Source organism: Streptomyces hydrogenans, from assembly GCF_014656075.1.
GTDB lineage: Bacteria > Actinomycetota > Actinomycetes > Streptomycetales > Streptomycetaceae > Streptomyces > Streptomyces hydrogenans.
Window position 1 is genome coordinate 1 of record NZ_BNBS01000022.1, and the last position, 56,987, is coordinate 56,987.

Here is a 56,987-nt window from a genome sequence, read left to right on the forward strand (position 1 = left end):
GCCGCCCCGACGGGCACGGCCCGGCCACGCGGCCCGGCCCCGTCCCGCGCCCGCCGCCCGGTGCTCCGGCGCCGCGCGGTAGCGTCACCCGTATGCGGATCATCCTCGTCACCGGAGCCGGCGGCGCCGGGCGCACCACGGTCGCCGTCGCGACCGCCCTCGCCGAGGCCCACGCGGGGCGGCGGGTGCTGCTCGTCCCCGGCGACGCGGACCCCGCGCGGCCCGGACCGGTCGCCGACGTCGCCGACACCGCCGGTGCCGCGGGGCCCGGGACGCTCACCGTGCTGCGGCCCGACCCGGCGGGGGACTTCCGGCGGGAGTTCCTCGCCCTCCAGGCCCGCTCCTCGACCGCGCTCGACCTCCTCGGGGCCTCGCCCTTCGAGGACGCGGAGCTCACCGAACTGCCCGGCAGCCGCCAGTTCGCCCTGCTCAGGGCGGTGCGCGAGGCCGCCGCCGGGGACCACGACGTCGCCGTCGTCGACCTGCCGCCGCTGCGCGAGGCCCTGACCGTCCTCGCCCTCCCCGAACAGCTCCGCCGCTACCTGCGCCGGCTGCTGCCGCCCGAGCGGCAGGCCGCCCGCGCCCTGCGCCCGATGCTCGCCCAGCTCGCCGGCGTCCCCATGCCCGCCCGGTGGCTGTACGAGACCACCGCCCGCTGGGAGCGGGAACTCGCCGCCGTCCAGGCCGTCGTCGAGGCCCCCGGGACCACCGTCCGGCTCGTCCTCGAACCCGGCCCGGCCGCCGCCGCCACCCTCCGCGAAGCCCGCCTCGGCCTCGCCCTCCAGGGCCTCGCCCTCGACGCCGTGATCGCCAACCGGCTCCTGCCCGCCGCCTCCGAGGACCCCTGGCTCGCCGCCCTCACCGCCGAGCAGCACCGGCACCTGGCGGCCCTCCGCGCCGACGCCGGGGACGTCCTCCACGAGCTGCCGCACCTCGGCCGCGACCCGCGCGGTCCCGAGGACCTCGCCCTGCTCGCCGCCGTCCGGCCCGGCCTGCCGCCCGCCCCCGCGCCCGCACCGGCCGTCGAGGACCGGCGCGCCCAGGACGGCGTGCTCGTCTGGCACCTGCCGCTGCCCGGCGCCGTCAAGCAGGACCTCTCCCTCGTCCGCCGGGGCGACGAGCTCCTCCTCGGCGCCGGCCCCTTCCGCCGCACCCTTCCCCTCCCTCCCGCCCTGCGCCGCTGCACCGTCACCGGCGCCGGACTCGTCGACGGCGACCTCGCCATCCGCTTCGCCCCCGACCCCGGACTGTGGCCCGAGCCCTCCTGACCCCCGCCCCCGGGCGTGTACCGTCGAAGGAAGGGAAGCGACGGAGGAGTACGCCATGAGCAGCGATCCGGACGCCTGGGCCGACGCGTGTGCCGAGGACCTGGAGGCGGAGAAGGCCCGCCGCCGCGCGCGGCACGGGGAGGAACCCGGCTCGCCCGCCGAGGAGTTCCGCAGGCTCTTCGAGGCCGTCGCCGAGAAGCTCACCGGCGGACTCGGCGCCGCGGCCCCGCTGTTCGGCGGGCAGAACGCCGCCGGAGCCGCCGCCCAGGCCGCCGAGACCGTCAAGGGCCTCGTCAACCAGGCGAAGGCCGCCGTCGAGCCCGTCATCGAGCGCAACCCGCAGGTCTTCGACCACCTCGCCGCCGCCGGCAGCGAACTCCTCGCCGCCTACCGCTCGGCCGTCGAGGGCCACGAGACCCGCTGGACCCGGGGCCCCGACCTCTCCGAGGACGACCCCCGGCGCGCCGCCGACACCCCCCGCGAGCCCTCCCCGGAGGAGCGCCGCGACGGCGAGGACGGCCCCACCACCGGCCGTCCGATCGACCTGGACTGATCAGTACGGCGCCTCCCCTCGGGTACGGTGGGCCCTAGCGGGGCTCGACCGAAAACTGAGGGATTCATGGGACTCACCATCGGCGTCGACATCGGCGGCACGAAGATCGCGGCCGGCGTGGTCGACGAGGAGGGCAACATCCTCGACACGCACACGGTGCCCACCCCGCCGACCCCCGAAGGCATCGTCGACGCCATCTGCGCGGCCGTCTCCGAGGCTGGCAAGGGACACCGGATCGAGGCCGTCGGCATCGGCGCCGCCGGATACGTCGACGACAAGCGGGCCACGGTCCTCTTCGCGCCGAACATCGACTGGCGGCACGAGCCGCTGAAGGACAAGGTCGAGCAGCGCGTCGGCCTGCCCGTCGTCGTCGAGAACGACGCCAACGCGGCCGCCTGGGGCGAGTACCGCTTCGGTGCCGGCCAGGGCCACGAGGACGTCATCTGCATCACCCTCGGCACCGGCCTCGGCGGCGGCATCATCATCGGCAACAAGCTGCGCCGCGGACGCTTCGGCGTCGCCGCCGAGTTCGGCCACATCCGGGTCGTCCCCGACGGCCTGCTGTGCGGCTGCGGCAGCCAGGGCTGCTGGGAGCAGTACGCCTCCGGCCGCGCCCTCGTCCGGTACGCCCGGCAGCGCGCCAACGCCACCCCGGAGCGGGCCGAGATCCTGCTCGGCCTGGGCGACGGCTCCCCGGACGGCATCCAGGGCAAGCACGTCAGCGAGGCCGCCCGCGCGGGCGACCCGGTCGCCGTGGACTCCTTCCGCGAGCTGGCCCGCTGGGCCGGCGCGGGCCTCGCCGACCTGGCGTCGCTCTTCGACCCGTCGGCGTTCATCGTCGGCGGCGGCGTCTCGGACGAGGGCGACCTCGTCCTGGACCCGATCCGGAAGTCCTTCCGGCGGTGGCTGATCGGCGGCCAGTGGCGACCGCACGCCCAGGTGCTCGCCGCCCAGCTCGGGAACAAGGCCGGTCTCGTCGGCGCCGCGGACCTGGCCCGCCAGGGCTGATCCCCGCGTCCCGTCCGGCCGATGCCCGCCGCGCCCCCTGGGGCGGGGCGGGCATCCGCCTTATCGTGGGCCCATGGCCCTCGACGCGACGGGCGCGCTGCCCGCCTCCCGTACCGAGCCGGACGGCTCCGCCGTGGTCCGGATCCTCAGCTACAACATCCGCTCGATGCGCGACGACGAGGACGCCCTCGCCCGGGTGATCCGGGCCTGCGCCCCCGACGTCGTCCTCGTCCAGGAGGCCCCGCGCTTCTTCCGCTGGCGCAAGCACGCCGCCCGGCTGGCCGCCAAGAGCGAACTGGTCATGCTCTCCGGCGGGGCGACCGCCGCGGGCCCGATGCTGCTCTGCTCGCTGCGCGCCACCGTCGAGCGGACCGAGGACGTGCTCCTGCCGCTCACCCCCGGACTGCACCGGCGCGGCCTCGCCACCGCCGTCGTCCGCTTCGGAGCCGTACGGCTGGGTCTCGTCAGCTGCCACCTGGGCCTGCGCGAGGACGAGCGGTACGCCCAGGCCGGGCTGGTCCTCGACCGGGTCGCCGCGCTGGGCACCCCGTACACGATCGTCGCCGGCGACCTCAACGAGCGCCCCGGCGGCCCCGCCTTCACCCGGCTCACGGCGACCCTCCGCGACGGCTGGGACGCGGCCCCCCGCGGGACCGCGCACACCCACCCCGCGGACCGTCCGCACCAGCGCATCGACGCGATCCTGGCCACGGACGGCGTCGACTTCCTCGGCTGCGGCGTCCCGCCCCACCTCGACCCGACCGACCTGACCGCCGCCACGGATCACCTGCCGGTGCTGGCGGCGGTCAGGCTGCGGGCGGCGGTCTGACGATCCGCCCGGCCCTCGGCCGGCGGGCGGAGTCCGCCGCAGCCGGTCGAAGCCCGGGAGGCGCTCCCGGCGGCGAGTGGTGCGAGAGCGGCGTCGGGAGGTACTGCCCACCTGCCGGTGCCGGTGCCGGTGCCGGCGGCGGTCAGGCCGCGGGCGGCGGTCCGATGCGGGTCACACCGTCGCGCCGCGGCCCGGGGCGGGTCACACCACCGCGCCGCGGCCCGGGTCGTCGTAGCCGTCGCCGTCCTCGTCGTCGCCCTTCATGCGGGCCACCAGGGTGACGAAGCCGCCGAGGAAGCCGCCGATGCACAGGGTGGTGAGCCACCAGGTCATGTCCCACCGGAGCAGGACCGCGAGGAGCATCAGGACCGGGCCGCCGACCACCGCGAGCCAGGCGAACTTGGTGGTGGTGTCCGCCTCCGGGAGCGGCGGCGGCTCGGGCGGCACGAAGTGCCCCTCGTCCGCGCCGCCGGGGCCCTCCTCGGGCTCGGACAGGCTGTAGTCGCGCGGACCGCCGCTCGGCCGCACGCCGGGCGCGAAGGTGATCGAGCTGCCGAGGGCCGGCCGGGCGTCACCGGGGCCGTCGTCGTCACCCGCCTCGGGTTCCGGTTCGGCCGGGGCCGGCTCCCGCTTCGTCTTGTCCGGCTTCGGCACGTCGGCGCCCGAGGCGGCCCGGGCCTCGCGGGCCTCCAGCTCCTCCGGCTCGGGCAGCCGCAGGTTCTCGATCGGCCGGTACGGCCGTGCCCCCGGCGGGTCCACGGGCTCCTCGCCGTACCCCGCGACGATCGCGGCCCACGCCGCCTCCTCGTCGATGGGCTGCGGCTCCCGCTCGCCGCCGTCCTGCTGGTCAGCCACCGCTCCTGCTCCCCTTCCCGCCCACGACTCCCGGGGCGAGGCGCTCGACGAACGCCAGACTCTCCTCGAAGATCCTCTCCGCGTCATGGTCCAACGTCGCGACGTGGTAGCTCTGTTCCAGCAGGACCTCCCGGACGTCCGTGGAGGAGACCCGGCTGAGCACCCGGGCCGAGTCGGCCGGCGGCACCACGTGGTCGTTCGGGCTGTGCAGCAGCAGGAGGGGCTGGGTGACCTGCGGCAGCTCGGCGTCCACCAGCCGGAAGAACCGCCGCAGCGAGTGCGCCGCGTGCAGCGGGACGCGGTCGTACCCGACCTCGGTGGCGCCCTCCTTCGCGATGTCGTTGGCGACGCCCTTCGTCGTGGGGACGAGGTGCCGCACGACGGGCAGGGCGTGCGCGGCCAGGCCGTGCACCTTGTTGCCCGGGTTGACCAGCACGATGCCGCGGACCGCGTCGCCGTGCTTCGCGGCCAGCCGGAGGGTCAGCGCCCCGCCCATGGAGAGGCCGAAGACGAAGACCGTGGAGCAGCGGGCGGTCAGCTCGCGCAGCGCCCGGTCCACCTCCGCGTACCAGTCGTGCCAGGTGGTGAGCTGCATGTCCTGCCAGCGCGTGCCGTGCCCGGGCAGCAGGGGCACCGACACGGTCAGGCCGCGGTCCGCGAGGTACTCGCCCCACGGGCGCATCGACTGCGGGGAACCGGTGAATCCGTGACAGAGAAGGACGCCGACCTCTCCGCCGTCATGGCGGTACGGCTCGGCTCCGGGAAGGACCGGCACCGGGGTCTCCTGTTCGGTCTGCGGCTCCGGCGCGTCGGGGCGCAGGAACCGTGCGGCGACGGGGGGAAGGACCTTCACGGTACGCGACCGGACCGACACCGACCAGGGCCGCAGCGGGGGCGGCACGTCACCACGGGATAAAGTCGGGGCGACGGCACACGGAAGGCATGGCGAGTTGATCTACGGCGCAATGAAGTTCTCCATCGGCGGGTCCCTGAAGCTCGCCTTCCGGCCCTGGGTGGAGGGCCTGGAGAACGTGCCCGCCGAAGGGCCCGCGATCCTGGCCAGCAACCACCTGTCCTTCTCGGACTCCTTCTTCCTGCCCGCGGTCCTCGACCGCAAGGTCACCTTCATCGCCAAGGCGGAGTACTTCACCACGCCCGGTGTGAAGGGCCGTCTGACCGCCGCCTTCTTCAAGGGCGTCGGGCAGCTCCCGGTGGACCGCTCGGGCGCCCGCGGCGCCGGCGAGGCGGCGATCAAGGCCGGCATCGAGGTCATCGAGGGCGGCGGCCTCTTCGGCATCTACCCCGAGGGCACCCGCTCGCCCGACGGCCGGCTCTACCGCGGCAAGCCCGGCGGGCTCGCCCGGGTCGCGCTGGCCACCGGCGCCCCGGTGATCCCCGTCGCCATGATCGACACCGAGAAGATCCAGCCGCCCGGCAAGGTCCTCCCGAAGCTGATGCGCCCCGGGATCAAGATCGGCAAGCCGCTGGACTTCTCCCGCTACCAGGGCATGGACGGCGACCGCTTCATCCTCCGCTCGGTGACCGACGAGGTCATGTACGAGATCATGAAGCTGTCCGGCCAGGAGTACGTGGACATCTACGCGACCGCCGCCAAGCGGCAGCTCGCGGAGGCCGAGAAGGCCGCCAAGGAGGCCGTGAAGGCGGAGATCGCCGCACGGGAAGAGTCCGGCGCCTGACGTTCCCGTCGAGGGGGCGCCGGTGGGGGTGGGGGAGATGGCCAAGCGCGAGCGTGTCGTGCGCATGTCGGTCGAGCAGCCGCTGTGGCGGGCGCTGACCGGGTACCGCGTCCTGACGATGGTCTACGCGGTGCTGATCTTCGCCACCGGCCGGGACCGTTACGAACGGCCCTGGATCGCCGTCGCCTACCTGGCGGTGCTCTGCGTCTGGACCCTCGCCACCCTGCCCAAGGTGGCGAACGCGGCCAGCTGCACCAAGCGCTTCCTCGTCGCCGACCTGGCCCTCGCCCTCACCGGCATCCTCCTCACCCCGCTGGCCGACGCCCACGCCCAGTCCGTCGACGGCCCCACGCTGCCGACGATATGGACCGCCGGCTCGGTCCTCGCCTACGCCATCAAGGGCGGCTGGCGGTGGGCCGGCTTCGCCTCCTCCCTCGTCGCCGTCGCCAACATCATCGAGCGGGGCCACCCCACCCGGGACACCGTCCACAACGTGCTCCTCGTCTGGGTCGCCTCCATCGCCATCGGCTACGTCGTCGAGGTCGCCCGCGCCTCCGAGCGCACCCTCGCCCGCGCCCTGGAGATCGAGGCCGCCACCCGGGAGCGCGAGCGCCTCGCCCGCGACATCCACGACAGCGTCCTCCAGGTCCTCGCCATGGTGCAGCGGCGCGGCACCGCCCTCGGCGGCGAGGCCGCCGAGCTGGGCCGGATGGCCGGCGAGCAGGAGGTCGCCCTGCGGACCCTGGTGGCCGGCGGACTGACCCGTACCAGCCACGTCTCCGAGGACGAGTCCGAGGGCGCGGTCGTCCGGGTCGTCGAGGTCGACGACGAGCCCGCCGACGACACCCCCGTCGACCTGCGCACGCTGCTCGCCCCGCGGGCCGGCGCCCGCGTCACCCTCTCCGACCCCGGGGTGCCCGTGCCGCTGCCCTCCGTGGCCGCCCGCGAGCTGGCCGCCGCCGTCGGCGCCGCCCTGGACAACGTGCGGGTGCACGCGGGTTCGGACGCGCGCGCCTGGATCCTCGTCGAGGACTGGGACGACGAGGTCATCGTCACCGTCCGGGACGACGGGCCCGGCATCCCGGAGGGCCGGCTCGCCGAGGCGGAGGGCGAGGGGCGGATGGGCGTCGCGCTCTCCATCCGGGGGCGCCTGCGCGACCTGGGCGGCACGGCCGAGCTGATCTCGGTCCCCGGCCAGGGCACCGAAGTCGAACTGAAGGTCCCGCGACCCGCGCGGGGCGCACGGGGGAAGGCAGGAGAGAAGTGAACGAGGCGCAGACCCAGACGGGTCCCGACCGGTCGATCAAGGTGATGGTCGTCGACGACCACCCCATGTGGCGGGACGCCGTCGCCCGCGACCTGGCCGAGGCGGGCTTCACCGTCGTCGCCACCGCGGGCGACGGCGAGCAGGCCGTCCGCCGGGCCCCGGCCGCCGCCCCCGACGTCCTCGTCCTGGACCTGAACCTGCCGGCCAAGCCGGGCGTCCAGGTCTGCAAGGAGCTGGTCGGGACGCTGCCCGGGCTGCGGGTCCTGGTCCTCTCGGCGAGCGGCGAGCACGCCGACGTCCTGGAGGCCGTGAAGTCCGGCGCCACCGGCTACCTGCTGAAGTCGGCCAGCACCGAGGAGCTGACCGACGCGGTCCGCCGCACCGCCGCCGGCGACCCCGTCTTCACCCCCGGCCTCGCCGGCCTGGTCCTCGGCGAGTACCGCCGCCTCGCCTCCGAACCCGCCCCGGCGGCCGGCGCGGGCGAGCCCGAGGCGCCGCGCCTCACCGACCGCGAGACCGAGGTGCTGCGGCTGGTCGCCAAGGGCCTCAGCTACAAGCAGATCGCCGAGCGGCTGGTCATCTCGCACCGCACCGTGCAGAACCACGTCCAGAACACCCTGGGCAAGCTCCAGCTGCACAACCGCGTCGAGCTGGTCCGGTACGCGATCGAACGCGGCCTCGACGAGGGCTGACCGGCCGGGCGCCGGGCGGGACGGGGGACAGGGCCGTATATTCGGGCGCGTATGCGGCTTTTCGGCGAGAGGACTGTCGTGGAGATCCTGGCATTCGGCGTGCAGGCGGACGAGAAGCCGATGATCGAGAAGGCGTTCGAGGGTCACCACGACGTCCGCTGCCTCGACGTCTTCCTCACCGAGGACACCGCCCCCATCGCGGCCGGCTACGAGATCATCTCCACCAGCGTCAACGCCATCCTCGACCACCGGGTCCTGCAGACCCTGGCGGCCGGCGGCACCCAGATGATCGCCCAGCGCTCCACCGGCTTCAACAACATCGACCTGGAGGTCGCCGAGCGCCTCGGCCTCACCGTCGCCCGGGTCTCGTACTACTCGCCGTACTCGGTCGCCGAGTTCGCCTGGACCCTCGCGATGGCCGTCAACCGGCGGATCGTCCGCGCCTCCAACCGCACCCGCGACTTCGACTTCCGCCTCGACGGCCTGATGGGCCGTGACATGCGGGGCCGCACCGCCGGCGTCCTCGGCACCGGCAAGATCGGCGAGGCGTTCGCCCGGATCGCCCACGGCTTCGGCATGCGGCTCCTCGGCTGGGACGTCGCCGAGAACCCCGCCTGCGTCGAACTGGGCATGGAGTACGTCGACAAGGACCGGCTCCTCGCCGAGGCCGACCTCGTCAGCCTCCACGTGCCGCTGCTCCCCGCCACCCAGCACATCATCGACGCCGCCGCCCTCAAGGCCATGAAGGACGACGCGATCCTGGTCAACTCCAGCCGCGGCGGACTCGTCGACACCGACGCCCTCGTCACCGAGCTCCGCTCCGGCCGCTTCGCCGGCGTCGGCCTCGACGTCTACGAGGCGGAGGCGGGCCTCTTCTTCCTCGACAAGTCCCTCGCCGGCGTCGAGGACGACACCCTGGCCCGCCTGGTGACCTTCCCGAACGTCGTCGTGACCAGCCACCAGGCGTACTACACCGTCGACGCGGTCGGCCAGATCATCGACACCACGGTCCAGAACGTCCTCGACTACACCCAAGGCAGGCGCGGCGAGAACGTCCTGGTCCCCAGGGCCGCCTCCTAGACCAGCACCCCGGCGAGGAGCCCGGCCGTGAGCGAGGCGCCCTCCAGGGTCAGCACCGACTCCGGGTGGAACTGGACGCCCGCGAAGCCCGGGCCGCGCAGCGCGTGCACCTCGCCCGACTCCGCGTCCCGGCTCACCTCGATCCGGTGCAGCGCCAGCTCCGTCGCCTCCCGCTCGTCGCAGCGGGCCGTGAAGCTGTTGTAGAAGCCGACCGTCCGCTCCTGGCCGAACAGGTCGATCCGCACCTGCGCGCCCTGGAACGGGACGCGCTTGCGCACGATGTCCAGGCCCAGCTCGGCCGCGATCAGCTCGTGCCCGAGGCACACCCCGAGCAGCCCGTGCCGGTGCCCGCGCAGCAGCTCCGCGGCGAGCCCGCGCAGGAACCGCATCTTCGGGTCCGCCGCGTCCGACGGGTCGCCCGGGCCGGGCCCCAGCACCACCGGACCCTCGTGGGCGAGTGCCAACTCCCGCAGCCCGGGCTCGTCGTAGCGCAGCACCGACACCTCCAGGCCCGAGGAGCGCAGCAGGTGCGCCAGCATGGCCGTGAAGGTGTCCTCGGCGTCGATCACCAGCGCGTGGCCCGTCAGCTCCGCCGACCGGGTCTGCATCCGCAGCCAGAACGGCGCCAGGTCCGCCCGCCGGGCGTCCAGCGCGGCCCGCACCCGCGGATCGTCCGCGAGCCGCGGCCGGCCGGCGGCGTCCTCCGCCGGGCGCCCCTCCCGCACCCCGAGCGCCCCCAGCACCCCCGCCGCCTTCGCGTGGGTCTCCGCGACCTCGCCCGCCGGGTCCGAGTGCCGCACCAGCGTCGCGCCCACCGGCACCCGCAGCCGACCGTCGGGCGCGATGTCGGCGGTCCGGATGAGGATCGGGGAGTCCAGCGTCTGCGTCCCGTGCGCGTCCGTGCCGAGCAGGGCCAGCGCGCCCGCGTAGTAGCCGCGCCCGCCCGCCTCGTGGCGCTCGATCACCCGGCAGGCGTTCTGCACCGGCGAGCCGGTCACGGTCGCCGCGAACATCGTCTCCCGCAGCACCTCCCGCACGTCCAGCGAGGACCGGCCGCGCAACTCGTACTCGGTGTGCGCGAGATGGGCCATCTCCTTGAGCCGGGGGCCGATCACCACGCCGCCCATGTCCCCGACCGTGCACATCATCTTCAGCTCCTCGTCCACCACCATGGAGAGCTCCTCGGTCTCCTTGCGGTCGGCGAGGAAGCCGAGCAGCCCCTCGGCGGTCGGCGCCTCCCCCTCCGGGTAGCGGTACGTGCCGCTGATCGGGTTCATCACCACGGTCCCGCCCGCCATCCGCACGTGCACCTCGGGGCTGGCCCCGACGAGCGTCCGCTCCCCGGTGTGCACGACGAAGGTCCAGTACGCCCCCCGCTCGCCCGCGAGCAGCCGCCGGAAGAGGGCCAGCGCGTCGGCCCGCCCGAAGCCGGGGATCTCGCCGGTGTACGTCCGCCGGATGACGAAGTTCGCTCCCTCGCCGCCGCCGATCTCCTCCTCGATCACCCGCCGCACGGTGGCCGCGTACTCCTCGTCGGAGACGTCGAACCGTCCGCCGGTCACCGTGACGGGGTGCGCGGGCAGCGCGTCCAGCACCTCGTCCAGCGGCAGCTCGTACGTCTCGTCGGCGACCAGCACCGACAGCGGCGTCCCGTCGTCCCGCACGTCGAAGCCGCGCTCCCGGATCTGCCGGAACGGCACCAGCGCCAGCGCCGGCCGCTCGCCCACCGGCAGCTGGGCCAGCCGCTCCACCTCGTGGACGGCGCCGGTCAGCACCTCGACGGTGTCGTGGTCACGGCCGGGCGTGCGGCGGCGCAGCAGGGCGAACGGCGGGGCGGAGTCGTCGAGGAGACGGGAGAGGTCGAAGTCCATGGCAGTGGGTTCCTTCCGGTCGGAGTGCGGAGAGGAACGGCCTCGCGGGTACGAGAAAGGCCGCCCCTCGGGCGGCCTTCGCGTGGTCTTCGGATACGCGCAGTCAGTGGGCCGCCGGAGGGACGGTCCACCACCAGTTCTGGGTCGGCAGCGCGTACATGCGAGCACTGTAACCCAGCGGGACGCGCGAACGGGGCCCGTCCCACACCGTGGAGGGTGCGGAACGGGCCCCGTTCGAGGAGCGTGACCCGGTCAGACGATCAGGTTGTACGCCTGCCAGCCGCCACCGACCTGCGCCTTGGGGGCGTAGGGGTTGGGGTAGCCGCCGGTGTTCTTGTAGAACCACAGGACGCCGGAGGCGTCGCGGGCGATCAGGTCCGCCTTGCCGTCCTTGTCCAGGTCACCGGTGCCGACCATCGTGTTGTAGGCCTGCCAGCCGCCGCCGACCTGGGCGCGGGTCGCGTACGGGTTGGGGGAGCCGCCGGTGTTCTTGTACAGCCACAGGACGCCGGTCTTGTCGCGCGCGATCAGCTCGGGCCTGCCGTCACCGGTCATGTCGCCGGTGCTGATCAGCTCGTTGTAGGTCTGCCAGCCGCCGCCGACCTTGACGCGGGTCGCGAACGGGTTGGGGGAGGCGCCGGTGTTCTTGTACAGCCACAGGACGCCGGTCTTGTCGCGCGCGATCAGGTCGGTCCTGCCGTCGGCGTTCATGTCGCCCACACCGAGCAGCTTGTCGTAGACCTGCCACCCGCCGCCGACCCGCTGGCGCGCCTTGAACGGCGTGTTCGGGTTGCCGGACCCCTTGTAGTACCAGAGGACGCCGTCCTTGTCCCGCGCCACCGCGTCGCCGGTCCCGTCGGCCCGCAGGAACGACATCGGCGTGAGGATGTCGTACCCCTGCCAGCCGGCGCCGACCCGGTACTTGGCCAGGAACGGGGCGGCCGGGTTGCCGGAGCCCTGGTACTGCCACAGGACGCCGGCGGAGTCACGGGCGAGGATGTTGTTGCGGTTGGTGGCGTCCACCGCGGGGGCCGCCGGGGCCTCGACGACGTCCGAGGCCTTCACCCACGCCATGCGGTGGTTGTAGCGGATCGGGATGTACGTGTCGGTGCCGACGACGTTCGTCTGGGCGGAGCCGAAGTAGTCGTCGCCCTTGACCGCCGGGCCCGCCTTCACGTACGCGCCGCCGGTGCCGAAGGCGTACTTCGACAGGTAGTCCGGGTTGTCGGTGGGGGCGTCGACGCCGCCGGTGCCGGGGTAGGCGGCCTTCTCCGGGAAGGCGCGACCGTAGATCAGCGGGGTCTTGCCGGGGGCGGCCTTGAGGACCCGCTGCGTGGTGTCCTTGACCACGGACGTGTACTGGCCGCCCGGGTTCTGGAACCACGCCTTCTGGCCGCCGTACCAGATCTGCGTCCAGTTGTTCTGGACGCCCGTCACGACGTAGGTGCCGCCCGCGCGGACCTTGTTGCCCCAGTTCGGGCCGTCGCTCCACAGGACGTTGGGGATGTACGCGTCCTTGATCGGCGTCGTCGTGGACGGCGTCGTGTACAGGTAGCCGAAGTTGGCCGGCTGGGCGGCGACGGTGCCGCCGCCGTAGGTGATCTTCGGCTGGTTCGCCGAGGTGAACGGCGGGACGACCCGGACCAGCTGGCCGGGCTGGAGCAGTCCGCCCGCGCCGCCGGCGCCGGTCGGGGCGCCGAGGAGGGACATGTAGTGGTTCCAGTCCCAGAACGGACCGGCGTCCCAGTGCATGCCCGCGACCTTGGCGTCGACGTGGCCGGCGACCTCGTCGTGGCCGATGACGTGCTCGCGGTCCAGCGGGATGCCGTACTGGGCCGCGAGGTACTTCACGAGCTTGGCGGAGGACTCGTACTGGGGCTCGGTGTACCACTGGCCCGCCTTGATGGCGTAGCCCTCGTGCTCCACGCCGATGGCGTGCATGTTGTCGGTCCAGTTGCCCGCGTGCCAGGCGATGTTCTTGTTCTGGACCATCTGGGTGACCAGACCGTCGCTCGCGCGGATCAGGTAGTGGGCGCTGCCCTTGGCCGTCGCGCTCTGGAAGGCGGCGATGGTGCCCTCGTAGCTGCCCTCGGTGTCGTGGATCACGATCCGGCTGATGTCCAGCTGGGTGCCCTTGGCCCGCTCGGCGAGCGTGTAGTTCCGCTGGCCGGTGCTCGGGACCTCGGCCGGGCGGTAGTCGCAGACCAGACCGGTCGGGGGGCACTCGGGCGTCGGGTTCGCCGTGGTGCTCGCGAAGGTCGCGGCCAGCGGCACGTTCGACGGCTTGTCGGGCTCCACCGCGGGCTCGGCCGGCAGGGTGACCGGCTGGCCCTCGGTGGTGACGGCCTGCTCGCCCGTCTTGATCGACTCGAAGACGCGCTCCGCGAAGAGGTCGGCGCCCTTCTTGTCGGGGGACTGGCTGTAGCGGGCCACGGCCGGGTACCAGTCGGACGGGTCCCCGGACAGCTCGGCGCCGGCCTGCTTCTGGTACTCGGCGAGCAGCGCGGCACCGGCGCGGACGGACGCGGCGGTGTCGTTCTTCACGGTTTCGGCGTCGCTGCCGATCAGCTTCGCGGCCTTGTCCAGGGTGTGCAGCCGGGGGTCGTCGGTGTCGACGCTCTCCTTCGACAGCGCGGCCAGCGCCTTGGCCTTGTCGAAGGTCTTCTCGATCTCGGCCTTGCCGCTCGCGTTGAGGTGCGCGAGGCGCTCCTCGTCGGTGGGCTGCTCGATGTCCTCGGCGTCGACGTCCGTCAGGCCCATCACGTTGTACGCGCCGGTCGTGCTCGGCTGCCCGTCGTGCGACTCCCACCGCGTCTGGCGGTACGACACCGCCATCAGCACGCTCTGCGGCACGTCGAACTCCGTCGCCGCCGCGGCGAACTGCTCCTGGAGCGTGGCGTCGCCGCCGGGCTTCGCGTCGCCGGTCGTGCCGAGGAGGCTCGGCGAGGCGACCGCGAGGGTGCCGATCGTGGCGGTGGCGACGACGGCGGCCGCCGCTCCGTACAAGAGTCGTTTCTTTTTGCGATCCCTGCGGTGACTCTGGGTCACGCCCACCCCTGTGTTGTCAGCTATGTATTTGGCGAGCAGGTTTGCTCGTTTGCTAAACGGGCCCGAGGGTAACATCACTCGATGGCGTGAAGATCACGCCCGGACATAACGGATGCGCGTCTCAGTCACTGGGCAGGGGACAGGACAGGACGAAGAACCCCGTAGTGTGGTCCGCGTGACCGTGAACGCTGAATCCCACGCCGTCGCCAAGGCGACCTGGCGAGACCTGCCCGCGGCGCAGCAGCCCGAGTACCCCGATGCCGAGGCTCTGCGCGATGTGATCGCGGACCTCGAGTCGTATCCTCCGCTCGTCTTCGCCGGCGAGTGCGACCAGCTGCGCGCCCGGATGGGAGCCGTCGCCCGTGGCGAGGCGTTCCTGCTCCAGGGCGGCGACTGCGCGGAGGCCTTCGACGCGGTGTCGGCCGACCACATCCGGGCCAAGCTGAAGACCCTGCTCCAGATGAGCGCCGTCCTGACGTACGCGGCGTCCGTGCCCGTCGTCAAGGTGGGCCGCATCGCCGGGCAGTACTCCAAGCCCCGCTCCAAGGGCACCGAGACCCGTGACGGCGTGACGCTCCCCACCTACCGGGGCGACTCCGTCAACGGCTTCGACTTCAACGAGAAGGCCCGCGTCCCGGACCCCGAGCGCCTGAAGCGGATGTACAACGCCTCCGCCTCCACGCTCAACCTGGTCCGCGCCTTCACCACCGGCGGCTACGCCGACCTGCGCCAGGTGCACGCCTGGAACCAGGACTTCGTGAGGTCCTCGCCGTCGGGCCAGCGCTACGAGCAGCTGGCGCGCGAGATCGACAACGCCCTGAACTTCATGAAGGCCTGTGGCACCGACCCGGCCGAGTTCAAGGCGGTGGAGTTCTACGCCTCGCACGAGGCGCTGCTGCTCGACTACGAGGGCGCCCTGACCCGTACGGACTCGCGCACCGGCAAGCTGTACGACACCTCCGGCCACATGGTCTGGATCGGTGAGCGCACCCGTCAGCTGGACCACGCCCACATCGAGTTCGCCGCGCAGATCGCGAACCCGATCGGCATCAAGCTGGGCCCGACGACGACCCCGGAGGAGGCGCTGACGTACATCGAGCGCCTCGACCCGGACCGCGAGCCGGGCCGGCTGACCTTCATCGTCCGCATGGGCGCCGACAAGGTCCGGGACGGGCTCCCGGAGCTGGTCGAGAAGGTCACCGCCTCGGGCGCCACCGTCGCCTGGGTGACCGACCCGATGCACGGCAACACCTTCGAGGCCGCCTCGGGCCACAAGACCCGCCGCTTCGACGACGTGCTCGACGAGGTCAAGGGCTTCTTCGAGGTCCACAAGGAGCTGGGCACCCACCCGGGTGGCATCCACGTCGAGCTCACCGGTGACGACGTCACCGAGTGCGTGGGCGGCGGCGACGAGATCTTCGTCGACGACCTGCACCAGCGCTACGAGACGGCCTGCGACCCGCGCCTCAACCGGAGCCAGTCGCTCGACCTCGCGTTCCTCGTGGCCGAGATGTACCGCGATCAGTAAGTAGAAACCTATGACGATGGGGCGCGGATCCTTGGGATCCGCGCCCCATCGTCATATTGAAGGCTTTTGCGCTCCGGGCCCGCCGGGTAAGGTTAGGTTAGCCTAATCGATCTCGACGGGAGGTGATCCGCGTGTACGTCTGCTCATGCTTCGGTGTCACGGAGAAGCAGGTCAAGGAGCACGCGGAAGCCGGCGCCTCCACGCCCCGCCAGATCGCCTCCGCCTGCAAGGCGGGCACCGACTGCGGTTCGTGTGTACGGCGCATTCAGGCCATTCTCGGGCGGGGGAACTGCCCGCGCCGCGAGCTCCTCGACCAGGGCATGCCGGCCCTCGCCGCCGAGGACGCCGTCGTCGAGCTGCCCGAGGCCGCCTAGCTCGGCTGCTCGATGAGCGTCGAGATGTAGAGCGCCTCGCCCAGCGACTCGATCAGCTCCAGCTGGGTGTCCAGGTAGTCGATGTGGTGCTCCTCGTCCGCGAGGATCTCCTCGAAGAGGTTGGCCGAGGTGACGTCGCCCTTGGCGCGCATGACCTCGATGCCCCGCTTGAGCCGGTCGATCGCCTCGACCTCGACCTGGCGGTCCGCCTGGAACATCTCGGTGATGGTCTGGCCGACGCGCACGTGGAAGAGCCGCTGGTAGTTGGGCAGGCCGTCGAGCATCAGGATGCGCTCGGTCAGCTTGTCCGCGTGCTTCATCTCGTCGATGGACTCTTCGCGGGTGTACTTCGCGAGCTTCGTCCAGCCCTTGTTGTCCTGGATGCGGTAGTGCAGCCAGTACTGGTTGATGGCCGTCAGCTCGCCGGTCAGCTGCTCGTTCAGAAACTCCAGGACCTCGGGGTCGCCCTGCATCGCTCCAGGTTCCTTCCATCACGGGGTGTATCCACCCCGTCACGGGGCAGGATGGCCGCATCCTCGCACTCCAAATGGGGGGCGTCCAGTAAGTGCAGGCTTAGTAGGACTTGCCCGAATGGACGCGTCCGGCCGGGTGGCTGGTCATGACCACCCCTTGCGGTCTGTCACCATGGAGGACATGGGTCAGCCGGAGAGCGGAGTACACCGGGACGTGGGGATGCCGGAGATTTCGCCCGAGCTTCCGCCGGGGCAGCGGCTCCAGCGCGGCTGGCCGGTCACCCATTACGGGCCGGTGCCCAAGTTCAAGCCGGAGCGCTGGGAGTTCCGCGTCTTCGGCGCGACCGCCGACGGCGACAAGCGCTGCTGGAACCACGAGGAGTTCTCGGCCCTGCCGTTCTCCACGGTCGTGGCCGATCTGCACTGCGTGACCAAGTTCAGCATGCTCGGCGCCGAGTGGGGCGGGGTCGCCGCCCGCACGGTCCTGGAACTCGCGCCGCCCGCGCCGCACGTCACGCACGTCATGGTGTGGGCCGAGTACGGCTACAGCGCCAACATGCGGCTCGCCGACTTCGCCGCCGAGGGCACGATCTTCGCCACCCACAAGGACGGTGAGCTGCTCACCGCCGAGCACGGCTTCCCGCTGCGGCTCGTCGTGCCGCACCTGTACGCCTGGAAGGGCCCGAAGTGGGTCCGGGGCGTGGAGTACATGACGGCCGACCGCCGGGGCTTCTGGGAGGAGCGCGGCTACCACAACCTCGGCGACCCGTGGACCGAGCAGCGCTACTCGTACCAGGAGGAACCGGGCGACGGCCCGGAGCTGTAGCCGCCCCGGGCCGTCGCGTACGGCTCCGTCAGTGGTGGTAGCGGTGGACCACCGCGTGGCCCTTGCCCCGCCCGATCATCCACTTGTTCACCGGTGTGGTGACCAGGAAGGCGACGGCGAAGGCGAAGGCGAGCGCACCCCAGAAGAGGGCGTCGTCCAGGTGGGCGTCCATGGCGCCGGGTACGAGCAGCAGCACGCCGTTGTCGACGATCTCCATCACGAGGATCGAGAGCGTGTCGGCGGCGAGCGCGACCCTGACGGCGGACCGGAGGTCCAGGCCGGCGGCGAGCACGCCGCGCAGCGTGAGCGCGTAGCCGAAGAAGAACGCCAGGGCGATCGCGAGGACCATGGTCGGCGCGTTCCCCCAGCCGAGCGCGGTGCCGATGATCATGCCGAGGACCTCGCCGATGGCGCAGCCGGTGAGGCAGTGGAGGGTGGCCTTCGCCGCCGTGCTCCAGGACGCCGTCCCGCCGCCGTGAGCCGCGTGTCCGGCGTGGCCGCCGTGGTGGTCCGCGTGGTTCTCGTGGCCCTCGTGTCCGGTGTGACGGTGGTGCGTCTCGTGCGTCTCGTGTGCTTCGTGCTCCATGAGGGTGCCCCCAACCTCGGGTAGCGGTTCCTGCTCTCCTCGGGAACCGTATACCCCCTCGGGGTACTCATCAATCGGGAATGATCAGAAGTGGATCAGTCCCGGAGCTTCTTGAGCAGCTCGATGTCGGCGACGTGACCTTCCTTGCCGCCCGGCGTCTCGATGATCAGCGGGACGCCGTCGGTGGCGGGGTGGCGCAGGAGCTCCCGGAACGCGTCCTGGCCGATGTGGCCGACGCCGATGTTCGCGTGCCGGTCCTTGTGCGCGCCGACGACGTCCTTCGAGTCGTTGGCGTGGATCAGCCGCAGCCGGCCCTCGCCGACCGTGGCGACCAGCTCGTCCAGGGTCGCCACCGCCCCGCCCGGCGCGGTCAGGTCGTGGCCGGCCGCGAAGATGTGGCAGGTGTCCAGGCAGATCCCCAGCCGGGGGTGGTGGTCGAGCGCGTCGAAGTACGGGCCGAAGTCCTCCGCCTTGGAGCAGAGCGAGGAGCCCTGGCCTGCCGTGGACTCCAGGAGCAGGTACGGGTCGTCCTCGTGGGTCAGCTCGTCGAGCAGCGGCAGCAGGTGCTCCCGCACCTGCGCCAGCGCCTCCGCACGGGGACGGCCGCCGGTCGCCGAGCCGGTGTGGACGACCACGCCCCGCGCGCCGATCTCCCGGCCGCGCCGCAGCGAGTGGCGCAGCGACTCCACCGACTTCTCGACGGTGGCCTCCGTGTGGGAGCCGAAGTTGATCAGATACGGGGCGTGCACCCAGGCCGAGAGCGACGCGGCGGCGCACTCCTCCCGGAAGCGCTCGTCCTGGGCGGGGTTGCCGGTCGGGGTGGCCCAGCCGCGCGGGTTGGCGACGAAGACCTGGACCGTCTCGGCGCCCAGCTCGCGGGCGTAGCCCAGACCGGTCGTGGCGAGACCGCCGGCCACGGGGACGTGGCCGCCGACGGGGTTGCGCATGGCTCTCTCAGATTCCCTTGATCGTGATGGCGACGGTGGAGCCCTCCGGGGCGGTCGTCCCGCCCTCGACGGACTGGCCCGTCACCTTGTCGCCGAGGAAGGGGAAGGACTTCTCGACCTTCACCTCGAAACCGGCCTCCTCCAGGGCCTCGCGGGCCTCGTCGGTCGTCATGCCGAGCACGTCCGGCACCTCGACCGGGCGCGGGCCCTTGGAGACCGTCAGGGTGATCGCGTCGCCCTTCGCGGCCCGGCTGCCCTCGGCGAGGGACTGGGCGGCGACCGCGCCGTCGTCCTCGGAGGAGTGCACCCGCTCCGGCGCGACGGTGACCTTGAGCCCGGCCTCCTGGAGGGTGGCCGTGGCGTCGGCGACGGTCTCGCCGGTCACGTCGGGGACGTCGACCGGCGCGCCCTTGCTGACCACCAGGGCGACGGCCGAGTCCGGGGCGCGCTCGGTGCCCGGCTCCGGGTCGGAGCCGATCACCGCGCCCTGGGCGACGGTCGTGCTGAAGGCGGTGGAGACCACGCCGGGGGCGAGGCCCTGCTCGGTGAGGATCCGCTTCGCCTCGTCGAGCGGCTTGTTCCGCAGGTTGGGCACCTTCACGATCTCCGGGCCCCGGGAGAGGGTGAGGGTGACGGTGGCGTGGCTGCGGACCCGCTCGCCGGGCGCCGGGTCGACGCCCATCACGGTGCCCCGCTCGTACGCGTCGCTGAAGGCGCGCTTCGTCGTGCCCAGCTCCAGGCCGGCGTCGGCCAGCCGCTTGCCGGCCGCCTCCTCGGTCTGGCCCAGGACGGCGGGGACGCGGGTGAACTGGCCGGCGTTGATGTACCAGACGCCGCCGCCGATGCCCAGCGCGAGCAGGACGCCGAGGACGATCAGGAGCGGGCCGCGCGGGGCCGGCCGGCGGCGGGGGCGGTCCGCGCCGGGCGGCGGGGGCGCGGGGGTCGCGAGTCGGCTGGTGTGCTGCACCGCGTGCGGGTCGGTGGCCTCGGGCACCGGGCGGGCGATCACGCCGGTGCGGTCCTCGCCCGGGTCCCGCTCCTCGGCGCGGGCCCGGTGCGCACCGCGTCCAGCTCCGCGTCGGTGAGCGCCGCCCGGGCCGCCCGGGCCAGCGCCAGCAGCGCCACGGCGTCGTGCGGGCGGACCTCGGGGTTGCGGGCGGTCGCGGCGGCGACCAGCTCGTCCAGCTCCAGCGGCAGCCCGGGGACGGCGGCGGACGGGGCCGGCACGTCGGTGTTCAGGTGCTGGTAGAGCACCTGGCCCGGGGTGTCGCCGGAGTGCGGCTTGGCGCCCGTCAGCATCTCGTACAGGACGACGCCGCAGGCGTACACGTCGGCGCGGGTGTCGGCGGTGCCGTGCTCGATCTGCTCGGGGGCGAGGTAGGAGACGGTGCCGAGGACCGCGCCGGTGGTGGCGGTCGCCGAGTTGACCGACCGGACCAGCCCGAAGTCGGCGACCTTGACCCGGCCGTCGTCCCCTATCAGCACGTTCTCCGGCTTCATGTCCCGGTGCACGAACCCGGCCCGGTGCGCGGCGCCGAGCGCGGCCAGCACCGGCTCCAGGATGTCCAGGGCGGCGCGGGGCTGGAGGGCGCCGCGCTCGCGGAGCACGTCGCGCAGGGTGCAGCCGGAGACGTACTCCATCGCCAGGTAGACGTACGCGCCCTCGGCGCCCTGGTCGAAGACGGCGACCACGTTCGGGTGCGCGAGGCGGGCGACGGACTTCGCCTCGCGGATGAACCGCTCGACGAAGACGGCGTCGGCCGCCAGGGACGGGTGCATCACCTTGAGCGCGAGGACGCGGTCGAGGCGGGTGTCGACGGCCCGGTAGACCGTGGCCATCCCGCCGACGGCGATGCGCGCGTCGACGCGGTAGCGGCCGTCGAGCAGCCGCCCGACGAGGGGGTCCTGAAGGGTCGTGTCCACGGCGTCGAGTCTACGAGCCGGTACGGGCACGCCCCGCCCCCCGGCCCCGACCGCAGCACGCTTGTGACGTACCCCGCGCCCCGGGCCGGGGGGCGCGGGTCAGAACGCGGGGCGTTCCGGGTCGAGGCGGGCGCGGCCCTCCACCGGGGAGGACGCCTCCGCGAAGTGGCGGCGCGGGATGCGGCCCGCGCGGTGGGCCAGCCGGCCCGCCTCGACCGCGTGCCGCATCGCCGCGGCCATCAGGACCGGCTCCTGCGCGCGGGTCACCGCCGAGGCGAGCATCACGGCCGCGCATCCCAGCTCCATCGCGAGCGCCGCGTCGGAGGCGGTGCCCGCGCCGGCGTCGAGGATCACCGGGACGCCGGCGCGCTCCACGATCAGCTCGAAGTTGTGCGGGTTGCGGATGCCGAGGCCGGAGCCGATGGGGGAGCCGAGCGGCATGATCGCCGCGCAGCCGACGTCCTCCAGCTTCCGGGCCAGGACCGGGTCGTCGTTGGTGTAGGGGAGGACGGTGAAGCCGTCGTCCACCAGGGCCTCGGCGGCGTCGAGGAGCTCCACCCCGTCCGGCAGGAGGGTCCGCTCGTCCGCGACCACCTCCAGCTTGATCCAGTCGGTGCCCAGCGCCTCCCGGGCGAGCCGGGCCGTGAGGACGGCCTCGCCCGCCGTGTAGCAGCCCGCCGTGTTCGGCAGCACGCGGATGCCGAGCCGGTCCAGGACGGAGAGGACCGAGCCCTGCACGGTCGGGTCGAGGCGGCGCATGGCGACGGTGGTCAGCTCGGTGCCGCTGGCCACCAGGGAGCGTTCCAGCACGTCCAGGCTGGGGGCGCCGCCGGTGCCCATGACGAGCCGGGAGGAGAACTCCGTACCGCCGAGGACGAACGTGTCGTCGGACATCGCGCTCAGCCCCCCTGCACCGCGGTCAGCACCTCGACCCGGTCGCCGTCGGCGAGCAGCGTCGCCGCCCACTCGCCGCGCGGCACCACCGTCTCGTTGACGGCGGCGGCGACCCCGGCGGGGGCGGCGGTGAGCTCGGCGACCAGGGAGGCCAGGGAGACGGGGGCGGCGAGCGCGCGCGGCTCGCCGTTCACGGACACGTTCATGCGGGCTGCTCCTGACGTACGGGCAGAGCGGTGGGGAAACGGCGGGGGGAGAAGGGGCGCGCCTCGTCGGGGAGGGCGCCGGTGGCCAGCACCTCCGCCATGACGTCGCCGGTGACGGGGGTGAGGAGGATCCCGTTGCGGTAGTGGCCGGTGGCCAGGTGGAGGCCGGGCAGGGCGCTCGGGCCGAGCAGCGGGGCGTTGTCGGGGGAGCCGGGGCGCAGTCCGGCCAGGGTCTCGGTGAGCGGCAGCTCGGTGAGGCCCGGGACCAGCTCGTGGGCGTCGCGCAGCAGCTCGTACACCCCGCCCGCGGTCACCGTGGTGTCCCAGCCCAGCTCCTCGCTGGTGGCCCCGACGACCAGCTCGCCGTTCTCGCGCGGCACCAGGTAGACGTGGCTGCCGCGGACCACGGCGCGGACCGTGCGGGAGAGGAAGGGGGCGTACGGGGCGGGCACCCGCAGCCGCAGGACCTGGCCCTTCACCGGGCGGACCGGCGGCAGGACCGCCGGGGGCACGCCCGCCAGCCGGCCGCTGAGGCTGCCGGCCGCGAGGACGGTCTGGTCCGCGGCCAGCTCGGTGCCGTCGCCGAGGACGACGCCGCGCGCCCGGTCGCCGGTCACCACGAGCCGCTCCGCGAGGGCCCGGTGGAGGACCACCCCGGCCCGCTCGCAGGCGACGAGCAGCGCGGCGGCCAGCCGGCGCGGGTCGACCTGGTGGTCGCCGTCCACCCGGAGCCCGCCGCGCACCCCGGGGGCCAGCATGGGTTCGAGGCGGCGGCACTCGCGGCCGGACAGCCAGGTGGAGGCGAGCCCGCAGCGGGTCTGGAGGGCGTGGAGTTCGCGCAGGTGGGCGCGGTCGTCGGCGTCGAGCGCCACGGCGAGGGTGCCGCAGGCGCGGTAGCCGACGTCGAGGCCGGTGGCCTCCTCCAGCTCGGCGACGAAGGCGGGGTAGCGCGCGGCGGAGGCGAGGTTGAGCCCGAGCAGGGTCTCCTCGCCGTAGTGCAGTTCGGTGACCGCGGCGAGCATGCCGGCCGCGACGCGCGCGGCGCCGCCGCCGGGTTCGGGGTCGACGACCGCGACGGTCAGCCCGCGCCGGGCCGCCCGCCAGGCCGTGACCAGGCCGATGACGCCGCCGCCGATGACGAGGACGTCGGAGCTGGTGTCGGTGCTTTCGGAAGAACGCATGGGCGTTCCCGCCCCTCCCTTCGCCGGCATGACCCGGATCAGGTTCGTACGGTCGGAGGCCGGCCAGCCTCCCTCTCAGCCCGGTGCGTCCGGGCTCCCGCGAGTGGTGTGTGCCCGCCACCCTAGCCCCCGGCGGCGGAGCGCCACAGGGGACCTCCCTTCCTGACGGTTCGTCAGATGCGTAAGGTGGACGGGTGAGCGAGCAGAAGCAGACCCAGCGGCACGTCGTGATCGTCGGCGCGGGCATGGCGGGCGTACAGACCGCCGTCGCCCTGCGCGAACAGGGCTTCGAGGGCCCCGTCACCCTCATCGGCGCCGAACCCCACCAGCCCTACGACCGGCCCCCGCTCTCCAAGGCCGTCCTCCTCGGCAAGGCCGAGCACTCCGCCTTCGACGTCGACTTCGAGTCCCTCGGCGTCGACCTCCGCCTCGGCCTCGACGTCACCGGACTGCGCCCCGCCGAACGCGAGCTCGTCACCGAGGAGGGCCGCTTCCCGTACGACGTCCTCGTCGTCGCCACCGGCGCCCACCCGCTCACCCTCCCCGGCAGCGAGGGCGTCCCCGGCGTCCACCTGCTGCGCACCCTGGACGACGCCGTCCGGCTCGGCCCCGTCCTCGCCGCCGGCGGCTCCGTCGTCGTGGTCGGCGCCGGCTGGATCGGCGCCGAGTTCGCCACCGCCGCCCGCGAGGCCGGCTGCGCCGTCACCGTCGTCGAGGCCGCCGCCCTCCCGCTGGCCGGCGCCCTGCCCGCCGAGGTCACCACCGCCATGGCGGGCTGGTACGCCGAGAGCGGCGCGGAACTCCTCACCCACGCGCGCGTGGCCACCGTCCGGCCCGGCGCCGTCGTCCTCGCCGACGGCCGGGAACTGCCCGCCGACGCCGTCGTCGTCGGCATCGGCGCCCGCCCCGCCACCGGCTGGCTCGAAGGCTCCGGCATCGCCCTCGACCCGAGCGGCGCCGTCACCGCCGACGACCGGCTGCGCACCTCCCTGCCCGACGTGTACGCGGTCGGCGACTGCGCCTCCTTCCCCTCGGCCCGCTACGGGGAGCGGCTCCTCGTCCACCACTGGGACAACGCCCTCCAGGGCCCCCGCGCCGTCGCCGCCGGCATCACCGGCATCGAGGGCGCCGCCCCGGAGCCGTACGACCCCGTCCCGTACTTCTGGTCCGAGCAGTTCGGCCGCTTCGTCCAGTACGCGGGCCACCACGCGGGCGCCGACGCGCTGGTCAGGCGCGGCGACCCGGCCGGCGCCTCCTGGTCGGTGCTCTGGCTGCGCGCCGGGGTGCCGGTCGCGCTGCTCGCCGTCGGCCGCCCCCGCGACCTCGCCCAGGGGCGCAAGCTCATCGAGGCCGGCACCCCCCTCGACCCCGAGCGCGCCGCGGACCCGAGCGTCCCGCTGAAGGCGGCGGTCCGGTAGCGCTCCCGCACGGGGGCGCGCGGTAGCACCCCCGTACGGAGGCGGGCGGGGCGGGCCCGACTACCGACTGTCGGTCCTTGATGGCAGGCTTGTCCCGTGACCGAGATTGACGCAAACATCGATGCTCTCGTCCCCGCCTGGCTCTACCTCCCCGACATCGCGGAGATGCTCGACATCGAGGTGACGCGGGTGCGACAGCTGGTGAAGGAGGGCCAGCTGATCGCCGTGCGCCGGGGCGAGAACAACGCCCTCCAGGTGCCCGCCGCCTTCATCCAGGACGACAAGGTCGTCAAGGGCCTCGCCGGCCTCCTGACGGTCCTGCGGGACGACGGCTTCTCCGACGAGGAGATGCTGGAGTGGCTCTTCACCGCGGACCCGACCCTGCCCGGTACCCCCGCGCAGGCCCTCGGCGAGAATCGCGGCACGGAGGTGAAGCGCCGCGCCCAGGCGCTCGCCCTCTGAACCACCGGACCACCACCGCCGGTGCCGCGGCCCCGCGCCGCGGCACCGGCACCACCCGACGGGGGGAACCACCATGCCCACGCCTCGTGAGCGGCTCGCCGACGCCCGGCTCTACCTGTGCACCGACGCCCGGAAGCGCCAGGGGGACCTGCCCGCCTTCCTCGACGCCGTGCTCTCCTCCGGCGTCGACGTCGTGCAGCTCCGCGACAAGGGCATGGAGGCCGGGGAGGAGCTGGAGCACCTCGCCGTCCTCGCCGAGGCCGCCCGCCGGCACGGCAAGCTCCTCGCGGTGAACGACCGGGCCGACGTCGCCCACGCCATCGGCTCCGACGTCCTCCACCTCGGCCAGGGCGACCTGCCCGTCCCCGCCGCCCGCGCGATCCTCGGCGACGAGGTGCTGATCGGCCGCTCCTGCCACGCCGAGTCCGAGGTGGCCGCGGCCGCCGCCGAGCCCGGCGTCGACTACTTCTGCACCGGCCCCTGCTGGCCCACCCCCACCAAGCCCGGCCGGTACGCCCCCGGCCTCGACCTGGTGCGGTACGCGGCCGGACTCGCCCAGGACCGCCCCTGGTTCGCCATCGGCGGCATCGACGAGACCAACCTGGACGAGGTGCTGGACGCCGGGGCCCGCCGCATCGTCGTCGTCCGCGCGCTCACCGAGGCCGACGACCCGGCCGCGGCCGCCGCCTCCCTCGCCAAGCGCGTCCGGGAGCGCGCCGGAGCCTGACCGGCCGCGCTCCGACCGGCCGCGCCGGAGCCCGACCGGCCGCGCCCCGACCGGTGCGGAACGGCCGGCTCCGCCCCGTACCGGTGTCCGAAAAGGTGTCCACTACTCGGACGAGGTTTCCGCGCGTCCTGGACCCCGTCTAACCTGCCGGTATGGCCCTTGGAACCGCTTCCGTCCGTACGGACCGCGCCCGCACGGTCCGCGAGATCCTCGCCGCCGGGACGTCGTACTCCTTCGAGTTCTACGCCCCCCGGACGGCCAAGGGCGAGCAGGTCCTCTGGAACGCCATGCGCCGCGTCGAGGCCGTCGGCCCCAGCTTCGTCTCGGTGACCTACGGCGCCGGCGGCTCCACCCGCGGCGGCACCGTCAAGGCCACCCAGAAGATCGCCTCGGACACCACCCTCACCCCGGTCGCCCACCTCACCGCCGTCGACCACTCCGTCGCCGAGCTGCGCAACGTCCTCGGGCAGTACGCCGACGCCGGCATCCGCAACATGCTCGCGCTGCGCGGCGACCCGCCCGGCGACCCGCTGGGCGACTGGGTCGAGCACCCCGAGGGCGTCCGCTACGCCGCCGACCTGGTCCGGCTCATCAAGGAGTCCGGCGACTTCTGCGTGGGCGTCGCCGCCTTCCCGGAGATGCACCCCCGGTCCGCCGACTGGGACACCGACATCCGGCACTTCGTCGACAAGTGCCGGGCCGGCGCCGACTACGCGGTCACCCAGATGTTCTTCGACCCGGAGAACTACCTGCGGCTCCGCGACAGCGTCGAGAAGGCCGGCTGCGAGACCCCGATCATCCCCGAGGTCATGCCCGTCGTGAACGTGAAGACGCTCGACCGGCTGCCCCAGCTCAGCAACGCCGCCTTCCCGGCGGACGTGAAAGAACGGATCCTCGCGGTCAAGGACGATCCCGCCGCTGTACGCTCCATCGGTATCGAGTTCGCGACGGAGTTCTGCGCGCGGCTGCTGGCCGAGGGCGTCCCAGGACTGCACTTCATCACGCTCAACAGCTCCACCGCGACGCTCGAGATCTACGAGAATCTCGGACTGCACCAGCAGTCCTGACCGGTCGTACCCGCCCCGACCCGCGGCGGTGGCCGTAGAGAGGGGCTGCGGGGCATGGGGTGGACGGTCCTCTACATCGCGTTCGGCCTGGTGGCGCTCTGGCTGCTGGGCGAAGTGCTCCTCCAGTACAAGGCCCGGCTGCGCTGGCGCATCCTGGCCTTCTGCGGCTTCCTCGGCGTGGTCGTCGGCGTGCTGCTGCCCTCGGTGGCGGTCATCATCGCCGGCGCGGTCGCCTTCGCCGCCGGCCAGACCTTCGTGACGCTCTCCTTCCGCCGCGGCTTCTCCACCGGCTGGGCCATCGGCGGCAGCCCCGGCGCCAGCCGTCGCCGCAAGGCGGGCCCGGCCCCCGAGGCCGGCCCGACCCTGGAGGTCTCCGGCCTCTCCTACGAGGACGCGGAGGCGGCCCACGCCCCGGGCCCCGACGCCGAGGAGCTGCGCGCCGGCGCCGAGCCGGCCTCCGTCTACGAGCCGCAGCCCCTGCCCGAGGACACCGGCAGCTACGGCGTCTACGGCGGACAGCACGAGCAGGCCCCGCAGAACCCCGCCTACGGCGGCTACGACCCGGGCGCCTACGACACCGGTGCCCACGACCCCACCGGCTACGGCACCGGCGGCTACGCCCCCGCCGGCCAGGACGCCCCCGCGTACGACACCTACGCCGCCGGCTACGAGCAGCAGCCCGGCTACGACTACGGCGCCGCCGGTGCCCCGCAGCAGTACGCCGCCTACTCCGACCCGTACATCGGCCCCGGCACCGACGGCCAGCAGTACACCTCGTACCACGGCGACCCCTACGCCCCCTCGTACGGCTACGACACCCCGCCCGGCGGCGTCTGGGTCCCGCAGCAGCGCGACACCGACGAGCAGCCGCCCCAGGCGCACGCCCCGGGCCAGTACGGCTACGAGCCGTACCCGGACGAGCAGTCCGGGTACCGCTACTGAGGTCCCGTCCGGCCGGGCCCGGTCACCGCGAGCCGCGGAACTCCGCGCCCTCCACGATCAGCCCGGCCACCAGCGCGCCCGACATGCCCGCGTGGGCGAGCCCGCCGCCGGGGTGCGACCAGCCGCCGGCGAAGTAGAGGCCGGGGACGGGGGAGAGGCTGGGCGCCGGGAGCCAGCTCCCCCCGGCGTCCGCCAGCGCGGGCCCCGGGACCTCGGACGTCCCGGTCGCCGCCCGTACGTCCTCCGGAGTGCGGACCTCCTGCCAGCGCAGCCGCTCCGCGAGGCCCGGCACGGCGCGGCCCGCGGCCTCCACCATCCGCGCGGCCGACTCCGCCCAGTCGCCCTCCCGCGCCGACCCGACCATCGCGGACAGCGTCACCGACTCGTGGTCCGCGTCGGGCCGCAGCGCCGGATCGTCCGGCCGCAGAACCGTCACCGAGGGCAGTCCTCCGGCCGCGTGGACGACCGTGCGGTGCACGGCCCCCTCCTCACGCGCCCCGCGCAGGGCCAGCAGAACCGTCAGCCGGCTGGTGCCGTGCCGCTGGAAGCGCGTCCACTCGTCGCCGGACCGCCACGGCAGGACCTGCTCGCGGTAGAGCTCCGGCACGGGCGCGCCGACGACCACGTGATCCGCCTCCACCGCCTCGCCGGACCCCAGCCGCACCCCGACGGCCCGCTCGCCCTCGGTCAGCACCTCGTCCACGGGCGCGTCGAAGACGAACCTCACCCGCCGCTCCCGGCAGCGCTCGTACACCGCGTCCGCGAGCGCCCGGATGCCGCCCGCCACATACCAGCTGCCGAAGGTCTGCTCCATGTACGGCAGCACGGCGGCGGCCGCCGGGGCGCTCGCGGGCGGGAAGCCGTACGCCTCCGCGTACGAGTCCAGGAGCGCGACCAGCCGGGGGTCCCGCAGCTCCCGCTCGCCGACCTGGGCCAGCGTCCGGGTCGGGCGGCGCAGCAGGCCCGCCTTGAGCGCCGGGTACGGCTCCCGGGCGAGCGCCTTCGGATCGGCGGGCTGCGGCTCCTCCAGGAGCGGGCGGCGGGTGCGGTCCCACGCCTCGCGGGCCCGCGTCAGGAAGTCGCCCCAGCGCTCGCCCGCGCCCGCGCCGAGCGCGGCGTCCAGGGCGGCGACCGTGCCGGCCCGGGAGGCGTTCGGCAGGTCCACGCGGGTGCCGTCGGCGAAGACGTGCCGGGCGGCCGGATCGACCTGGCTCAGCCCGACGCACTCCTCCAGCGGCTTCTTCCCCGTCTTCACGAACAGGTCGCGGTAGACCGCCGGCAGGTGCAGCAGCCCCGGTCCGGTGTCGAAGGCGAAGCCCTCGCGCTCGAAGCGGCCCACCGCCCCGCCGTACGTCGACGTCCGCTCGTACACCGTCACCGTGTGTCCGGCGACCGCGAGCCGCGCCGCCGTCGCCATGGCGCCGAGACCCGCGCCGATCACCACAATCCGTCCCATGTCAGGGACCCTATCGGCCCCCGCCGACGGAGCGGTCCGCAGGTGGGCCGCCCTCCGCCGCGGCCAGCCTGCGCTCCTCGCGGCGCTGGGCCCGGCGGCGCAGGAAGCGCCGGATCCGGGAGGCCAGGAAGACCAGCAGCCAGACGCCGAGCGCCAGCAGCACGGCGGCGATCACCGCCGCCGCCACCGGATGGAAGATCGCGAAGGTGATGATCCCGGCGACCGCGAGGTCCTCGCCCGTGCTCAGCGCGATGTTGGAGAACGGCTCCGGCGAGGTGTTCACCGCCATCCGCGTTCCCGCCTTGACCAGATGGCTCATCAGCGCCGTCGTTCCGCCGATCGCCCCCGCCGCCAGCTCGGGCAGCGAGCCGCTCTCGCCCGCCAGCAGGGCCGCCACGACGGCGCCCGCGACCGGCCGGATCACGGTGTGGACGGAGTCCCAGAGGTTGTCCACGTACGGGATCTTGTCCGCGACCGCCTCGCACAGGAACAGCACGCCGGCCACGATCAGCACGTCCGTGCGCTGGAGCGCCTCGGGCACCTCGTCGGTGAGCCCGGTCGCGCCGAAGAGACCGAGGAGCAGGACCACCGCGTAGGCGTTGATCCCGCTCGCCCAGCCGCTCGTGAAGACCAGGGGGAGTACGGACACGCTCGTGATCGTAACGAGGCGACGCCCGTCCGTCACGACTGAGTACGCGTACTCAGGGGCCGAGATGAGTACCCGCGCGGATGGGGGAGGGGCCATCGGGAGGAGAGAGTGGAGCCCACGGAAGGGGCGCGGCTCCGGACCGCCGACACGGGGCGGCGGAACGGGGCCGCGCGCCTGCCGGCACGGGGGACGTGCACGGGGGTGTACGAAGGAAGCGCCGGTCAGGCGTGGCTCGGGGGGATCGAGCCTCGTCGGACCGGCGCTTCTCGTTGCGGTTTGCGGCTTGCGGTTTGCGGCTTGCGGCTTGCGGTTTGCGGCCCGGATCCGGGATCCGGGGTCCGGATCAGCCGCGTCCGCCCACCCGTCCGTGCAGCAGCAGCGACAGCGCCGCGTGCACGTCGTCGAGAGAGCGTTCGCTCTGGAACGCCTTCCAGTCCAGGGCGGCGACCAGGACCATCCCGACCAGCGCCGCCGCCGTCAGCTGGACGTCGATCTCCTCGCTCAGCTCGCCCGCCTCGACGCCCTCGCGCAGCACGCCCTCGACCACGGCGACGGCCTGCTGGCGCACCACCAGGAGGGTGGAGTTCCAGGCGCGGTTGGTGCGCCAGAGCTCGGCCACGTACAGCTGGGTGAAGGCCGGGTAGCGGTCGATGAAGACGAGGCCCGCGCGGATCATCGCGTCCAGCGCGGCTATCCGGCTGCCGCCCCGCTCCGCCGTCTCCTCGGCCGCCGTCCGCAGGGAGGCGGCGAGGAGGGAGACGCCGTGGCGCAGCAGCTCCTCGAAGAGCTCGGTCTTGCTCTTGAAGTTGTAGTAGACCGTGCCCTTGGCCACCCCGGCCCGCTCGGCGATCTCGTCGACCGTCGTGGCCGAGAAGCCCTGCTCGGCGATGAGGGTGACGGCCGCCTCGTAGAGCTTGGCGCGGGTGGCCTGGCGGCGGGTGCTGCTGCTGTCCATGGGATCGATTCTCACAGAGGCGGTGCGGGTCACAGGGACAGTTCCGGGTGCAGCCGGTCCAGCGTCCACACCTGCTTGCGCCGCGCGGAGACCGCGGTCAGGGCGAGCGCGCCCAGCGTGTAGGCGGCGAGGACGGCGACCGCCTCCCAGACCGGCCCGAGCCCGCCGCCGCTGATCAGCCGGCGCAGCGCGTCGACCACGTGGGTCATCGGCAGGAAGGGGTGGACGGCGTTGAAGAAGCCCGGACTGGTCTGCACCGGGTAGGTGCCGCCCGCCGAGGTCAGCTGGACCATGAGCAGCGCGAGCACCAGGATCCGGCCGGCCGCGCCGAAGCGGGCGTTGAGCCACTGGATGATCGCGGCGAAGCAGCAGGTCACCAGGGCGAGGAAGCCGACCGTGCCGGCCGCCCTGGCCATCTCCAGGCCGAGGCCCCAGTGCAGGACGGAGAGGAGCGCGCCGACCTGGAGGACGCCGATCGCCGCCACCGGGAACCAGCCGGCCAGCGCGATCCGCCAGGCGGAGGCGCCCGCGGCGAGGGCCCGCCGGTTCATCGGCTGGATGATCATGTAGGCGACCATCGCGCCGACCCAGAGGGAGAGCGGGATGAAGTACGGGGCGAAGCCCGTGCCGTAGTTCGGCGCCTTGTGGAGCGACTGGGCGGCCAGCTTCACCGGGTCGGCCATGACCTCGGTGCGCCGGTCGCGCTCACCCTTGTCGTAGTCCGGGATCTGGTCGACGCCGTCCTTGAGGCCGGTGGCGAGCGAGCCGGAGCCGTCGGCCAGCTTGAACAGGCCGCCGTCGAGGTCGCCGGCGCCCTTCTTGAGCTTGCCGACCCCGCTGTCCAGGCTGACCGAGCCCGCGCGGGCTCCGGTGATGCCGGTGTGCAGCTGCTCGGCGCCGTCGGCGACCTTCTTCGCGCCCTTGTTGAGCTCGTTGATCTTCCGGATGGCGCCCTCGACGTCCTCGTCCAGGTGCGGGGCGCGGGCGGCCAGCTCGTCGGCCTCCTTCTTGAGCTTCTTCAGCCGCGTGTCCAGCGTCTTCAGGTCGCCCTTGCTGTCCTTGGTCAGCTCGTGCACGTCGTCCGCGACGGTGGCGACGTCCCCGGCGGTGGTGGAGGCCTCCTTGAGGGCCGCGCACATCTCCTTGGGGTCGGGGAGCGCGACGCCCTCGGGGAGGGTGACGCCCTCCGGCAGCTCGACCGGCGCGTCGGCGCCGGGCTTCGCGCAGGACTCGCGGTGCAGCCGGGCGAGCGTGTCGTCCGCCTTGTGGGCGGCGGTGCGCAGCAGCGGGGCGCGGCGGACCAGGTCCTCCAGGTCGTTGCGGGCGAGGGTGGCCGAGTCGGAGACCAGCTTGGCGGTGTCGCGGATCGAGGTGCCGTTGTTCGCCAGGTAGGGCCGGACCTTGTCGGCGGTGCCGTTCACCTTGTCGGCGAGCGCCTGGGTGCCGTTCGCGACCTTGCGCGTGCCGGTCTGGACGTCCTTGGAGCCCTTGTCCAGCTTCTTCAGGCCGGAGGCCAGGTCGCTGCTGCCGGTCTTGGCGTCGGTCAGGCCCTCGGAGAGGTCCTTGGACCCCTTCTTGGCCTTGTCCACGCCCTTCTTGAGGTCGGCCGCGCCCTTGGCGGCCTCGGCGGTGGCCTCGTGGATGTCGGAGAAGGAGATGAAGATCTTGTCGAGGAAGGTCCGGGAGGACTTGGTGGAGGCGGCGGTGCGCACCTCGGAGAAGACCGTCCGAGAGATCTGGCCGACGATGTAGTTGTTGGAGTCGTTCGTCCGGACCCTGAGGGCGCCGGTCTCGGGGGAGTCCCCGGAGCTGGAGGCGATCCGCTCGCTGAAGTCGGCGGGCACGGTCAGGGACAGGTAGTACGTGCCGTCCTCGACGCCCTCGCGCGCCTCGGCGTCGCCGACCTGGTGCCACTCGAAGGTCCCGTTGTCCAGCAGCCCCTCGGTGAGGTCCGCCCCGGCGGTGATCCGCTTGCCGTCGGCGGTGGCGCCGCGGTCCTCGTTCACGAGGGCCACGGGCAGCCGGTCGAGCCTGCTGTACGGGTCCCAGAACGAGTACAGGTACAGGGCGCCGTACAGCAGCGGCAGCAGCAGGACCGCGACGAGCGCGGCGCGCGGCAGCTTCCCCCTGCCGAAGCGCCTCAGCTCAAGCGCGGCCAGTTTCGGCGAGCGCATCGTCCGCCCCCTCCTCGGTGATGTCGTCTTCGGCGGTGGTCTTCGCGCCGGCGCCGGGCGCCGCGGTGGTCTTCCCGCGGGGACCGGACGTCGCGGTGTCCGCACTGGTCTTCGTGCCGGTGCCGGTCCGTGCGGTGTCCGCGGTCTGCCCGGCCGGGGCGGGCTCCGCCGACTCCCCGGTGGTGTCCGCGTCGGCGGCGACCGTGGTGATGCGCAGGGCGTCGGCGGGGGCCTCGCTGCAGACGGCGAGGACGGTGGTGCCGGAGTCGGCCACCGTGCGCAGCAGCGCCCAGGCCGCGGCCCGGTCGGCGTCCGACAGCTTGAGGTCCGTGTCGTCCACGCCGAGCAGTCGCGGCCGGCCGATGAGGGCCAGCGCGATCGACAGCCGCAGCGCCTCCAGGCGCTCCAGGTCCCGTACGGAGGTCCGCTCGCCCTTCGGCAGGGCGGCCGGGTCCAGGCCGGCGGCCGCCAGGGCCTCGTCGATCCGGGCCCGGGCCTCGGCGGCGCGGGTGCCGGGGCGCCGCAGCAGGGCGCGGACCGAGCCGTCGAAGCGGCGCTGGAGCAGCGCCCTCTCGCGCAGGTGCTCGGCCACCGTGAGCGACGGGTCGAGCTCGCTCACGCCGGGCACCTGCCCGAGCGCGGCGATCCGGCGCACGGCCGCCATCCGGCGCGGCAGCGGCAGCCCGCCGACCTCGGCGTGGCCCCCATGGGTCCTCATCCGCCCGGTGAGCGCGAGCAGCAGACAGGTGCGGCCGCTCCCGGACGGGCCTTCGAGCGCCACCAGGGAGCCGGCCCCGGCGCGGAAGGACACCTCCCGGAAGGCCCAGCCGCGGGGGCCCTTGAGCCCCAGCCCCTCGACCACGAGCGCGGCCCCGTGCGCCGCCGCCTCACGGTCGGCGCCGGGCTCCCCGCCCTCGCCCTCCGATGACGGCCGTGTGGTCAGGTCGTCGGATCCCACGGATCCACCCCCCCGCTTCCCCACTTTTGAACTGACTGGTCAGTGCAAAAGTTACCGGTGAGTCGCTTCGCTGGCAAAACCCCAGGTCAGCCTGATTGTCAGTGGGGGCCTGCACGATGGACACAGACGGCGACAAGGCCGTCACCCGACGACAGGAGGCTCGTCATGGTCAGCCCTTTCGCAGCAGCCGACGTCCACCCCGTGTCCCGCAGGAGCGCCGCCCCGCCCGCCGCCCTCGACCTGCTCGCCAAGGCCCGCACCGGGCTCGACGAGGCCGCCGCCCTCGACCGCCCCCACGAGAGGTACGCCACCGCGCACCTCGCCGCCCTGCGCGCCGCGGCCGCCGTCCTCGCCGCCCGCGCCCGCCCCGTGCCCCCGACCCGCCGGCGCCAGGCCATAAGGAGCGCCTGGGAGCTGCTGCCGCAGCTCGCCCCCGAGCTCACCGAATGGAGCGTCCTCTTCGCCTCCGGGGCCCCGCGCCGCGCCCTCGCCGAGGCCGGTGTCGCCGCGGCCGCCACCGCCCGCGAGGCCGACGACCTGGTCAGGGACGCCGCCCACTTCCTGCGCCTGGTCGAGCGGCTCCTCGTGCTCCAGCCGGTGCTGCCCCGGCAGCCCCCGGCCGACGACGTCGCCGGTTGATCCGCACGGCACCCCGGAGGCCATAGGGTGGGGACGTCCGTACCCGTCACGAAGGAGTCAAGAGCCGTGCCGGACCCATCCGCTGTCTTCGGCCGTGAGGCGTCGTCGCGCCCGTCGCGCGCCTCCCTGCGCACCGCCGTCGTCTGGGACGTCCTCAAGGACGCCCTCGACCGCCGGGTCGGGAGCACGGGGAAGGCCGACCTGGACGTCCTCGACACCGGCGGCGGCTCCGGCAACTTCGCGGTGCCGGTGGCCCGCCTCGGCCACCGGGTCACCGTCGTCGACCCCAGCCCCAACGCGCTCTTCGCGCTGGAGCGCCGCGCCGCCGAGGCCGGGGTCGCCGACCTGGTGACCGGCGTCCAGGGCGACGTCCGCGGCCTCTTCGACGTGGCCGAGCGCGGCGCCTACGACGTGGTGCTCTGCCACGGCGTCCTGGAGTACGTCGACGACCCCGCCGAAGGCGTGCGCAACACCGTGGCCGCGCTCCGCCCCGGCGGCGCGCTCAGCCTCCTCGGCGCCGGACTCGGCGGCGCGGTCCTCGCCCGCGCCCTCGCCGGCCACTTCACCGAGGCCCGGACCGCGCTCGACGACCCCGACGGCCGCTGGGGCGCCGGCGACCCCGTGCCCCGGCGCTTCACCGCCGAGCAGCTCACCGGACTGGCCGAGGAGGCGGGCCTCTCCGTGGCCGCCGTCCACGGCGTGCGGATCTTCGCCGACCTCGTGCCCGGCGTCCTCGTCGACACCGAGCCCGGCGCCGCCGAGGCCCTGCTGAAGCTGGAGGCGGCCGCCGCCGAACTGGCCGCCTTCCACGCCATCGCCACCCAGCTCCACGTGCTCGCCGAGAAGCCCGTCTGACCCCGCGGAACTCCGGGGCCGCGCCACCCGTTCGGAGGTGCGGGCCCGGCTCTGCCACAGGCCGCCCCATATGCGGCTTCGCGCCGTATGATCGAGGGAAACCATCCGGCATGACGGGCGGACGGCTGGGGAATCAACGCCTCACCAACCGAACCGCGTGGCGGCCCGGATTGGCTGATCGGATTTGAGGGCGGGTTTCACGGGGGCGATTCCCTGCCTATCCTGAAAGGGCCGCAAACCGGTCGCCCCCGCGACCGACGACTAGGAGGACTCCGTGCCGCTCTCGGAGCACGAGCAGCGAATGCTCGAGCAGATGGAGCGAGCGCTGTACGCCGAAGACCCCAAGTTCGCGACAGCGCTCGAAGGAAGCGGGCTGCGCACGTACACCCGGCGTCGGGTGTATCAGGCAGTCGCCGGCTTCCTGGTGGGTATCGCGCTCCTCATGGCCGGAATGGTCGCACAGCAGATCTGGATCAGCGTGGTGGGATTCCTCGTCATGCTGGGCTGCGCGGTCCTGGCGGTCACCGGTTGGCGCAAGGCGCCGAAGCCGGGCGAGCAGCCGCAGCAGGCGGCCAGGGGCCGCCGGAGTGGTGGACAGGCGCGACGCTCCATGATGGACCGGATCGAGGCGCGGTGGCAGCGACGCCGCGACGAGCAGCAGGGCGGCGGCCACTGAGGCGCCGCTGAGCGGAGACCCCGCACCCCAGAGCCCTCCGCCCCGCCGGCACCGACCCCGGCGGGGCGCAGCCTTTCCCGAAACCCGCCCGCGCGATCCCCCTGCCGGGCCGCCACGCTCCCCTCCCGCGCCGCGCCGCCGCTCGCCGCGGTCCTCTGCCGGGCCCCCGCGTTCCCCTCGCGTGCCGCGCCGCCGCCCCGTTGCGGGCTGCGCCCGACCGGGACGTACCGCCGCCGCGCCGCCGCGGGCTGCGCCCGGGCTGGGGCTGCCGCGTCCGCCGTTCCGTTGTGGGCAGTTGTTCCGCTGGGGCGATGGGGGTCCCCCCTGCTCGAGCGAAGCCGAGAGCTTGGGGGAGGGTGGGCACGACGGAACGGCACCGTTACCGGGTGCCTCCGCTTCCGGGCCTGGCCCCGCACCCATACGGCGTCGTACAGCGGGTGCGGGTTCAGGCGCGGAAAGCCTGGGCCCGGCAGGGGGCGTCGTCCCTGTGCCCACCCGTCCCGCCCTGCGGGACGCCTGCCCACAGGGCGCGGGGCGGCGGCGGGCGCAGCCCGCACCAGGGAACGGGGGCGCGGCCCCGCACCAAGGGACGGCAGGGCACCCCGCACCAAGGGGCGGCGGGGTGCCGTGGGTCAGGTGTGGAGGCCTGGGGTTCGGGATTTGAGGGTGGTCCAGTGGGCGGAGGCGGACCAGTGGAGGCGGGCCGCGGAGCGGGGGGCGAGGAGGGCACGGAGACGCACCGCGCGCGAGGCGTGCGCGCGGAACCCGGCCCGTACCCGCTTCGCGTCCTCCGCGAGGCCCGCCACCGCACGTGGCGCCGGCGCGTAGAGGGTCTCCTCGACCGCCCGCGCCACCCGGTGCACCGCTTCCGCCGCCTCCCCGGACAGCTCACCCGCCCGGACGATCCGCTCCGCGGTCCTGCGGGGCGTCTGCGCCTCGTCGGGTTCGAGCCCGTGGTCCCAGGCGGTGTCGCCGATCTCCCGCCACACCGCCAGCGCGCCGCCCGAGGGCGCGAGCCGCTTGGCCCGGACCCGGGTCCGCCAGAGGAACGGGATCAGGGGCAGGGCCAGGACCAGCAGCGCCGCCAGCGTCCATCCGGCCGCCTTCAGGAGGTCCGTACCGCCGCCGGAGGACGTGTCGTCCGCCGCCGCCGGGTTCGGGCCGCACTCGCCGAGGCGCCGCATCTCCGGTGGGCAGCTCTCCGAGGCGCTCGGTGCCGCCGAGGGCTGCGCCGAGGAGGTCGCGGAGGGCTGCGCCGGACCGGTCGGGCCGCCGGTGGGGGAGACCTGCCGGGTGTACGCGGGGGTGGAGCCGCGGGAGGGCGTCGGCTCGAAACGGGTCCAGCCGGCGCCCTCGAAGTACAGCTCGGGCCAGGCGTGGGCGTCCCGGATGCCGACCGACACCGAGCCGTCGGACTGGGTGGTGCCCGGCATGAAGCCGACCGCGACCCGCGCCGGGATGCCCAGCGTGCGGGCCATCGCCGCCATCGAGAAGGAGAAGTGGATGCAGAACCCCTCCTTGTCCTTCAGGAAGCGGGAGATCGCCTCCGTGCCCGTCCCGGACGTCACGTCGACGTCGTACCGGAAGCCGCCGTCCTCGGCGAACCAGTCCTGGAGCCGGACCGCCCGCTCGTAGTCGTTCGCCGCGTCCTTGGTGATCTCCAGGGCCGTCGACCGCACGTCGGCGGGAAGGCTGCCCGGCACCTTGGTGTACTCCCGGAGCAGCTGCTCCGGTGCCGGGCCCGCCTGGGCGAGCTGCTCGCTCGTGGGCTGCACGTCGAGGCTGGTCACCTGGTAGCGGACGCCCTTGGTGGTCTGCTTGTCGTCGCCGACGAGCATCCGCCCGGCCGGCTCGAACCGCCAGCGGCCCTCGATGTCGACCCGGGCGGCCGGGAACGGCATCGGCAGCCACTTCTGGTCGTACCCCTCCGAGGCGACGAAGTTGCTGGTCACCTCGGAGGTGCGGACGGACTGCGCGAGGCCGTCGGGCCACGGCAGCACCTTCGGCACCGCGTCGATCGGGCGGACCGAGGACTTCCACGAGGTGCCGTCGAACTGGTCGAGGGCGACGAGCCGGAGGTACAGCCCGCTGTTGTCCACGGCGTTGGTCCGGTAGCGCAGGACCTCGAAGTCCTCCGGCTGGCGCAGGTTGTCCTGGAGGGAGACCAGCGGGTTCACGGCGGCGATGGTGCCGCCGCCCCCACCGCCCTCGCCGGGGCCCGCGCCCCCGCCGGTGCCCAGCAGTCCGCCGGAGAAGCCCGGCAGGACGAGCGGCACCACCAGGGCGGTGCCCATGGCGACGGCGCCGATCCTGCGGCCTGTGCGGACCGGCGCGAAGGCGCTCCCGCCGCCGCCCGCGGCCGAGCCGGGCCGGCCGGAGCGCTGGGCGCCGCCGAAGACCCGTCCCCAGGCCGAGAGCCGGTCGCGGCCCTCGGCGAGGAGCAGCAGGAGGTAGCCGGTGGCGGCGAGCAGGAACCAGAGCCGTCCGGCGCCGCCGCCGGAGAGCCCGGCGGCCACCGAGTACAGCGCGAGCAGCGGCAGACCGGCCGGGGCGGCCCGGCGGAAGGTGACCGCCAGGACGTCCACCAGCAGCCCGATCGCCAGTACGCCGGCGACCAGCATGAGCCGGATGCCCTCGGTGTCCGGGGCGGGGATCGCGTAGGTGCCGACGTCCTCGGCGCCGAGCCGGAACAGCTCCGCCACCCGCTGGACCGCGAGCGGCCCGGGCAGGAACCCCAGGAGCGCCTGCTCGCGGGCGAAGACCGCGGTCAGCGCGATCACGGAGACCAGCAGCTGGGCGCCGATCGTCAGCGGCCGGGCCAGCGGAACCCGCCGGCACAGCATGCCGGCGGCGCTCTGCAGGGCCAGCAGGAAGGCGGCGGTGAAGATCCAGGTGGCCGGCTTCACCAGCGGCAGCAGCGCGCCGGCGGCCATCAGGGAGGCCGCCCAGGCGGCCAGTGTCAGGCGGGTGAGCCCGCTCATGCCCATCCTCCGTAGCTGTCCGCGGCGGCGGTGTCGCGCAGTGCCCCGGCGGCCTGCTGCCAGAGGTCGGCCAGACGGGCGCCGGGCTGCACCGGGACGACCGTCCAGCCGGCCTCGCGCAGCTCCCTGGCCCGGGCGTCGACGGCCCCGGCCACGGCGCCGCCGGTGAGCCAGGTCCCGGAGTCCAGGACGAAGGCGACGGCCGCGCCGGCCCGGCCGCGCATCCGGCCGGCCAGGGCGGCCTGCTCCTCGTCGAGGTCGCCGAGGAAGGCGACGAGCAGCCCCTCGCTCCCGGCGCGCAGCACGTCGGAGGCGCGCGAGAGCCCGGCGCCGTCGGAGTGGTCGACGATCGCGAGGGTGTCCATCAGCAGCCCGGCCGTCTCCACGGAGTCGGTGCCCGCGTATCCGTCGGAGCCCTCGCCGGGGACGGCGGTGCCGGTGTCGGTGAGCAGCCGGACCGCGTAGCCGCGCTCCAGCATGTGGGTGAGGACGGAGGCGGCGCCGGAGACGGCCCACTCGAAGGCGGAGTCGGGGCCGGAGCCCTGGTAGCCGACCCGGCGGGTGTCGAGGAGGACCGTGCAGTGCGAGCGCTGGGGCTGCTCCTCGCGGCGGACCATCAGCTCGCCGTAGCGGGCGGTCGAGCGCCAGTGGACCCGGCGCAGGTCGTCGCCGACCCGGTAGGCGCGCGGGATGACGTCGTCGTCGCCTGCCAGGGCCAGGGTGCGCTGCCTGCCCTCCCCGTACCCGGACGCCTCGCCGCCCAGCCTGACCGGCGGCAGGGCCGTGGTGCGCGGGACGACGGTCAGGGTGTCGTACGCGTGGAAGGAGCGGGTCAGCTCGCACATCCCGAAGGGGTCGCTCAGCCGGAGCTGGAGCGGCCCGAGCGGGAAGCGGCCGCGCAGGTCGGAGCGGACCCGGTAGGAGACCTCGCGCCGGCCGCCGGCCTCGACCCGGTCGAGGACGAAGCGGGGGCGGGGGCCCAGCATGTAGGGCACGTGGTCCTGGAGCATCAGCAGCCCGGTGGGGAGCTTGGAGACGTTCTCCATCCGGAGCTGGACCCGGGCCTCGGTGCCCGCCTCCACCCGCTGCGGGGTGAGCAGGCGGGAGGTGGCGACCCGGTAGCGGGTGCGGTGCAGGACGACGGCGCAGATCAGCGGCAGGACGGCGAGCAGCAGGCCGACCCGGAGCAGGTCGGCCTGGCCCAGCACGTAGGCGCAGACGGCGGCGGCCGCCCCGGCGGCCAGGAAGGACCGGCCGCGGGTGGTGAGTCCGCCGAGGGTGGCCCGCAGGCCGCCCCGGCCGTCCTCGGCCCGGGGGCCGGCGTGGTCGTCGGCCCGCTGCCCCTCGGGTGCGGCGGGGGTGGCCATCACAGCTGCCGGCCTCCCGGGAGCCGGCCGTGGACCGGTCCCGCGGGCGGGGCCGAGGACGGGACGGGGGTCCGCTGGAGGATGTCGAGGACGACCTGCTCGGCGTTGCGCCGGTTGAGCTGGGCCTGCGCGGTGGGCAGCAGCCGGTGCGCGAGGACGGGCACGGCCAGCGCCTGGAGGTCGTCGGGCAGCACGTACTCGCGGCCGGCGAGGGCGGCGGAGGCCCTGGCGGCCCGCAGCAGGTGGAGCGTGGCGCGCGGGGAGGCGCCGAGCCGCAGGTCGGGGTGGTTGCGGGTGGCGGCGACGACGTCGACCGCGTACCGCCGGACGGCGTCGGCGACGTGCACCGCGCGGACGGCCTCGATCAGCTTGAGGATCTCGTGGGCGTGGGCGACCGGCTGGAGGTCGTCCAGCGGGTTGACCGCCCCGTGCACGTCGAGCATCCGGAACTCGGCCTCGGCGCTCGGGTAGCCGATGGAGACGCGGGCCATGAAGCGGTCGCGCTGGGCCTCGGGCAGCGGGTAGGTGCCCTCCATCTCGACCGGGTTCTGGGTGGCCACGACCATGAACGGGCTGGGCAGCTCGTAGGTCTGCCCGTCGGTGGTGACCTGGCGCTCCTCCATCGACTCCAGGAGCGCGGACTGGGTCTTGGGCGAGGCCCGGTTGATCTCGTCGCCGATGACGATCTGGGCGAAGATCGCGCCCGGCTTGAACTCGAACTCCCGACGCTGCTGGTCGAAGATCGACACGCCGGTGACGTCCGACGGCAGCAGATCGGGGGTGAACTGGATGCGGCGCACCGAACAGTCGATGGACCGCGCGAGCGTCTTGGCGAGCATGGTCTTGCCGACGCCGGGCACGTCCTCGATGAGGAGATGGCCCTCGGCGAGCAGCACGGTCAGCGCGAGACGTACGACCTCGGGCTTGCCCTCGATCACGCTCTCCACCGAGCCGCGGACGCGCTCCGCGGTGGTGGTCAGATCAGTGAGGCTCGCTCGGTCGTCATAGGTCGTCACCCCGGCCCTCCTCGGCCTTGCAGGAACACGGACACCTGCCCCCGATGGGATGTACGGGGGGTGTCACCCGAGCATTCTTGTTGGGATTGCCGGGCCCTGTCACTCGCCTGTGGACAACTGCGGACGAAATGCCGGAGTTTGTCGTCTTACGCGGAGGCGGAAACTGTGCTCGGACCGCTGCCGGAACCATTCTCCACAGGGTGGATCTCGCGGAGCAGACCGGTCGCGACGTCGAAGACGAAGCCCCGGACGTCGTCCGTGTGCGGCAGGAAGGGCGAGGTGCGGACCCGCTGCATCGACTGCCGTACGTCCTGGTCCACGTCCCGGAACGCCTCGACCGCCCAGGCCGGACGCTGCCCCACCTCGTCCTCCAGCTCGTGCCGGAAGTCCTCGGTGAGCGACTCCAGGCCGCAGCCGGTGTGGTGCACCAGCATCACGGCGCGGGTGCCGAGCGCCCGCTGGCTGATGGTGAGGGAGCGGATGACGTCGTCGGTGACGACGCCGCCCGCGTTGCGGATCGTGTGGCAGTCGCCGAGTTCGAGACCCAGCGCCGCGTGCAGGTCCAGCCGGGCGTCCATGCAGGCCACGACGGCGACGTGGAGCACCGGACGCGCGTCCATGCCCGGGTCGGAGAAGTCGGCGGCGTACCGCGCGTTCGCCTCGACGAGCCGCTCGGTGACCGAGCCGCCGGCGGGCGTCGCGCCGGACGGGCCGGGGGAGGGGTGTGCGGAGGTCGTCATGGCCCCGACGGTAGTGGGCACCACCCCCGAGGGCCCGCCGTGAGAAGAGGACAAAGAACGCCAATGATCCTCTGTGTGAGCCACCCCACAGTGATCGCCGGACGCCGCCGATCGAGTGAACCACCCGGAATGTCCGCACGCGCGTCCGGCGCCGCGCGGCGCGCCAGCCGGTTGATTGACCGGCCCCGTCCGTGGACTAGAGTGACGCGGAGTTCCTGGAGACAATCGAGCGGTTTGCAGCGGTTTCTCCCCCGTGTGCGCGGCGGCACCCACGGCTCGCCCCCTTACCCGCTCGCCGTGCCCGTTCTGAGAGGGTGCGTTGAGCAACGACCGCCACGTCCCGGTGATGCTCCAGCGGTGCCTGGACATGTTGGCCCCGGCCCTCCAGCGCCCCGGCGCGGTCGTCGTCGACTGCACCCTGGGCCTCGGCGGACACAGCGAGGCCCTGCTCCGCGCCTTCCCCGAGGCCCGGCTCGTCGCCCTCGACCGCGACAAGGAGGCCCTGCGCCTCTCCGGCGAGCGGCTCGCCCCCTACGGGGACCGCGCCACCCTCGTCCACGCCGTCTACGACGAACTGCCCGAGGTCCTCGACCGGCTCGGCATCGACAGGGCCGACGGCGTCCTCTTCGACCTCGGCGTCTCCTCCATGCAGCTGGACGAGGCCGACCGCGGCTTCGCCTACGCCCAGGACGCCCCGCTCGACATGCGCATGGACCAGACGACCGGCATGAGCGCCGCCGAGGTCCTCAACACCTACCCGGCCGGCGAACTCGTCCGCATCCTGCGCGCCTACGGCGAGGAGAAGCAGGCCAAGCGGATCGTCTCCGCCATCGTCCGCGAGCGCGACAAGGAGCCGTTCACCAACAGCGCCCGGCTCGTCGAGCTCATCCGCGACGCCCTCCCGCAGGCCGCCAAGCGCACCGGCGGCAACCCCGCCAAGCGCACCTTCCAGGCCCTGCGCATCGAGGTCAACGGCGAACTGAGCGTCCTGGAGCGGGCCATCCCGGCCGCCGTGAAGGCCCTCGCCGTCGGCGGCCGCGTCGCCGTCCTCTCGTACCACTCCCTGGAGGACCGGCTCGTCAAGCAGGTCTTCGCGGCCGGCGCGGCCACCACCGCCCCGCCCGGCCTCCCGGTCGTCCCCGAGCAGTACCAGCCCCGCCTCAAGCTCCTCACCCGCGGCGCCGAACTCCCCACCGAGGAGGAGGTGGCCGAGAACCGCCGGGCCGCCCCCGCCCGCCTCCGGGGCGTCGAGCGCATCCGGGAGGACGTGCTGTGAGCGCGGCGAGGGGGCCGCTCAAAGGCCGGGCCGCGCGGCTCGGACGGCTGATGCCGTCCGGACCCAGCTCGGCCGCCCGCACCCCCTTCGTCCTGCTCGTCGTCCTCCTCCTCGGCGGCGGCCTCATCACCCTGCTGCTGCTGAACTCCGCCCTCAACCAGGGCTCCTTCAAGCTGCGCGAGCTCAAGGACCGCACCACCGAGCTCACCGACGAGGAACAGGCCCTCCAGCGCGACGTCGACGCCAACGCCGCCCCCGACGCCCTGGAGCGCCGCGCCCGCGAGCTCGGCATGGTCCCCGGCGGCAGCCCCGCCTTCCTCGGTCCCGACGGCAAGGTCCTCGGCGAGCCCACCGTCGCCCCCTCCCCGAAGCCCTCCCGCACGCCGAGCCGCGCCCCGGCCCGCACGGCCGACCCCGGCACCGACCCGAAGCCCACCCCCACCGGCACCACCCCGACCGCGACCGCCCCGACGACCTCCGGCAGGTGACCGAGCAGTGCCCTCCCAGGAGCCCCCGCGCCGCCGCGTCCCCGGACCCGCGCGCCCGGCCCGCCCCCGGCCCGCCGGATCCGGCGCCCGGGCCGGAGCGGGCGGCCGCGCGCCGCGCCCCGCGCCCCGGCCCGCCGCCCGCCGCCCCGCGCCCCGGCCGCCCGCCCGCAGGCCCCGCACCATCACGCTCGGCCGCCCCAAACCCCGGCTGCGCCTGATCTCCGTCGGCCTCACCCTCGTCATGCTGGTCTTCGTGGTGCGGCTGCTCCAGGTCCAAGCCGTCGACGCCAGCGCGTACGCGGCCAAGGCCGACAAGTACCGCTACCAGGAGTACACGCTCTCCGCCGAGCGCGGCGAGATCACCGACCGCAACGGCATCGCCCTGGCCACCAGCGTCGACGCCTACGACATCACCGCCGACCCGAAGCTCTTCACCCCCGAGGAGTCCAAGGTCCGCGACGCGCCCGAGCAGGCGGCCGCGCTCCTCGCCCCGATCCTCGGCAAGGAGCCGGCGGAGCTGGCGAAGAAGCTCCGCACCCCCAAGTCCCGCTACACCCTGCTCGCCCGCAAGCAGACCCCGCAGGTGTGGAACCAGATCAAGGACCTCAAGAAGGTCTACGCGCAGAAGGCCCGGGCGGCCGACGGCACCGGCGTCAACCTGCTCGGCGGCGTCCTCAGCGAGCCCAGCACCAAGCGCGTCTACCCCAACGGCGACCTCGGCGCCGGGATACTGGGCTACGTCAACGCCGAGGGCCGCGGCGCCGGCGGCGTCGAGTCCATGCTCGACCCCGAACTCGCCGGCCGGGACGGGAAGATCCGCTTCACCGCCTCCGGCGGCCGGCAGGTCCCCACCGCGGGCTCCCAGGGCACCCCCGCCGTCCCCGGCTCCGACATCGAGCTCACCATCGACCGGGACATCCAGTGGGCCGCCCAGCAGGCCATCAGCGACCAGGTCCGCAAGTCCAAGGCCGACCGCGGCTACGTCATCGTCCAGGACACCCGCACCGGTGAGGTCCTCGCCATGGCCAACGCCCCCGGCTTCGACCCCAACGACCTCTCCGCCGCCAACTCCGCCGCCATGGGCAACGCCGCCCTCCAGGACGCCTACGAGCCCGGCTCCACCAGCAAGGTCATGTCGATGGCCGCCGTCCTGGAGGAGGGCAAGGCCACCCCCGACACCCACGTCACCGTCCCCAACCGGCTCCACCGCGGCGACCGGCTCTTCAAGGACGACATCGACCACAGGACCTGGTACCTGACGCTCAACGGCGTCCTCGCCAAGTCCAGCAACATCGGCACCATCCTCGCCACCGGCCAGCTCGGCAAGGACCAGGCCGAGTCCAACCGCGTCCTCGACGGCTACCTCCGCCGCTTCGGCATCGGCAGCCCCACCGGCCTCGGCTTCCCCGGCGAGACCCCCGGCATCCTCGCCAAGCCCGAGGACTGGTCCACCTCCCAGCAGTACACGATCCCCTTCGGCCAGGGCCTCTCCGTCAACGCCCTCCAGGCCGCCTCCGTCTACTCGACCATCGCCAACGGAGGCGTACGCGTCGAACCCACCCTCGTCCGCGGCACCAAGGGCCCCGACGGCCGCTTCGCCCCCGCCGCCGCGCCCGAGGAGAACCGGGTCGTCAGCGAGAAGACCGCCAAGACCCTCGCCCAGATGCTGGAGTCGGTCGTCGAGGACCGCGAGGGCACCGGCACCCGGGCCGCCATCCCCGGCTACCGCGTCGCGGGCAAGACCGGCACCGCCAACCGGGTCGACCCCGAACTCGGCCGCTACAAGGGCTACACCGCCTCCTTCGCCGGCTTCGCCCCCGCCGACCAGCCGCGCGTCACCGTCTACTGCGCCATCCAGAACCCCACCAAGGGCAGCTACTTCGGCGGCCAGATCTGCGGCCCCATCTACAAGAAGGTCATGGAGTTCGCGCTCAAGACCCTCCACGTGGCACCCACCGGCAGCGAGTCCGCCCGCCTGCCGGTCACCTTCGAACCCACCCCGTGACCCCCGGGAGCACCACCAGTGACGACGATCACCCCCCACTCCGGGAACCGGAAATCGAACTCCGGCGACGCCCCCCGCTCGTTTGGTCCCCCGCAGGGTGCGCCCGGTACGCTCACCGCCGTGCCACACGCTGATCAGTCCCGAACCACCCCGCCCCGCCCGGAGCGGGCCCGCCCGACACCCCTGGGCGAGCTCGCGCAGCGGCTCGGCACCGAGACCCCCGACGCCGCACGGGCCGTCCCGGTCTCGGGGATCACCCACGACTCCCGGGCGGTACGGCCCGGGGACGTGTACGCGGCCCTCCCCGGAGCCCGCCTGCACGGCGCCGACTTCGTCGCCCAGGCCGCCGGCCTCGGCGCCGTCGCGGTCCTCACCGATCCGACCGGAGCCGACCGCGCCGCCGCCACCGGCCTGCCCGTCCTCGTCGTCGAGGATCCGCGCGGCCGGATGGGCGAACTCGCCGCCGAGATCTACGGCCGCCCCGGCGCGGACCTCCTCCAGATCAGCATCACCGGCACCTCCGGCAAGACCACCACCGCCTACCTCGTCGAGGGCGGACTGCGCGGTGCCGGGAAGCACACCGGGCTCGTCGGCACCGTCGAGATGCGGATCGGCGACGAGCGCATCAAGTCGGAGCGCACCACCCCCGAGGCCACCGACCTCCAGGCCCTCTTCGCCGTCATGCGCGAACGCGGCGTCGACGCCGTCGCCATGGAGGTCTCCAGCCACGCCCTCGTGCTCGGCCGGGTCGACGGCTGCGTCTTCGACGTCGCCGTCTTCAACAACCTCAGCCCGGAGCACATGGAGTTCCACTCCGACATGGAGGACTACTTCCGGGCCAAGGCGACGCTCTTCACCCCGGAGCGCAGCCGGATCGGCGTGGTGAACGCCGACGACGAGTACGGCCGCCGGCTGGCCGAGGAGGCGGCCGTCCCGGTCGTCACCTTCTCCGCCGAGGGCCGCGCCGACGCCGACTGGCGCGCCGAGGACGTCGTCCTGGGCGCCGCCGACTCCACCTTCACGGCCGTCGGCCCCGACGGCGAGCGGATCCCCGCCACCGCCCCGCTGCCCGGCCCCTTCAACGTCGCCAACACCCTCGCCGCCATCGCCACCCTCGCGACCGCCGGACTCGACCCGAAGACGGCCGCCGACGGCGTCGCCGCCGTCCCCGGCGTCCCCGGCCGCCTGGAGCGCGTCGACGCCGGCCAGCCGTACCTCGCCGTCGTCGACTACGCGCACAAGACCGACGCCGTCGAGTCGGTGCTGCGCTCGCTGCGCGAGGTCACCGAGGGCCGGCTGCACGTGGTCATCGGCTGCGGCGGCGACCGGGACACCACCAAGCGCGGCCCCATGGGCGCCGCCGCGGCCCGGCTCGCCGACACCGCCGTGCTGACCTCCGACAACCCCCGCTCCGAGGACCCGCTCGCGATCCTCACCGCGATGCTCACGGGCGCCGCCGCGGTGCCCGCCGCCGAACGCGGCGACGTCCTGGTCGAACCCGACCGGGCCGCCGCCATCGCCGCCGCCATCGCCCGCGCCCGGCCGGGCGACACCGTCCTGGTCGCGGGCAAGGGCCACGAGCAGGGCCAGGAGATCGCCGGAAAGGTCCGCCCCTTCGACGACCGCCAGGTCCTCCGCGAAGCGATCGAGGCGGCGGGCGGCACACCGGCCGCCGCCCCGATCGGACACCGTCACCAGAACAGTCAGGGATGAAGCAGTGATCGCCCTCTCCCTCGCCGAGATCGCCGAAATCGTCGGCGGGCAGGCGCACGACATACCGGATCCGGGCGCCCGGATCACCGGGCCCGTCGTCATCGACTCCCGCGAGGTGAGGACCGGCAGCCTCTTCGCCGCCTTCGCCGGGGAGCGCGTGGACGGCCACGACTACGCGGAGCGCGCCGTCGCGGCGGGCGCGACGGCCGTGCTGGCCGTCCGCCCCCTCGGCGTCCCCGCGATCGTCGTGGACGACGTGCAGGCCGCGCTGGGCGCCCTCGCCCGCACGGTCGTCGAACGGCTCGGCACCGACGTCGTCGCCCTCACCGGCTCGGCCGGCAAGACCTCCACCAAGGACCTGATCGCCCAGGTCCTCGACCGCCACGCGCCCACCGTCTGGACGCCCGGCTCCCTCAACAACGAGATCGGCCTGCCGCTCACCGCGCTCAGGGCGACCGAGGAGACCCGGCACCTCGTCCTGGAGATGGGCGCCCGCGGCATCGGCCACATCCGCTACCTGACCGGGCTCACCCCGCCCCGGATCGGGCTCGTCCTCAACGTGGGCAGCGCCCACATCGGCGAGTTCGGCGGACGCGAGCAGATCGCCGAGGCCAAGGGCGAGATGGTCGAGTCGCTTCCGGCCGCCGAGGACGGCGGAGTGGCGGTCCTCAACGCCGACGACCCGCTCGTCCGCGCGATGGCGAGCCGCACCAAGGCCCGCGTGACCCTCTTCGGAGAAGCGGACGAAGCGGCCGTACGCGCCGAGAACGTCCACCTCACCGACGCCGGCCGCCCCTCTTTCACGCTTCACACACCCACCGGGTGCAGCGACGTGACCTTGCGCCTGTACGGTGAGCACCACGTGTCGAACGCGCTCGCAGCGGCCGCCGTCGCGCACGAGCTGGGCATGCCTGTCGAGGAGATCGCCACCGCGCTCTCCGAGGCCGGCTCCCTTTCGCGCTGGCGCATGGAGGTCACCGAGCGTCCGGACGGCGTGACGATCGTCAACGACGCCTACAACGCGAACCCCGAGTCCATGCGAGCCGCCCTGCGCGCGCTCGCGGCCATGGGCAGGGCCGGACAGGCCCAGGGGGCCCGCACGTGGGCGGTGCTCGGCAAGATGGCCGAGCTCGGTGACGCGTCGCTCGCCGAGCACGACGCGGTCGGACGGCTCGCCGTCCGGCTCAACGTCAGCAAGCTCGTCGCGGTCGGGGACAGGGAAGCGTCCTGGCTGCAACTGGGCGCCTATAACGAGGGTTCGTGGGGTGAGGAGTCGGTGCACGTGTCCGACGCGCAGGCGGCTGTCGACCTGTTGCGCAGGGAGCTGCGCCCGGGGGACGTGGTCCTGGTGAAGGCCTCCCGGTCGGTCGGTCTCGAGCAGGTCGCCCTGGCGCTGCTCGACACTGAGGGCGAGGTATCCGGCCGATGAGGCAGATCCTCTTCGCGGGGGCCATCGGCCTCTTCCTCACCCTGATCGGCACCCCGCTGCTCATCAAGCTGCTCGCCCGCAAGGGATACGGGCAGTTCATCCGCGACGACGGCCCGCGCGGCCACGCCGGGAAGAAGGGCACGCCCACCATGGGCGGCATCTCCTTCATCCTGGCCACGCTCATCGCGTACGCGCTGGCCAAGGTCATCACCGGCGAGGACCCGACGTACTCGGGCGTCCTGGTGCTGTTCCTGATGGCCGGCATGGGCCTGGTCGGCTTCCTCGACGACTACATCAAGATCGTCAAGCAGCGTTCGCTGGGCCTGCGGGCCAAGGCGAAGATGGCCGGCCAGCTCATCGTCGGCATCGCCTTCGCGGTGCTGTCGCTCCAGTTCGCGGACCTGCGCGGGCTCACCCCCGCCTCGGAGAAGCTCTCCTTCATCACCGACTTCGGCTGGTCGATCGGCCCGGTCCTCTTCGTGGTCTGGGCGCTCTTCATGATCCTGGCCATGTCCAACGGCGTGAACCTCACGGACGGCCTGGACGGCCTGGCCACCGGCGCCTCCGTGATGGTCTTCGGCGCCTACACCTTCATCGGGCTGTGGCAGTTCCAGGAGTCCTGCGCCAACGCGCTGACCCTCACCAACCCGAACGCCTGCTTCGAGGTCCGCGACCCGCTGGACCTCGCGGTCGTGGCCTCCGCGCTCATGGGCGCCTGCTTCGGCTTCCTGTGGTGGAACACCTCGCCCGCCAAGATCTTCATGGGTGACACCGGCTCCCTCGCGCTCGGCGGCGCGCTGGCCGGTCTCGCCATCTGCTCCCGTACGGAGCTGCTGCTCGCGCTGCTCGGCGGCCTGTTCGTGCTGATCACGATGTCCGTGGTCATCCAGGTCGGCTCGTTCAAGATGACCGGCAAGCGCGTCTTCCGGATGGCCCCCCTCCAGCACCACTTCGAACTCAAGGGGTGGTCCGAGGTCCTGGTCGTCGTCCGGTTCTGGATCATCCAGGGCATGTGCGTGATCGTGGGCCTGGGTCTCTTCTACGCGGGATGGGCAGCCGACAAGTGAGCGAAGAGCTGGACTGGCGGGGCAAGCACGTCACGGTCGCGGGTCTCGGGGTGTCCGGCATCCCGGCCGCCCGCGCCCTGGCGGCCCGGGGCGCCGTGGTGACCGTCGTCAACGACGGCGACGACGAGCGCTCCCGGGCGCAGGCCGCGGAGCTGGAGGCGGCGGGGATCACCGTCCGCCTCGGCGACGGGGCGACCCTGCCGGCCGGCACCGAGCTGATCGTCACCGCCCCCGGCTGGCAGCCGGACAAGCCGCTCTTCGCGGCCGCCGCCGAGGCGGGCGTGGAGGTCTGGGGCGACGTCGAGCTGGCCTGGCGGCTGCGGGGCCCGGACGCGGCCCCCTGGCTGGCGATCACCGGCACCAACGGCAAGACCACCACGACCCGGATGCTGGCCTCCATCCTGGAGGCCGCCGGGCTGCGGACCGCCGCCGTCGGCAACATCGGCGTCTCGCTCCTCGACGCCGTCCTCGGCGACGAGAAGTACGACGTGCTCGCCGTGGAGCTCTCCAGCTACCAGCTGCACTGGGCGCCCTCCGTGCGCGCCCACTCGGCCGCCGTGCTCAACCTGGCGCCCGACCACCTCGACTGGCACGGCTCCATGGAGGCGTACGCCGCCGACAAGGGCCGCATCTACGAGGGCAACCAGGTCGCCTGCGTCTACAACGTCGCCGACCCGCTGACCGAGGACCTGGTCCGCGAGGCCGACGTCGAGGAGGGCTGCCGGGCGATCGGCTTCACCCTCGGCACCCCCGGCCCCTCCCAGCTCGGCGTCGTCGAGGGCATCCTCGTCGACCGGGCCTTCGTCGAGAACCGGCAGAAGAACGCCCAGGAGCTGGCCGAGGTCGCCGACGTGCGGCCGCCGGCCCCGCACAACATCGCCAACGCGCTCGCCGCGGCCGCCCTCGCCCGCGCCTTCGGCGTCGAGCCGCAGGCGGTACGCGACGGGCTGCGGGCCTTCCGCCCCGACCCGCACCGGATCGAGCTGGTCGAGGAGGTCGGGGGCGTGACGTACGTCGACGACTCCAAGGCCACCAACACCCACGCCGCCGAAGCCTCGTTGGCCGCCTACGACCCGATCGTCTGGATCGCCGGCGGACTCGCCAAGGGCGCGACCTTCGACGAGCTGGTGGAGAAGTCCGCGAAGCGGCTGCGCGGCGTCGTCCTGATCGGCGCGGACCGCGCGCTGATCCGCGAAGCGCTGGCGCGACACGCCCCGGAGGTCCCGGTGGTGGACCTCGACCGGACCGACACTGGGGCGATGTCCGAGGCGGTCCGCGAGGCGGCCCGGCTCGCCCGTCCGGGGGACACCGTCCTCCTGGCCCCGGCCTGCGCCTCGATGGACATGTTCACCAACTACAACAAGCGGGGCGAGGCGTTCGCGGACGCGGTCCGCGCCCTCGCCGCCACCGGCGACGCCTGACCCGACCACTGCGAGGGTCCGGCCGTACCGGGCCTGACCGGAGGGGGCAGCGACCATGCCGAGCAAGATCGCCGGGACGCGTCGGCCCTCCGCCCGACCGGGCGGAGGGCGGGCGCCGGCGACCCCGCGGGGGGCGCGCGGCGGAGGTGTACGCGGGCTCCACGCGCGCGTGCGGCGGGCCTGGGACCGGCCGCTCACGGCGTACTACGTGATCATCGGAGCGGGGCTGCTCATCACCACGCTCGGCCTGGTGATGGTCTACTCGGCCTCGATGATCACCGCGCTCCGCTACGAGCTGGTGCCGTCCTACTTCTTCCGCAAGCAGTTCTTCGCCGCGCTCCTGGGCACCGGACTGCTGCTCGTCGCCTCCCGGATGCCGGTGAAGCTGCACCGGGCGCTCGCCTACCCGATCCTGGTCGGCGCGGTCTTCCTCATGGTGCTCGTCCAGATCCCGGGGATAGGGCACTCCGTCGGGGGCAACCAGAACTGGATCTCGCTGGGCGGCCCGTTCATGCTCCAGCCCAGCGAGTTCGGCAAGCTGGGGCTGATCCTGTGGGGCGCCGACCTGCTCGCCCGCAAGCAGGACATGAAGTTGCTCACCCAGTGGAAGCACATGCTCGTGCCGCTGGTGCCTGGCGCCTTCATGCTGCTCGGGCTGATCATGCTCGGCGGCGACATGGGCACCGCGATCATCCTCACCGCGATCCTCTTCGGCCTGCTGTGGACGGCCGGCGCCCCCACCCGGCTCTTCGTCGGGGTGCTCGTGGTGGCCGGCGCGATCGGCGCGCTGCTCATCAAGACCAGCCCGCACCGGATGGACCGATTCCAGTGCATCGGCGCCACCGATCCGGGTGGCGAGGGGGCCCCGTGCCTCCAGGCCGCGCACGGAATCTATGCTCTGGCATCGGGCGGATGGTTCGGTTCCGGGCTCGGTGCGAGTGTGGAAAAATGGGGCCAACTGCCCGAAGCGCACACCGACTTCATCTTCGCGGTCGCCGGTGAGGAACTCGGCCTCGCGGGGACGCTGTCGGTGCTCGCCCTGTTCGCGGCCCTAGGCTATGCGGGTATCCGCGTGGCCGGACGCACGGAGGACCCCTTCGTTCGATTCGCCGCGGGAGGCGTGACCACCTGGATCACGGCCCAGGCCGTGGTCAACATCGGTGCGGTGCTCGGTCTGCTGCCGATCGCCGGTGTCCCGCTCCCGCTGTTCTCGTACGGGGGGTCAGCCCTGCTGCCGACCATGTTCGCCGTCGGGCTCCTGATCGCCTTCGCGCGACAGGAACCCGCCGCGAAAGCGGCCCTGGCCATGCGCCGCCCCGGCTGGGGCAAGCGGGCCGGGGTGAGATGGAAGTCGATGCGACGGCGCGTCAAGAAGCGCCCGTCCGGAGAGCGGTGAATTTCGGTGCATGTCGTACTCGCCGGCGGGGGGACCGCCGGTCACATCGAGCCGGCGCTCGCCCTCGCGGACGCCCTGCGCAGGCAGGACCCGAGCGTGGGCATCACGGCGCTGGGCACGGAGAAGGGCCTGGAGACCAGGCTCGTGCCCGAGCGGGGCTACGAGTTGGCGCTCATCCCCGCCGTACCGCTGCCCCGCAAGCCCACCCCGGAGCTGATCACCGTCCCCGGACGCCTGCGCGGCACCATCAAGGCGGCCGAGCAGATCCTGGAGCGCACCAAGGCGGACGTGGTGGTCGGCTTCGGCGGCTACGTGGCGCTGCCCGGCTATCTGGCCGCCAAGCGGCTCGGCGTGCCGATCGTCGTGCACGAGGCCAACGCCCGGCCCGGCCTGGCCAACAAGATCGGCTCCCGGTACGCGGCCGCCGTCGGCGTCTCCACCCCGGACTCCAAGCTGCGCAACGCCCGTTACATCGGCATCCCGCTGCGGCACACCATCGCCACCCTGGACCGGGCCCGGGTCCGGCCCGAGGCGCGCGCCGCCTTCGGGCTCGACCCCAACCTGCCGACGCTGCTGGTCTCCGGCGGCTCGCAGGGCGCCCGCAGGCTCAACGAGGTCGTCCAGCAGGTCGCCCCGGTGCTCCAGCGCTCCGGCATCCAGATCCTGCACGCGGTCGGCCCGAAGAACGAGCTGCCGCGCGTCGACAACATGCCCGGAATGCCGCCGTACGTGCCGGTACCGTACGTGGACCGGATGGATCTCGCGTACGCCGCGGCCGACATGATGCTCTGCCGCGCGGGCGCCATGACCGTGGCCGAGCTCTCCGCCGTCGGACTGCCCGCCGCCTATGTCCCGCTGCCCATCGGCAACGGCGAACAGCGGCTCAACGCGCAGCCGGTGGTCAAGGCCGGCGGCGGACTCCTCGTCGACGACGCGGAGCTGACCCCGCAGTGGGTGCAGGCCAACGTCCTGCCCGTACTGGCCGATCCGCACCGGTTGTACGAGATGTCCCGCGCCGCCTCCGAGTTCGGCCGCCGGGACGCCGACGACCTGCTCGTCGGCATGGTGTACGAGGCGATCGCCGCCCGCCGACAGGCGTAGCGGAGGACCGAGGGAAGAGGCGCGCGTGGCAGCCGGACCGACGACCGCGGAGCAGAGCGGCACCGGGAGGCGGCAGGGGTCGTCGGACCGGCAGGCCCGTCCGGAGGGTTCGGGCGGGCGCCTCCGCCCGGCCGGCCTGAAGCTCGCCCTGATCGCCGCCGGCGTGCTCCTGCTCGCCGGCGGCACGGTCTGGGCCCTCTACGGCTCGACCTGGTTCCGTGTGGAACGTGTGAAGACTTCGGGCACGGCGGTGCTCACCCCGGCCCAGGTCGAGGCCGTCGCCGCCGTCCCGGTCGGCGCTCCGCTGGTCACGGTCGACGTCGACGGGATCGAGGCCCGCCTCCGGGACGAACTGCCCCGGATCGCCTCTGTCGAGGTGTTCCGGTCCTGGCCGCACGAAATCGGTCTGAAAGTGACCGAACGGAAACCCGTGCTCCTTCTGGAGAAAAGCGGATCCTTCACCGAAGTGGACTCCACCGCCGTCCCGTTCGCGACCGTCACCACCCCGCCCCGCGGCGTGCCCCGGCTGGTCCTCGACGCGGCCGCTTCGCCCAGCCTGCGACGGTTCGACGCGGACCGGCTGCTGGCCGAGGCGGTGCGCGTACGGAGTGAACTCCCGGACGCGATCGCGAAGGACACTCGTGTCGTACGCCTCTCCTCGTACGACTCCGTCACTCTGGAGCTGACCCGGGATCGAACCGTCTTCTGGGGCAGTGCCGAACACGGGCCCGCGAAGGCCCGGGTGCTCACCGCCCTGATGAAGGCGACCCCCAAAGCGGGGCACTTCGACGTAAGTGCCCCCAGCGCGCCCGCCTCCTCCGGGAGTTGACGCGCATCGGCGCTGGCCAGCACCCTGGTTGGCCAGCGCTACGGGTGATCACATAGGGTGAAAAGAAAAACGGGAGGTTCGGCGTGTTCGTTGAACGCGCGCCACTTGTCGACTTAGTGTCCTGTTCGGAAGAGTCCAGTGAACAGAGACACTGGTAACCCTAAACTTCAACGTTAGGGTTGGGGTCGGCGTCCCGGACCACCCCATCGGCATCCGTCGTCGCGGCGCGCAAACCACCGCGCAATGACGACACGTAACTCGAGGCGAGAGGCCTTCGACGTGGCAGCACCGCAGAACTACCTCGCAGTCATCAAGGTCATCGGTGTCGGCGGCGGTGGTGTCAATGCCATCAACCGAATGATCGAGGTCGGTCTCAAGGGCGTCGAGTTCATCGCCATCAACACCGACGCACAGGCACTGTTGATGAGCGACGCCGACGTCAAGCTCGACGTCGGCCGTGAACTGACCCGCGGCCTCGGGGCCGGGGCCAACCCTGCCGTCGGCCGCAAGGCGGCCGAGGACCACCGCGAGGAGATCGAGGAGGTCCTCAAGGGGGCCGACATGGTCTTCGTCACCGCCGGCGAGGGCGGCGGCACCGGCACCGGCGGCGCGCCCGTCGTCGCCAACATCGCCCGCTCGCTGGGCGCCCTGACCATCGGCGTGGTCACCCGCCCCTTCACCTTCGAGGGCCGCCGTCGCGCCAACCAGGCGGAGGACGGCATCGCCGAGCTCCGCGAAGAGGTCGACACCCTCATCGTCATCCCGAACGACCGGCTGCTGTCCATCTCGGACCGCCAGGTCTCGGTCCTCGACGCCTTCAAGTCGGCCGACCAGGTCCTGCTCAGCGGCGTCCAGGGCATCACCGACCTCATCACCACCCCGGGTCTGATCAACCTCGACTTCGCCGACGTCAAGTCGGTCATGTCCGAGGCCGGATCCGCCCTCATGGGCATCGGCTCCGCCCGCGGCGACGACCGCGCGGTGGCCGCCGCCGAGATGGCGATCTCCTCGCCGCTCCTGGAGGCGTCCATCGACGGCGCCCGCGGTGTGCTGCTCTCCATCTCCGGCGGCAGCGACCTCGGTCTCTTCGAGATCAACGAGGCCGCCCAGCTGGTCAGCGAGGCCGCCCACCCGGAGGCCAACATCATCTTCGGCGCCGTCATCGACGACGCCCTCGGCGACGAGGTCCGGGTCACGGTCATCGCGGCCGGCTTCGACGGCGGCCAGCCGCCGGCCCGCCGGGACAACATCATCGGTTCGGTCTCCGCCAAGCGCGAGGAGCCGGCCCCGGCCCCCCGCGTCGCCGAGAGCTCCCGCCCGCTCGGCGGCCTCGGCACGGTGACGCCCCGCGAGGAGCCCGTCGCCGACCGGCCCGAGCCCGCTCCGGCCGTCAGCGAGACCCCGCTGCCGCCCGTCCCGCCGGTGGTCCCGCCGGCCCGTCCGTACGCGGACAGCCCCGCCGAGGAGCTGGACGTCCCGGACTTCCTGAAGTGATAGGGCACCGCCTCACCACGAACGGCGCGCACTTCGCCTTCACCGACAGGTGGGGCGGGGTGAGCGCCGTTCCGTACGAGGAGCTCAACCTCGGCGGCGCCGTCGGCGACGACCCGGAGGCCGTCCGGACCAACCGGGCCCGCGCCGCCGCCGAACTGGGGCTCGACCCCGCGCTGGTCGTCTGGATGAACCAGGTCCACGGCGCCGGCGTCGCCGTGGTCGACGGCCCCTGGGAGGACGGCGGGGCCGTCCCCGCCGTCGACGCGATCGTCACCACCCGCCGCGGACTCGGCCTCGCCGTCCTCACCGCGGACTGCGTCCCCGTCCTGCTCGCCGACCCGGTCGCCGGGGTCGTCGCCGCCGCCCACGCCGGGCGGCCCGGCATGATCGCCGGGGTCGTCCCCGCCGCCGTCGCGGCGATGACGGACCTGGGCGCCGAGCCCGCGCGGATCACCGCCCGCACCGGCCCCGCCGTCTGCGGTCGCTGTTACGAGGTCCCCGAGGCGATGCGCGCCGAGGTCGCCGCCGTCGAACCCGCCGCCCACGCCGAGACCTCCTGGGGCACCCCCGCCGTCGACGT

51 protein-coding genes, 1 pseudogene and 1 riboswitch (1 of these 53 running past the window's edge) are annotated in these 56,987 nt (G+C 73.6%); of the genes and pseudogenes, 31 read left to right on the top strand and 21 right to left on the bottom strand.

Translation table 11 applies throughout. The annotated features are described in order from the left end of the window. Positions 1 to 92 precede the first annotated feature (92 nt). The 4 genes from IE321_RS12245 to IE321_RS12260 all read left to right on the top strand — a co-directional run bounded on the left by IE321_RS12245 (position 93) and on the right by IE321_RS12260 (position 3,658). Positions 93 to 1,268: an ArsA family ATPase gene (locus IE321_RS12245; RefSeq protein ID WP_190222880.1), complete on the top strand. Its 1,176-nt coding sequence runs from the start codon at positions 93 to 95 to the stop codon at positions 1,266 to 1,268. Between the two features lie 55 nt (positions 1,269 to 1,323). Then, positions 1,324 to 1,821: a DUF5304 domain-containing protein gene (locus IE321_RS12250; protein ID WP_043223026.1), complete on the top strand. Its 498-nt coding sequence runs from the start codon at positions 1,324 to 1,326 to the stop codon at positions 1,819 to 1,821. Between the two features lie 66 nt (positions 1,822 to 1,887). After that, positions 1,888 to 2,829, top strand: coding sequence for an ROK family glucokinase (locus tag IE321_RS12255; RefSeq protein ID WP_043223028.1), 942 nt, complete (start codon positions 1,888 to 1,890; stop codon positions 2,827 to 2,829). A 73-nt stretch (positions 2,830 to 2,902) separates the two neighbouring features. Continuing rightward, on the top strand, positions 2,903 to 3,658 hold the full coding sequence (locus IE321_RS12260) for an endonuclease/exonuclease/phosphatase family protein (protein WP_043223030.1): 756 nt from the start codon (positions 2,903 to 2,905) through the stop codon (positions 3,656 to 3,658). A 201-nt stretch (positions 3,659 to 3,859) separates the two neighbouring features. Here IE321_RS12260 and IE321_RS12265 read toward each other — a convergent pair whose 3' ends face one another. Beyond that, a complete protein-coding gene (locus IE321_RS12265) occupies positions 3,860 to 4,513 on the bottom strand; it encodes a hypothetical protein (RefSeq protein WP_190222881.1) in 654 nt (217 codons plus the stop codon). Then, positions 4,506 to 5,288 (bottom strand): alpha/beta hydrolase, encoded by a 783-nt coding sequence (locus IE321_RS12270; RefSeq protein ID WP_190222907.1) that lies wholly within the window; start codon positions 5,286 to 5,288, stop codon positions 4,506 to 4,508. The genes IE321_RS12265 and IE321_RS12270 overlap by 8 nt, the downstream gene beginning before the upstream one ends. A 175-nt stretch (positions 5,289 to 5,463) precedes the next feature. Here IE321_RS12270 and IE321_RS12275 point away from each other — a divergent pair, with 175 nt between their 5' ends. The 4 genes from IE321_RS12275 to IE321_RS12290 all read left to right on the top strand — a co-directional run bounded on the left by IE321_RS12275 (position 5,464) and on the right by IE321_RS12290 (position 9,249). Next, a complete protein-coding gene (locus tag IE321_RS12275) occupies positions 5,464 to 6,210 on the top strand; it encodes a lysophospholipid acyltransferase family protein (protein ID WP_190222882.1) in 747 nt (248 codons plus the stop codon). A gap of 37 nt (positions 6,211 to 6,247) precedes the next feature. Then, on the top strand, positions 6,248 to 7,477 hold the full coding sequence (gene macS, locus IE321_RS12280) for a MacS family sensor histidine kinase (protein WP_043223036.1): 1,230 nt from the start codon (positions 6,248 to 6,250) through the stop codon (positions 7,475 to 7,477). A gap of 44 nt (positions 7,478 to 7,521) precedes the next feature. Continuing rightward, positions 7,522 to 8,169 carry a response regulator gene (locus IE321_RS12285; protein WP_190222908.1) on the top strand — a complete coding sequence of 216 codons (648 nt, stop codon included), beginning with the start codon at positions 7,522 to 7,524 and terminating at the stop codon, positions 8,167 to 8,169. Between the two features lie 78 nt (positions 8,170 to 8,247). Continuing rightward, the gene (locus tag IE321_RS12290; RefSeq protein ID WP_043223038.1) at positions 8,248 to 9,249 is read left to right on the top strand and encodes a 2-hydroxyacid dehydrogenase; all 1,002 of its coding nucleotides are present in this window, start codon (positions 8,248 to 8,250) and stop codon (positions 9,247 to 9,249) included. Here the strand turns inward: IE321_RS12290 and IE321_RS12295 are convergent. The 3 genes from IE321_RS12295 to IE321_RS12305 all read right to left on the bottom strand — a co-directional run bounded on the left by IE321_RS12295 (position 9,246) and on the right by IE321_RS12305 (position 14,168). Then, a complete protein-coding gene (locus IE321_RS12295) occupies positions 9,246 to 11,120 on the bottom strand; it encodes an anthranilate synthase family protein (protein WP_190222883.1) in 1,875 nt (624 codons plus the stop codon). The two genes, IE321_RS12290 and IE321_RS12295, sit on opposite strands and share 4 nt — an antisense overlap. A gap of 103 nt (positions 11,121 to 11,223) precedes the next feature. Beyond that, positions 11,224 to 11,280 (bottom strand): trp operon leader peptide, encoded by a 57-nt coding sequence (locus IE321_RS43170; protein ID WP_107049246.1) that lies wholly within the window; start codon positions 11,278 to 11,280, stop codon positions 11,224 to 11,226. Between the two features lie 92 nt (positions 11,281 to 11,372). Continuing rightward, entirely contained in the window at positions 11,373 to 14,168 is a 2,796-nt protein-coding gene (locus tag IE321_RS12305; RefSeq protein ID WP_372470224.1) for an N-acetylmuramoyl-L-alanine amidase, read from the bottom strand. A 175-nt stretch (positions 14,169 to 14,343) separates the two neighbouring features. Between IE321_RS12305 and IE321_RS12310 the strand changes: the two genes are divergently transcribed. After that, positions 14,344 to 15,696 carry a class II 3-deoxy-7-phosphoheptulonate synthase gene (locus IE321_RS12310; protein ID WP_372470225.1) on the top strand — a complete coding sequence of 451 codons (1,353 nt, stop codon included), beginning with the start codon at positions 14,344 to 14,346 and terminating at the stop codon, positions 15,694 to 15,696. 122 nt (positions 15,697 to 15,818) lie between these two features. Continuing rightward, complete coding sequence (locus IE321_RS12315; RefSeq protein WP_190222886.1) at positions 15,819 to 16,070, top strand: (2Fe-2S)-binding protein; 252 nt, start codon at positions 15,819 to 15,821, stop codon at positions 16,068 to 16,070. Here IE321_RS12315 and bfr read toward each other — a convergent pair. Continuing rightward, complete coding sequence (gene bfr, locus IE321_RS12320) at positions 16,067 to 16,543, bottom strand: bacterioferritin (protein ID WP_043223049.1); 477 nt, start codon at positions 16,541 to 16,543, stop codon at positions 16,067 to 16,069. The two genes, IE321_RS12315 and bfr, sit on opposite strands and share 4 nt — an antisense overlap. A 181-nt stretch (positions 16,544 to 16,724) precedes the next feature. On the opposite strand from bfr, the gene IE321_RS12325 reads away from it, so the two are divergent. After that, the gene (locus IE321_RS12325; protein WP_043223051.1) at positions 16,725 to 17,369 is read left to right on the top strand and encodes a sulfite oxidase-like oxidoreductase; all 645 of its coding nucleotides are present in this window, start codon (positions 16,725 to 16,727) and stop codon (positions 17,367 to 17,369) included. A 28-nt stretch (positions 17,370 to 17,397) separates the two neighbouring features. Here the strand turns inward: IE321_RS12325 and IE321_RS12330 are convergent, their stop codons facing one another. From IE321_RS12330 to thiO, 6 genes and pseudogenes are all read right to left on the bottom strand, one after another. Then, positions 17,398 to 17,955, bottom strand: coding sequence for a DUF4396 domain-containing protein (locus tag IE321_RS12330; RefSeq protein WP_190222887.1), 558 nt, complete (start codon positions 17,953 to 17,955; stop codon positions 17,398 to 17,400). A gap of 95 nt (positions 17,956 to 18,050) precedes the next feature. Then, positions 18,051 to 18,902, bottom strand: coding sequence for a deoxyribonuclease IV (locus IE321_RS12335; RefSeq protein ID WP_190222888.1), 852 nt, complete (start codon positions 18,900 to 18,902; stop codon positions 18,051 to 18,053). Between the two features lie 7 nt (positions 18,903 to 18,909). Further along, positions 18,910 to 20,825: pseudogene (gene pknB / locus IE321_RS12340) on the bottom strand (Stk1 family PASTA domain-containing Ser/Thr kinase). Positions 20,826 to 20,924: 99 nt separating this feature from the next. Next, positions 20,925 to 21,719, bottom strand: a complete 795-nt coding sequence (locus IE321_RS12345) for a thiazole synthase (RefSeq protein ID WP_190222889.1) — start codon at positions 21,717 to 21,719, stop codon at positions 20,925 to 20,927. Positions 21,720 to 21,724: 5 nt separating this feature from the next. Then, the gene (thiS, locus tag IE321_RS12350) at positions 21,725 to 21,925 is read right to left on the bottom strand and encodes a sulfur carrier protein ThiS (RefSeq protein ID WP_043223059.1); all 201 of its coding nucleotides are present in this window, start codon (positions 21,923 to 21,925) and stop codon (positions 21,725 to 21,727) included. Then, on the bottom strand, positions 21,922 to 23,106 hold the full coding sequence (thiO, locus tag IE321_RS12355) for a glycine oxidase ThiO (protein ID WP_043223061.1): 1,185 nt from the start codon (positions 23,104 to 23,106) through the stop codon (positions 21,922 to 21,924). Before thiO ends, thiS begins: the two co-directional genes overlap by 4 nt. Then, a riboswitch (TPP riboswitch) is annotated at positions 23,104 to 23,217 on the bottom strand. (Overlaps the previous gene by 3 nt.) A gap of 83 nt (positions 23,218 to 23,300) precedes the next feature. Here thiO and IE321_RS12360 point away from each other — a divergent pair. The 5 genes from IE321_RS12360 to IE321_RS12380 all read left to right on the top strand — a co-directional run bounded on the left by IE321_RS12360 (position 23,301) and on the right by IE321_RS12380 (position 27,722). Then, positions 23,301 to 24,524, top strand: a complete 1,224-nt coding sequence (locus IE321_RS12360) for an NAD(P)/FAD-dependent oxidoreductase (RefSeq protein ID WP_043223063.1) — start codon at positions 23,301 to 23,303, stop codon at positions 24,522 to 24,524. A 96-nt stretch (positions 24,525 to 24,620) separates the two neighbouring features. Next, positions 24,621 to 24,986 carry an Rv2175c family DNA-binding protein gene (locus IE321_RS12365; RefSeq protein WP_190222890.1) on the top strand — a complete coding sequence of 122 codons (366 nt, stop codon included), beginning with the start codon at positions 24,621 to 24,623 and terminating at the stop codon, positions 24,984 to 24,986. Between the two features lie 73 nt (positions 24,987 to 25,059). After that, positions 25,060 to 25,713 (top strand): thiamine phosphate synthase, encoded by a 654-nt coding sequence (gene thiE, locus IE321_RS12370; protein WP_043223067.1) that lies wholly within the window; start codon positions 25,060 to 25,062, stop codon positions 25,711 to 25,713. Positions 25,714 to 25,865: 152 nt separating this feature from the next. Beyond that, entirely contained in the window at positions 25,866 to 26,780 is a 915-nt protein-coding gene (gene metF / locus IE321_RS12375) for a methylenetetrahydrofolate reductase [NAD(P)H] (RefSeq protein ID WP_043223069.1), read from the top strand. Between the two features lie 54 nt (positions 26,781 to 26,834). Then, complete coding sequence (locus IE321_RS12380; RefSeq protein WP_190222891.1) at positions 26,835 to 27,722, top strand: hypothetical protein; 888 nt, start codon at positions 26,835 to 26,837, stop codon at positions 27,720 to 27,722. A gap of 22 nt (positions 27,723 to 27,744) precedes the next feature. On the opposite strand, the gene IE321_RS12385 is transcribed toward IE321_RS12380, so the two are convergent. The 5 genes from IE321_RS12385 to IE321_RS12405 all read right to left on the bottom strand — a co-directional run bounded on the left by IE321_RS12385 (position 27,745) and on the right by IE321_RS12405 (position 33,818). Next, on the bottom strand, positions 27,745 to 29,178 hold the full coding sequence (locus tag IE321_RS12385) for a phytoene desaturase family protein (protein ID WP_190222892.1): 1,434 nt from the start codon (positions 29,176 to 29,178) through the stop codon (positions 27,745 to 27,747). Positions 29,179 to 29,188: 10 nt separating this feature from the next. Beyond that, the gene (locus IE321_RS12390) at positions 29,189 to 29,827 is read right to left on the bottom strand and encodes a DUF4126 domain-containing protein (RefSeq protein WP_043223075.1); all 639 of its coding nucleotides are present in this window, start codon (positions 29,825 to 29,827) and stop codon (positions 29,189 to 29,191) included. 343 nt (positions 29,828 to 30,170) lie between these two features. Next, positions 30,171 to 30,782, bottom strand: a complete 612-nt coding sequence (locus IE321_RS12395) for a TetR/AcrR family transcriptional regulator (protein WP_043223078.1) — start codon at positions 30,780 to 30,782, stop codon at positions 30,171 to 30,173. Positions 30,783 to 30,811: 29 nt separating this feature from the next. Then, entirely contained in the window at positions 30,812 to 32,956 is a 2,145-nt protein-coding gene (locus IE321_RS12400; protein WP_190222893.1) for a YhgE/Pip family protein, read from the bottom strand. Then, positions 32,928 to 33,818 (bottom strand): ATP-binding cassette domain-containing protein, encoded by an 891-nt coding sequence (locus tag IE321_RS12405; protein ID WP_226651906.1) that lies wholly within the window; start codon positions 33,816 to 33,818, stop codon positions 32,928 to 32,930. The genes IE321_RS12400 and IE321_RS12405 overlap by 29 nt, the downstream gene beginning before the upstream one ends. A 261-nt stretch (positions 33,819 to 34,079) precedes the next feature. Here IE321_RS12405 and IE321_RS12410 point away from each other — a divergent pair, with 261 nt between their 5' ends. The 3 genes from IE321_RS12410 to IE321_RS12420 all read left to right on the top strand — a co-directional run bounded on the left by IE321_RS12410 (position 34,080) and on the right by IE321_RS12420 (position 36,084). Continuing rightward, complete coding sequence (locus tag IE321_RS12410) at positions 34,080 to 34,553, top strand: SAV_6107 family HEPN domain-containing protein (RefSeq protein ID WP_051841865.1); 474 nt, start codon at positions 34,080 to 34,082, stop codon at positions 34,551 to 34,553. Positions 34,554 to 34,619: 66 nt separating this feature from the next. After that, positions 34,620 to 35,408 carry a class I SAM-dependent methyltransferase gene (locus tag IE321_RS12415; RefSeq protein ID WP_043223083.1) on the top strand — a complete coding sequence of 263 codons (789 nt, stop codon included), beginning with the start codon at positions 34,620 to 34,622 and terminating at the stop codon, positions 35,406 to 35,408. A gap of 274 nt (positions 35,409 to 35,682) precedes the next feature. After that, entirely contained in the window at positions 35,683 to 36,084 is a 402-nt protein-coding gene (locus IE321_RS12420) for an SCO2097 family morphological protein (RefSeq protein WP_043223086.1), read from the top strand. A gap of 632 nt (positions 36,085 to 36,716) precedes the next feature. On the opposite strand, the gene IE321_RS12425 is transcribed toward IE321_RS12420, so the two are convergent. The 4 genes from IE321_RS12425 to IE321_RS12440 all read right to left on the bottom strand — a co-directional run bounded on the left by IE321_RS12425 (position 36,717) and on the right by IE321_RS12440 (position 42,188). Next, entirely contained in the window at positions 36,717 to 39,065 is a 2,349-nt protein-coding gene (locus tag IE321_RS12425) for a transglutaminaseTgpA domain-containing protein (protein WP_190222894.1), read from the bottom strand. Then, entirely contained in the window at positions 39,062 to 40,432 is a 1,371-nt protein-coding gene (locus tag IE321_RS12430) for a DUF58 domain-containing protein (protein WP_043223091.1), read from the bottom strand. The genes IE321_RS12425 and IE321_RS12430 overlap by 4 nt, the downstream gene beginning before the upstream one ends. Next, complete coding sequence (locus tag IE321_RS12435) at positions 40,432 to 41,448, bottom strand: AAA family ATPase (RefSeq protein WP_043223094.1); 1,017 nt, start codon at positions 41,446 to 41,448, stop codon at positions 40,432 to 40,434. The genes IE321_RS12430 and IE321_RS12435 overlap by 1 nt, the downstream gene beginning before the upstream one ends. Before the next feature lie 146 nt (positions 41,449 to 41,594). After that, positions 41,595 to 42,188 carry a beta-class carbonic anhydrase gene (locus IE321_RS12440; protein WP_190222895.1) on the bottom strand — a complete coding sequence of 198 codons (594 nt, stop codon included), beginning with the start codon at positions 42,186 to 42,188 and terminating at the stop codon, positions 41,595 to 41,597. A gap of 319 nt (positions 42,189 to 42,507) precedes the next feature. Between IE321_RS12440 and rsmH the strand changes: the two genes are divergently transcribed. From rsmH to pgeF, 12 genes are all read left to right on the top strand, one after another. Further along, a complete protein-coding gene (rsmH, locus tag IE321_RS12445) occupies positions 42,508 to 43,464 on the top strand; it encodes a 16S rRNA (cytosine(1402)-N(4))-methyltransferase RsmH (RefSeq protein WP_043223097.1) in 957 nt (318 codons plus the stop codon). Next, positions 43,461 to 43,952 (top strand): cell division protein FtsL, encoded by a 492-nt coding sequence (ftsL, locus tag IE321_RS12450; RefSeq protein WP_372470226.1) that lies wholly within the window; start codon positions 43,461 to 43,463, stop codon positions 43,950 to 43,952. Before rsmH ends, ftsL begins: the two co-directional genes overlap by 4 nt. A 7-nt stretch (positions 43,953 to 43,959) precedes the next feature. Then, entirely contained in the window at positions 43,960 to 45,957 is a 1,998-nt protein-coding gene (locus IE321_RS12455; protein WP_043223099.1) for a peptidoglycan D,D-transpeptidase FtsI family protein, read from the top strand. A gap of 18 nt (positions 45,958 to 45,975) precedes the next feature. Then, complete coding sequence (locus IE321_RS12460; RefSeq protein WP_190222896.1) at positions 45,976 to 47,670, top strand: UDP-N-acetylmuramoyl-L-alanyl-D-glutamate--2,6-diaminopimelate ligase; 1,695 nt, start codon at positions 45,976 to 45,978, stop codon at positions 47,668 to 47,670. 4 nt (positions 47,671 to 47,674) lie between these two features. Further along, complete coding sequence (locus IE321_RS12465; RefSeq protein WP_043223103.1) at positions 47,675 to 49,099, top strand: UDP-N-acetylmuramoyl-tripeptide--D-alanyl-D-alanine ligase; 1,425 nt, start codon at positions 47,675 to 47,677, stop codon at positions 49,097 to 49,099. Continuing rightward, positions 49,096 to 50,166: a phospho-N-acetylmuramoyl-pentapeptide-transferase gene (gene mraY, locus IE321_RS12470; RefSeq protein ID WP_043223107.1), complete on the top strand. Its 1,071-nt coding sequence runs from the start codon at positions 49,096 to 49,098 to the stop codon at positions 50,164 to 50,166. The genes IE321_RS12465 and mraY overlap by 4 nt, the downstream gene beginning before the upstream one ends. Further along, positions 50,148 to 51,587 carry a UDP-N-acetylmuramoyl-L-alanine--D-glutamate ligase gene (gene murD, locus IE321_RS12475; protein WP_043223111.1) on the top strand — a complete coding sequence of 480 codons (1,440 nt, stop codon included), beginning with the start codon at positions 50,148 to 50,150 and terminating at the stop codon, positions 51,585 to 51,587. Before mraY ends, murD begins: the two co-directional genes overlap by 19 nt. A gap of 55 nt (positions 51,588 to 51,642) precedes the next feature. Further along, on the top strand, positions 51,643 to 52,983 hold the full coding sequence (gene ftsW / locus IE321_RS12480; RefSeq protein WP_043223114.1) for a putative lipid II flippase FtsW: 1,341 nt from the start codon (positions 51,643 to 51,645) through the stop codon (positions 52,981 to 52,983). A gap of 6 nt (positions 52,984 to 52,989) precedes the next feature. After that, positions 52,990 to 54,084, top strand: a complete 1,095-nt coding sequence (gene murG / locus IE321_RS12485) for an undecaprenyldiphospho-muramoylpentapeptide beta-N-acetylglucosaminyltransferase (RefSeq protein ID WP_043223116.1) — start codon at positions 52,990 to 52,992, stop codon at positions 54,082 to 54,084. 25 nt (positions 54,085 to 54,109) lie between these two features. Further along, entirely contained in the window at positions 54,110 to 54,913 is an 804-nt protein-coding gene (locus IE321_RS12490) for a cell division protein FtsQ/DivIB (RefSeq protein ID WP_190222897.1), read from the top strand. Positions 54,914 to 55,192: 279 nt separating this feature from the next. Then, complete coding sequence (gene ftsZ, locus IE321_RS12495) at positions 55,193 to 56,407, top strand: cell division protein FtsZ (protein ID WP_043223122.1); 1,215 nt, start codon at positions 55,193 to 55,195, stop codon at positions 56,405 to 56,407. Beyond that, positions 56,404 to 56,987, top strand: the 5' portion of a protein-coding gene (gene pgeF / locus IE321_RS12500; RefSeq protein WP_190222898.1) for a peptidoglycan editing factor PgeF. Its footprint extends 160 nt past the window's final position; the window shows 584 of its 744 coding nt (coding positions 1–584); its start codon is at positions 56,404 to 56,406; its stop codon lies off the right edge, out of view. Before ftsZ ends, pgeF begins: the two co-directional genes overlap by 4 nt.

Excerpts from the sequence above, each read along its gene's own strand:
- IE321_RS12245 (WP_190222880.1), top strand. The coding sequence starts at position 93 with ATGCGGATCATCCTCGTCACCGGAGCCGGCGGCGCCGGGCGCACCACG.
- IE321_RS12250 (WP_043223026.1), top strand. The coding sequence starts at position 1,324 with ATGAGCAGCGATCCGGACGCCTGGGCCGACGCGTGTGCCGAGGACCTG.
- IE321_RS12255 (WP_043223028.1), top strand. The coding sequence starts at position 1,888 with ATGGGACTCACCATCGGCGTCGACATCGGCGGCACGAAGATCGCGGCC.
- IE321_RS12260 (WP_043223030.1), top strand. The coding sequence starts at position 2,903 with ATGGCCCTCGACGCGACGGGCGCGCTGCCCGCCTCCCGTACCGAGCCG.
- macS (WP_043223036.1), top strand. The coding sequence starts at position 6,248 with ATGGCCAAGCGCGAGCGTGTCGTGCGCATGTCGGTCGAGCAGCCGCTG.
- IE321_RS12285 (WP_190222908.1), top strand. The coding sequence starts at position 7,522 with ATGGTCGTCGACGACCACCCCATGTGGCGGGACGCCGTCGCCCGCGAC.
- IE321_RS12295 (WP_190222883.1), bottom strand. The coding sequence starts at position 11,120 with ATGGACTTCGACCTCTCCCGTCTCCTCGACGACTCCGCCCCGCCGTTC.
- bfr (WP_043223049.1), bottom strand. The coding sequence starts at position 16,543 with ATGCAGGGCGACCCCGAGGTCCTGGAGTTTCTGAACGAGCAGCTGACC.
- IE321_RS12325 (WP_043223051.1), top strand. The coding sequence starts at position 16,725 with ATGGGTCAGCCGGAGAGCGGAGTACACCGGGACGTGGGGATGCCGGAG.
- IE321_RS12330 (WP_190222887.1), bottom strand. The coding sequence starts at position 17,955 with ATGGAGCACGAAGCACACGAGACGCACGAGACGCACCACCGTCACACC.
- IE321_RS12335 (WP_190222888.1), bottom strand. The coding sequence starts at position 18,902 with ATGCGCAACCCCGTCGGCGGCCACGTCCCCGTGGCCGGCGGTCTCGCC.
- IE321_RS12345 (WP_190222889.1), bottom strand. The coding sequence starts at position 21,719 with ATGTCCGACGACACGTTCGTCCTCGGCGGTACGGAGTTCTCCTCCCGG.
- thiS (WP_043223059.1), bottom strand. The coding sequence starts at position 21,925 with ATGAACGTGTCCGTGAACGGCGAGCCGCGCGCGCTCGCCGCCCCCGTC.
- thiO (WP_043223061.1), bottom strand. The coding sequence starts at position 23,106 with ATGCGTTCTTCCGAAAGCACCGACACCAGCTCCGACGTCCTCGTCATC.
- thiE (WP_043223067.1), top strand. The coding sequence starts at position 25,060 with ATGCCCACGCCTCGTGAGCGGCTCGCCGACGCCCGGCTCTACCTGTGC.
- metF (WP_043223069.1), top strand. The coding sequence starts at position 25,866 with ATGGCCCTTGGAACCGCTTCCGTCCGTACGGACCGCGCCCGCACGGTC.
- IE321_RS12380 (WP_190222891.1), top strand. The coding sequence starts at position 26,835 with ATGGGGTGGACGGTCCTCTACATCGCGTTCGGCCTGGTGGCGCTCTGG.
- IE321_RS12385 (WP_190222892.1), bottom strand. The coding sequence starts at position 29,178 with ATGGGACGGATTGTGGTGATCGGCGCGGGTCTCGGCGCCATGGCGACG.
- IE321_RS12395 (WP_043223078.1), bottom strand. The coding sequence starts at position 30,782 with ATGGACAGCAGCAGCACCCGCCGCCAGGCCACCCGCGCCAAGCTCTAC.
- IE321_RS12400 (WP_190222893.1), bottom strand. The coding sequence starts at position 32,956 with ATGCGCTCGCCGAAACTGGCCGCGCTTGAGCTGAGGCGCTTCGGCAGG.
- IE321_RS12410 (WP_051841865.1), top strand. The coding sequence starts at position 34,080 with ATGGTCAGCCCTTTCGCAGCAGCCGACGTCCACCCCGTGTCCCGCAGG.
- IE321_RS12425 (WP_190222894.1), bottom strand. The coding sequence starts at position 39,065 with ATGAGCGGGCTCACCCGCCTGACACTGGCCGCCTGGGCGGCCTCCCTG.
- IE321_RS12430 (WP_043223091.1), bottom strand. The coding sequence starts at position 40,432 with ATGGCCACCCCCGCCGCACCCGAGGGGCAGCGGGCCGACGACCACGCC.
- IE321_RS12440 (WP_190222895.1), bottom strand. The coding sequence starts at position 42,188 with ATGACGACCTCCGCACACCCCTCCCCCGGCCCGTCCGGCGCGACGCCC.
- mraY (WP_043223107.1), top strand. The coding sequence starts at position 49,096 with ATGAGGCAGATCCTCTTCGCGGGGGCCATCGGCCTCTTCCTCACCCTG.
- murD (WP_043223111.1), top strand. The coding sequence starts at position 50,148 with ATGGGCAGCCGACAAGTGAGCGAAGAGCTGGACTGGCGGGGCAAGCAC.
- ftsW (WP_043223114.1), top strand. The coding sequence starts at position 51,643 with ATGCCGAGCAAGATCGCCGGGACGCGTCGGCCCTCCGCCCGACCGGGC.